General features: G+C 68.8%; 54 protein-coding genes and 8 pseudogenes (2 of these 62 running past the window's edge). 41 read left to right on the top strand and 21 right to left on the bottom strand.

What is annotated here, in order from left to right; translation table 11 throughout:
• Positions 1–42, top strand: partial view of an NAD(P)H-dependent glycerol-3-phosphate dehydrogenase gene (locus QF032_RS32550; protein ID WP_307058824.1) — the 3' portion only. 942 nt of this gene lie to the left of the window's left edge; only the last 42 of its 984 coding nucleotides appear in the window; its start codon lies off the left edge, out of view; its stop codon occupies positions 40–42.
• A 128-nt stretch (positions 43–170) separates the two neighbouring features.
• Positions 171–728, top strand: coding sequence for an HD domain-containing protein (locus QF032_RS32545; protein ID WP_306947714.1), 558 nt, complete (start codon positions 171–173; stop codon positions 726–728).
• Between the two features lie 15 nt (positions 729–743).
• Here the strand turns inward: QF032_RS32545 and QF032_RS32540 are convergent, their stop codons facing one another.
• Both QF032_RS32540 and QF032_RS32535 read right to left on the bottom strand, forming a co-directional pair.
• Entirely contained in the window at positions 744–1,214 is a 471-nt protein-coding gene (locus QF032_RS32540; RefSeq protein WP_307058823.1) for an NUDIX hydrolase, read from the bottom strand.
• 15 nt (positions 1,215–1,229) lie between these two features.
• Complete coding sequence (locus QF032_RS32535; RefSeq protein WP_307060466.1) at positions 1,230–1,979, bottom strand: XRE family transcriptional regulator; 750 nt, start codon at positions 1,977–1,979, stop codon at positions 1,230–1,232.
• Between the two features lie 108 nt (positions 1,980–2,087).
• On the opposite strand from QF032_RS32535, the gene QF032_RS32530 reads away from it, so the two are divergent.
• Positions 2,088–2,777 carry an HAD family hydrolase gene (locus QF032_RS32530; protein WP_307058821.1) on the top strand — a complete coding sequence of 230 codons (690 nt, stop codon included), beginning with the start codon at positions 2,088–2,090 and terminating at the stop codon, positions 2,775–2,777.
• A gap of 40 nt (positions 2,778–2,817) precedes the next feature.
• Here the strand turns inward: QF032_RS32530 and QF032_RS32525 are convergent, their stop codons facing one another.
• Positions 2,818–3,081, bottom strand: a complete 264-nt coding sequence (locus tag QF032_RS32525) for a hypothetical protein (protein WP_307060582.1) — start codon at positions 3,079–3,081, stop codon at positions 2,818–2,820.
• Between the two features lie 134 nt (positions 3,082–3,215).
• Here QF032_RS32525 and QF032_RS32520 point away from each other — a divergent pair, with 134 nt between their 5' ends.
• Positions 3,216–3,344, top strand: coding sequence for a hypothetical protein (locus QF032_RS32520; protein ID WP_307060580.1), 129 nt, complete (start codon positions 3,216–3,218; stop codon positions 3,342–3,344).
• 41 nt (positions 3,345–3,385) lie between these two features.
• Here QF032_RS32520 and QF032_RS32515 read toward each other — a convergent pair whose 3' ends face one another.
• The 4 genes and pseudogenes from QF032_RS32515 to QF032_RS32500 all read right to left on the bottom strand — a co-directional run.
• Positions 3,386–3,910, bottom strand: coding sequence for a hypothetical protein (locus QF032_RS32515; RefSeq protein WP_307058819.1), 525 nt, complete (start codon positions 3,908–3,910; stop codon positions 3,386–3,388).
• Positions 3,911–4,238: 328 nt separating this feature from the next.
• Positions 4,239–6,032 (bottom strand): molybdopterin-dependent oxidoreductase, encoded by a 1,794-nt coding sequence (locus QF032_RS32510; protein WP_307058817.1) that lies wholly within the window; start codon positions 6,030–6,032, stop codon positions 4,239–4,241.
• Between the two features lie 194 nt (positions 6,033–6,226).
• Positions 6,227–6,478 carry a hypothetical protein gene (locus QF032_RS32505; protein ID WP_307058814.1) on the bottom strand — a complete coding sequence of 84 codons (252 nt, stop codon included), beginning with the start codon at positions 6,476–6,478 and terminating at the stop codon, positions 6,227–6,229.
• 151 nt (positions 6,479–6,629) lie between these two features.
• Positions 6,630–7,059, bottom strand: a pseudogene (locus QF032_RS32500) (WYL domain-containing protein); the annotation flags it as partial.
• Between QF032_RS32500 and QF032_RS32495 the strand changes: the two are divergent.
• From QF032_RS32495 to QF032_RS32480, 4 genes are read left to right on the top strand one after another with little or no spacing between them, the layout of a single operon-like run.
• The gene (locus tag QF032_RS32495; protein WP_307058813.1) at positions 7,046–7,384 is read left to right on the top strand and encodes a hypothetical protein; all 339 of its coding nucleotides are present in this window, start codon (positions 7,046–7,048) and stop codon (positions 7,382–7,384) included. The pseudogene QF032_RS32500 and the gene QF032_RS32495 overlap by 14 nt on opposite strands.
• 46 nt (positions 7,385–7,430) lie before the next feature.
• The gene (locus QF032_RS40735; RefSeq protein WP_373430409.1) at positions 7,431–7,622 is read left to right on the top strand and encodes a hypothetical protein; all 192 of its coding nucleotides are present in this window, start codon (positions 7,431–7,433) and stop codon (positions 7,620–7,622) included.
• On the top strand, positions 7,622–7,819 hold the full coding sequence (locus QF032_RS32485; protein ID WP_307060578.1) for a hypothetical protein: 198 nt from the start codon (positions 7,622–7,624) through the stop codon (positions 7,817–7,819). Before QF032_RS40735 ends, QF032_RS32485 begins: the two co-directional genes overlap by 1 nt.
• A 35-nt stretch (positions 7,820–7,854) precedes the next feature.
• The gene (locus QF032_RS32480) at positions 7,855–8,721 is read left to right on the top strand and encodes a carbohydrate esterase (protein WP_307058811.1); all 867 of its coding nucleotides are present in this window, start codon (positions 7,855–7,857) and stop codon (positions 8,719–8,721) included.
• A gap of 318 nt (positions 8,722–9,039) precedes the next feature.
• Here QF032_RS32480 and QF032_RS32475 read toward each other — a convergent pair whose 3' ends face one another.
• The 6 genes from QF032_RS32475 to QF032_RS32450 form a co-directional block, all read right to left on the bottom strand.
• Entirely contained in the window at positions 9,040–11,172 is a 2,133-nt protein-coding gene (locus QF032_RS32475) for an alpha-galactosidase (RefSeq protein WP_307058809.1), read from the bottom strand.
• A gap of 101 nt (positions 11,173–11,273) precedes the next feature.
• Positions 11,274–13,895 carry a carbohydrate-binding protein gene (locus tag QF032_RS32470; RefSeq protein ID WP_307058807.1) on the bottom strand — a complete coding sequence of 874 codons (2,622 nt, stop codon included), beginning with the start codon at positions 13,893–13,895 and terminating at the stop codon, positions 11,274–11,276.
• A 134-nt stretch (positions 13,896–14,029) separates the two neighbouring features.
• Positions 14,030–15,109: a LacI family DNA-binding transcriptional regulator gene (locus QF032_RS32465; RefSeq protein WP_307058805.1), complete on the bottom strand. Its 1,080-nt coding sequence runs from the start codon at positions 15,107–15,109 to the stop codon at positions 14,030–14,032.
• Positions 15,110–15,160: 51 nt separating this feature from the next.
• The gene (locus QF032_RS32460; protein WP_307058803.1) at positions 15,161–16,507 is read right to left on the bottom strand and encodes an ABC transporter substrate-binding protein; all 1,347 of its coding nucleotides are present in this window, start codon (positions 16,505–16,507) and stop codon (positions 15,161–15,163) included.
• A 118-nt stretch (positions 16,508–16,625) separates the two neighbouring features.
• Positions 16,626–17,459: a carbohydrate ABC transporter permease gene (locus tag QF032_RS32455; RefSeq protein WP_307058801.1), complete on the bottom strand. Its 834-nt coding sequence runs from the start codon at positions 17,457–17,459 to the stop codon at positions 16,626–16,628.
• Positions 17,460–17,473: 14 nt separating this feature from the next.
• Complete coding sequence (locus tag QF032_RS32450) at positions 17,474–18,457, bottom strand: carbohydrate ABC transporter permease (protein WP_307058799.1); 984 nt, start codon at positions 18,455–18,457, stop codon at positions 17,474–17,476.
• A 472-nt stretch (positions 18,458–18,929) separates the two neighbouring features.
• Here QF032_RS32450 and QF032_RS32445 point away from each other — a divergent pair, with 472 nt between their 5' ends.
• Together QF032_RS32445 and QF032_RS32440 are read left to right on the top strand one after the other, a co-directional pair.
• The gene (locus QF032_RS32445) at positions 18,930–19,733 is read left to right on the top strand and encodes a hypothetical protein (RefSeq protein ID WP_307058797.1); all 804 of its coding nucleotides are present in this window, start codon (positions 18,930–18,932) and stop codon (positions 19,731–19,733) included.
• 126 nt (positions 19,734–19,859) lie between these two features.
• On the top strand, positions 19,860–20,483 hold the full coding sequence (locus QF032_RS32440) for a TetR family transcriptional regulator (protein WP_307058795.1): 624 nt from the start codon (positions 19,860–19,862) through the stop codon (positions 20,481–20,483).
• Between the two features lie 68 nt (positions 20,484–20,551).
• On the opposite strand, the gene QF032_RS32435 is transcribed toward QF032_RS32440, so the two are convergent.
• Positions 20,552–21,520 carry an alpha/beta hydrolase gene (locus QF032_RS32435; RefSeq protein WP_307058792.1) on the bottom strand — a complete coding sequence of 323 codons (969 nt, stop codon included), beginning with the start codon at positions 21,518–21,520 and terminating at the stop codon, positions 20,552–20,554.
• Positions 21,521–21,625: 105 nt separating this feature from the next.
• On the opposite strand from QF032_RS32435, the gene QF032_RS32430 reads away from it, so the two are divergent.
• Both QF032_RS32430 and QF032_RS32425 read left to right on the top strand, forming a co-directional pair.
• The gene (locus QF032_RS32430; protein WP_307058790.1) at positions 21,626–22,594 is read left to right on the top strand and encodes a helix-turn-helix transcriptional regulator; all 969 of its coding nucleotides are present in this window, start codon (positions 21,626–21,628) and stop codon (positions 22,592–22,594) included.
• A gap of 460 nt (positions 22,595–23,054) precedes the next feature.
• Positions 23,055–23,609 (top strand): TetR/AcrR family transcriptional regulator, encoded by a 555-nt coding sequence (locus QF032_RS32425; protein ID WP_307058788.1) that lies wholly within the window; start codon positions 23,055–23,057, stop codon positions 23,607–23,609.
• A gap of 25 nt (positions 23,610–23,634) precedes the next feature.
• On the opposite strand, the pseudogene QF032_RS32420 reads toward QF032_RS32425, so the two are convergent.
• A pseudogene (locus tag QF032_RS32420) lies at positions 23,635–23,745 on the bottom strand (4-hydroxy-2-oxovalerate aldolase); the annotation flags it as partial.
• A gap of 36 nt (positions 23,746–23,781) precedes the next feature.
• On the opposite strand from QF032_RS32420, the gene QF032_RS32415 reads away from it, so the two are divergent.
• From QF032_RS32415 to QF032_RS40730, 8 genes and pseudogenes are all read left to right on the top strand, one after another.
• Complete coding sequence (locus QF032_RS32415) at positions 23,782–24,120, top strand: MarR family winged helix-turn-helix transcriptional regulator (protein WP_307058786.1); 339 nt, start codon at positions 23,782–23,784, stop codon at positions 24,118–24,120.
• A gap of 721 nt (positions 24,121–24,841) precedes the next feature.
• Positions 24,842–25,441, top strand: a pseudogene (locus QF032_RS32410) (flavodoxin family protein).
• 147 nt (positions 25,442–25,588) lie between these two features.
• Positions 25,589–26,230 (top strand): (2Fe-2S)-binding protein, encoded by a 642-nt coding sequence (locus tag QF032_RS32405; RefSeq protein ID WP_307058784.1) that lies wholly within the window; start codon positions 25,589–25,591, stop codon positions 26,228–26,230.
• Between the two features lie 12 nt (positions 26,231–26,242).
• Complete coding sequence (locus QF032_RS32400; protein ID WP_307058782.1) at positions 26,243–27,223, top strand: FAD binding domain-containing protein; 981 nt, start codon at positions 26,243–26,245, stop codon at positions 27,221–27,223.
• A complete protein-coding gene (locus QF032_RS32395) occupies positions 27,220–29,433 on the top strand; it encodes a xanthine dehydrogenase family protein molybdopterin-binding subunit (RefSeq protein WP_307058780.1) in 2,214 nt (737 codons plus the stop codon). Before QF032_RS32400 ends, QF032_RS32395 begins: the two co-directional genes overlap by 4 nt.
• A gap of 140 nt (positions 29,434–29,573) precedes the next feature.
• Positions 29,574–30,728 (top strand): XdhC family protein, encoded by a 1,155-nt coding sequence (locus QF032_RS32390; RefSeq protein WP_307058778.1) that lies wholly within the window; start codon positions 29,574–29,576, stop codon positions 30,726–30,728.
• A gap of 73 nt (positions 30,729–30,801) precedes the next feature.
• Positions 30,802–31,212, top strand: a pseudogene (locus tag QF032_RS32385) (radical SAM protein); the annotation flags it as partial.
• Positions 31,210–31,320: pseudogene (locus QF032_RS40730) on the top strand (molybdenum cofactor biosynthesis protein MoaE); the annotation flags it as partial. The pseudogenes QF032_RS32385 and QF032_RS40730, both read left to right, overlap by 3 nt.
• Positions 31,321–31,341: 21 nt before the next feature.
• Here QF032_RS40730 and QF032_RS32380 read toward each other — a convergent pair.
• Entirely contained in the window at positions 31,342–32,229 is an 888-nt protein-coding gene (locus QF032_RS32380) for a helix-turn-helix domain-containing protein (protein WP_307058775.1), read from the bottom strand.
• 140 nt (positions 32,230–32,369) lie between these two features.
• On the opposite strand from QF032_RS32380, the gene QF032_RS32375 reads away from it, so the two are divergent.
• From QF032_RS32375 to QF032_RS32365, 3 genes and pseudogenes are all read left to right on the top strand, one after another.
• On the top strand, positions 32,370–33,194 hold the full coding sequence (locus tag QF032_RS32375; RefSeq protein ID WP_307058773.1) for an SDR family oxidoreductase: 825 nt from the start codon (positions 32,370–32,372) through the stop codon (positions 33,192–33,194).
• Positions 33,195–33,301: 107 nt separating this feature from the next.
• Positions 33,302–34,346: pseudogene (locus tag QF032_RS32370) on the top strand (rhamnogalacturonan lyase family protein); the annotation flags it as partial.
• A gap of 509 nt (positions 34,347–34,855) precedes the next feature.
• Positions 34,856–35,014, top strand: a complete 159-nt coding sequence (locus QF032_RS32365; protein WP_307060576.1) for a hypothetical protein — start codon at positions 34,856–34,858, stop codon at positions 35,012–35,014.
• 432 nt (positions 35,015–35,446) lie between these two features.
• On the opposite strand, the gene QF032_RS32360 is transcribed toward QF032_RS32365, so the two are convergent.
• Positions 35,447–37,042 (bottom strand): phytoene desaturase family protein, encoded by a 1,596-nt coding sequence (locus QF032_RS32360; RefSeq protein ID WP_307058771.1) that lies wholly within the window; start codon positions 37,040–37,042, stop codon positions 35,447–35,449.
• Between the two features lie 107 nt (positions 37,043–37,149).
• Here QF032_RS32360 and QF032_RS32355 point away from each other — a divergent pair, with 107 nt between their 5' ends.
• The gene (locus QF032_RS32355) at positions 37,150–37,671 is read left to right on the top strand and encodes a winged helix-turn-helix transcriptional regulator (RefSeq protein WP_307058769.1); all 522 of its coding nucleotides are present in this window, start codon (positions 37,150–37,152) and stop codon (positions 37,669–37,671) included.
• Between the two features lie 192 nt (positions 37,672–37,863).
• Here QF032_RS32355 and QF032_RS32350 read toward each other — a convergent pair.
• A pseudogene (locus tag QF032_RS32350) lies at positions 37,864–38,031 on the bottom strand (ABC transporter substrate-binding protein); the annotation flags it as partial.
• 8 nt (positions 38,032–38,039) lie between these two features.
• Here QF032_RS32350 and QF032_RS32345 point away from each other — a divergent pair.
• The 6 genes from QF032_RS32345 to QF032_RS32320 all read left to right on the top strand — a co-directional run bounded on the left by QF032_RS32345 (position 38,040) and on the right by QF032_RS32320 (position 43,012).
• Positions 38,040–38,312: a hypothetical protein gene (locus tag QF032_RS32345; RefSeq protein WP_307058767.1), complete on the top strand. Its 273-nt coding sequence runs from the start codon at positions 38,040–38,042 to the stop codon at positions 38,310–38,312.
• A 341-nt stretch (positions 38,313–38,653) separates the two neighbouring features.
• Positions 38,654–39,799, top strand: a complete 1,146-nt coding sequence (locus tag QF032_RS32340; RefSeq protein ID WP_307058765.1) for a hypothetical protein — start codon at positions 38,654–38,656, stop codon at positions 39,797–39,799.
• A complete protein-coding gene (locus tag QF032_RS32335; RefSeq protein ID WP_307058763.1) occupies positions 39,792–40,262 on the top strand; it encodes an NUDIX domain-containing protein in 471 nt (156 codons plus the stop codon). The genes QF032_RS32340 and QF032_RS32335 overlap by 8 nt, the downstream gene beginning before the upstream one ends.
• Before the next feature lie 2 nt (positions 40,263–40,264).
• Positions 40,265–41,035, top strand: coding sequence for a phosphotransferase family protein (locus QF032_RS32330; RefSeq protein ID WP_307058761.1), 771 nt, complete (start codon positions 40,265–40,267; stop codon positions 41,033–41,035).
• 166 nt (positions 41,036–41,201) lie between these two features.
• Positions 41,202–41,705: a peptide deformylase gene (locus QF032_RS32325; protein WP_307058759.1), complete on the top strand. Its 504-nt coding sequence runs from the start codon at positions 41,202–41,204 to the stop codon at positions 41,703–41,705.
• Positions 41,706–42,040: 335 nt separating this feature from the next.
• Positions 42,041–43,012, top strand: coding sequence for an EcsC family protein (locus QF032_RS32320; protein ID WP_306947755.1), 972 nt, complete (start codon positions 42,041–42,043; stop codon positions 43,010–43,012).
• Between the two features lie 151 nt (positions 43,013–43,163).
• Here the strand turns inward: QF032_RS32320 and QF032_RS32315 are convergent, their stop codons facing one another.
• From QF032_RS32315 to QF032_RS32305, 3 genes are read right to left on the bottom strand one after another with little or no spacing between them, the layout of a single operon-like run.
• Positions 43,164–43,745: a GNAT family N-acetyltransferase gene (locus tag QF032_RS32315; RefSeq protein WP_306947756.1), complete on the bottom strand. Its 582-nt coding sequence runs from the start codon at positions 43,743–43,745 to the stop codon at positions 43,164–43,166.
• 15 nt (positions 43,746–43,760) lie between these two features.
• Entirely contained in the window at positions 43,761–44,642 is an 882-nt protein-coding gene (locus QF032_RS32310) for an aminoglycoside phosphotransferase family protein (RefSeq protein ID WP_306947757.1), read from the bottom strand.
• Positions 44,639–46,039, bottom strand: a complete 1,401-nt coding sequence (locus QF032_RS32305) for a helix-turn-helix domain-containing protein (protein WP_307058757.1) — start codon at positions 46,037–46,039, stop codon at positions 44,639–44,641. The genes QF032_RS32310 and QF032_RS32305 overlap by 4 nt, the downstream gene beginning before the upstream one ends.
• A gap of 163 nt (positions 46,040–46,202) precedes the next feature.
• On the opposite strand from QF032_RS32305, the gene QF032_RS32300 reads away from it, so the two are divergent.
• The 11 genes and pseudogenes from QF032_RS32300 to QF032_RS32250 all read left to right on the top strand — a co-directional run.
• A complete protein-coding gene (locus tag QF032_RS32300) occupies positions 46,203–46,703 on the top strand; it encodes an ATP-binding protein (protein ID WP_307058755.1) in 501 nt (166 codons plus the stop codon).
• Between the two features lie 542 nt (positions 46,704–47,245).
• Positions 47,246–48,025 carry a DUF6415 family natural product biosynthesis protein gene (locus QF032_RS32295; protein WP_307058753.1) on the top strand — a complete coding sequence of 260 codons (780 nt, stop codon included), beginning with the start codon at positions 47,246–47,248 and terminating at the stop codon, positions 48,023–48,025.
• Between the two features lie 313 nt (positions 48,026–48,338).
• Positions 48,339–48,830: a LuxR C-terminal-related transcriptional regulator gene (locus QF032_RS32290; RefSeq protein WP_307058751.1), complete on the top strand. Its 492-nt coding sequence runs from the start codon at positions 48,339–48,341 to the stop codon at positions 48,828–48,830.
• Positions 48,827–49,996, top strand: coding sequence for a protein-L-isoaspartate O-methyltransferase family protein (locus tag QF032_RS32285; RefSeq protein WP_307058749.1), 1,170 nt, complete (start codon positions 48,827–48,829; stop codon positions 49,994–49,996). Before QF032_RS32290 ends, QF032_RS32285 begins: the two co-directional genes overlap by 4 nt.
• Positions 49,986–50,828: an SAM-dependent methyltransferase gene (locus tag QF032_RS32280; protein ID WP_307058747.1), complete on the top strand. Its 843-nt coding sequence runs from the start codon at positions 49,986–49,988 to the stop codon at positions 50,826–50,828. Before QF032_RS32285 ends, QF032_RS32280 begins: the two co-directional genes overlap by 11 nt.
• Before the next feature lie 303 nt (positions 50,829–51,131).
• Positions 51,132–51,488: pseudogene (locus QF032_RS32275) on the top strand (NUDIX domain-containing protein); the annotation flags it as partial.
• Positions 51,489–51,755: 267 nt separating this feature from the next.
• The gene (gene fxlM, locus QF032_RS32270; RefSeq protein ID WP_307060464.1) at positions 51,756–52,979 is read left to right on the top strand and encodes a methyltransferase, FxLD system; all 1,224 of its coding nucleotides are present in this window, start codon (positions 51,756–51,758) and stop codon (positions 52,977–52,979) included.
• Between the two features lie 66 nt (positions 52,980–53,045).
• Positions 53,046–53,222: an FxLD family lanthipeptide gene (gene fxlA, locus QF032_RS32265; protein WP_307058746.1), complete on the top strand. Its 177-nt coding sequence runs from the start codon at positions 53,046–53,048 to the stop codon at positions 53,220–53,222.
• Between the two features lie 107 nt (positions 53,223–53,329).
• Positions 53,330–53,461: an FxLD family lanthipeptide gene (locus tag QF032_RS32260; RefSeq protein WP_185006852.1), complete on the top strand. Its 132-nt coding sequence runs from the start codon at positions 53,330–53,332 to the stop codon at positions 53,459–53,461.
• A gap of 37 nt (positions 53,462–53,498) precedes the next feature.
• Positions 53,499–53,675: an FxLD family lanthipeptide gene (locus tag QF032_RS32255; protein WP_185006854.1), complete on the top strand. Its 177-nt coding sequence runs from the start codon at positions 53,499–53,501 to the stop codon at positions 53,673–53,675.
• 85 nt (positions 53,676–53,760) lie between these two features.
• On the top strand, positions 53,761–56,838 hold the 5' portion of the coding sequence (locus tag QF032_RS32250; protein WP_307058743.1) for a lantibiotic dehydratase. Its footprint extends 27 nt past the window's final position; the window shows 3,078 of its 3,105 coding nt (coding positions 1–3,078); the start codon lies at positions 53,761–53,763; the stop codon falls past the right edge of the window.

The following is a 56,838-nucleotide window of genomic DNA, read 5'->3' as shown; positions in this document are numbered from 1 at the left end:
GCCGCCGCGCTCATGCAGCGGTCCCCCAAGCCCGAGCACTGACCCCCGCGCTGCTCGTCCCGGAGACGATGCCGTATGACATCGCGGCCGGGGATCGAAGCGAAAGACGTCCCGGGACGTCCGGCCGATCACCGCCCAGCCCCCACGCCCTACGTCATAGTCTGCCCAGCATGGATCTCACCATTTGGGCCCGTGACCTGGCCGGGTCCCTCCTCGCCGAGCCCCTGCCTCGGCGCTGGGCACACTCCCAGGGGGTTGCCGCAAGGGCGCAGTCCCTGGCGGGAATCCTAGGCGACGATGCGGAACTACTGTGGGCCGCGGCGATGCTGCACGACATCGGTTACACGCCGTCGCTCGCCATGACAGGGTTCCACCCGCTGGACGGCGCCCGCTACCTGCGCGACCGTTCGGCCGCGGACGAGCGCCTGGTACGGCTGGTCGCCAATCATTCGTACGCGCTGTTGGAGGCGGAAGAGCGCGGGCTGCGCGAAGAGCTGGAGTCCGAGTTCCCGATCCTCGACCACGCCGAGCTGGTGGATGCTCTCGTGTACTGCGATATGACCACCACCCCGGACGGCACCCCCACCACCGTGGATGCCCGGCTGGCGGAGATCCTCACTCGGTATGACCGCGACAGCATCGTCGGCCGATTCATCCGCCGAGCCGATGAGGATCTGCGAGCTGCTGTACACAGAGTTGAAGCCCGGCTGATCTTGGCAGAGCGGTAACGGAGGGCACGGCGCTCAGTCAACGTGAGGGAACGTGCCGTCCAGGTAGTGGGCGATCTGCTTCCGCATGGAGTGGTGGATGTCGTAGGAGTCCAGTTCGCCGGACAGGATCCAGCGGACGCCATCGGCCTCGTCGTTGATGGTGGGCTCGCCTCCGACCGGCCGGCCGATCACGGTGACCTCGTATGCCTGTCGGATCTCCCCGTCCGTGTAGGCCACCACATGCTCAGGGACCGAATACACGCCGAGGAGCCCGGTGGGTTCGGCGTCGATTCCGGTCTCTTCCTTGCATTCCCGGACTGCGCACTGCGACGGGGATTCCCCTATGTCCATGGCTCCCCCGGGCAGAGCCCACTGCCCTGTGTCGCGGCGCCGCTGCAGGAGGATCACCCCGTCCGACTCCCGGACTACCAGCATGTTGCACGCCGGGATCAACGTGTTCGGCTTGGGTGCGTTCTCGTCGTACCAGTACTCCGTACGTCCCATCGCGGGCCGCGCTCCTCACATGGACTCGGGTGACCAGGGCTTTGCAGTCTCCCAGACCGCATCGAAGCTGCCGGCGTAGTGGTCGAACCAGCCGTCTTCCTCCAGGCGCCGCAGCTCGAACAGGGGGTTTGCACTGGCGGGCTGCCCCCAGACGTGCGGATTGACCAGGAGCACGTCATCGAAGCGGAAGAGGCTGTTGTAGAGGGTCGTGTCGTGGAGGCGCACCTCACACCCGGGCGTGCCGATCAGCTTGCGGTAGTAGGTGAGGGACGCCCTGATCTTTGCTGAGAGGGTGCCGCCGATGCCTTCTTCCTCGTCCCTGACGGTGACCGCCTTGCCCGATGGGTCACCGAAACAGAGGCGGACCTGAACCCCGGCGTCGGAGCGCTCGGCAAGCATCGCCGCAACGCGCGGGTTGGTCTGCGCGAAGAACGTGCCGCTGAACACCAGTACGTCGATATGTTCCTGAGCGGTCTTCAGGAGGCGGACCCAGGACTTCTGCGGGAAGCTCGCGCGGTTCGGAAAGGCAGCGACCAGTTCGGTCTGCTCGGTCGGCTGCCCCTGCGCCTCGTCCTCCTCGGGCGGCCACAGGTACGACACGTCCACACCGAGATGCTTCGCAACCGCCCATTGGTGCCGACGGAGCGGCTGCCGGCCGATGCTGATCCAGCGCTCCACCGTCTTGACATCAACTTGGCACGAGGCCGCGAGCTCCTCTGGGGTGATCTGCCGCTGAAGCATCACCGTACGCAACCGCTCGTTCACCATCGCATCCTCGCAGGACGCCCTGTGACGCGGCAAGATCTTGCGGGACGCCAGGACGTCCCACAAGGCCACTTTGAACAGGTAGTTCACGCTGCCTACCCTGGTCACGTGCAGCGAATTGTGTTGTGGGACGTGGACCACACCCTTGTGGAAAACTCCGGTGTGAGCAAGGAGATCTACGCCAGCGCCTTCAAGGCACTAGCTGGGCGGGAGGCCGAGTTGCCTGCTCCAACGGAGGGGCGTACGGACCGGGCGATCATGCGCGAGATGTTCATCCGGCACGGTTTGCCGGATCCTCACTGGGAGCGGGCGCAGCAGGCCCTGGAGGAAGCCGGCCGATGCCGCGAGGAAGATCTGCGACGGCGGGGTCATGTCCTGCCCGGTGTCCAGGACGCGTTGAAGGCACTCGCGGCGGACCCAGCTATCTGTTCCTCAGTCCTCACCGGCAACATTTCGGCCAATGCCCACGTCAAGCTGCGTGCGTTCGGGCTTGATGGCCTGCTCGACATGGCTGTCGGCGGGTACGGCGAGGACAGCGACGATCGAGCGCGTCTCGTCGACGCCGCCCGTGCCCGTATCCATGCCGCCCACGGCATCCCTCTCGTCGCGCCGACCGTCCTGATCGGGGACACGCCCCGCGATGTGCGCGCCGCGCATGACGCCCAGGCACACTGCATCGCCGTCGCCTCCGGGATCCACTCGGTGGCAGAACTCCGCGCCGCCGGGGCCGACGCCGTCGTCCCTGATTTGACCGACACGGAGGGCTTGTTGACCCTCCTGCGGGAAGTCCTGACCTGAGTGGACAACAGAGCTCCGGGACCAGAGACCGGTGACCGGTTCAGGGGCGCAACGCGTAGCAGCGCATGGTGTCCAGATCTTCGCTGTGGACCGAGGACCAGGACGCTGTCAGCAATTCGGCGTGCTGCGGGCTGATCCCGATGGTTTTCCGTTCGTCCGGGAGGCGTTCAGCGAGCGGGGTGACGACCCAGAACGTCCCGCCGGGTGGGAGAAGGTATCGGACGAGGGAGAGGAAGGCCGCCTTGTCCTTGATGAAGGCGAACACCAAGCGGCAGGTGACGGCGGCGTAGCCCGCCTCCGGCAACGCCCGGATCTCCTCGGTCTCGACGTCCAGCCGCTGAAAATGCGGACCGTCGGACGTGTCCTGCTCGGCCTGGGCGCGATCTCCAGCGCGGCCGAGGAACAGTCGATCGCTGTGGTGCGGTATCCCAGGTCACCATGCAGATACCGGGCAAGGACACCGTCGCCGCAGCCAACGTCGAGCGCGGGCCGACCGTGGCCGGCGCCGAGGAACTGGCCGGTCAGCTGCTGCTCTTCGAGGCTGAGACGGCGGTAGCGGCGCCCTGATGTCCACAGCGGATCCCAGTACGTGGCCGGGTTGTTGATCGTCACGGATTCGCGGGCTCCTCGGCAACAGTCAGGGAAGCGGGGGCGACCGTGCCCAGGTCCCGCACGGGTGAGTTCCAGAGCACAAGGAACGGGATGACCAGGGCCGCGGTGCTGAGCGTGAGGGTGAGGTGGAGCCCTAGCCACGTGCCGAGGCCGCCAGCGGCGAGGGCGGCGAAGGGTCGCAGGCTGAAGGCGAGCCACGCTCCGGTTGCCTGGGCCCGCCCTTGGAGTTCGTCGGGGGCGAGTTCCTGGCGGACCGCCCTCTGGAGGCCGCCGTGGCACACCGCAGCGCCGGTTTGGATGACCATGCCGATACCGATGGCGATCTGCCCGCCAAGTCCGGGTCCGACGAGAACCAGAGGGATTTGGGCGAGTGGGTTGAGGGAGAGCGCTCCGAGCATCACCGGGCCTGGGCCCCAGCGCCGTTCCAGGGGCTGCCAGACGAGGGCACCGAGGATGCCGCCGGCACCGCCGGCGCCCATGACGATGCCGAGGGCTGTCGGGCTCCAGTGCAGCTCACGCACGTGGTTTGTTTCCGCAGAGACCGTGTCCCCCGCAGTTCGTGTTGCTTTCCAGCAGAGCCGACCTTCTGGTGTGTCGCGCTACGACGGGCCATCGTGTCCCTTTCCCCATTTCCCCTTATGGCGTACATCACATCTCGCCGAACTCGGTGGCCGAGGAGGACTCTACGGGCGGGAGTCGCCCAGAGGGTTGATCTCGGCTGTCCGCCGACGTAGCCGTCCGGCGGTGCCTCACGCTGCTGTGCTGCCCCGATTTCTTGCAATGTCTCCCATCTGTCGGCGTCACCTGTCCTGCTCTACGTGTTCCTCCCGCTCACCAGGTCGACAACTGCTACAAGGACTGCCGGTAGCCGAAGAATTCGTGATCCTGGTTGTAGCCGCCAAAACCGCTGCCGATGTCGGCGAAGTCGGCGACGAACTCGATCTCCTTGATCCATTTGACCTGTTTGAAGCCGAGTTCGAGTTCGTTGCGCAGCCGTAGCGGCGCGCCGTGGCCGAACGACAGTGCCTCGTCGTTCATGTCGTAGGCGAGCATGGCGAGCTTGCTGCGCATGTGTTCGATGGGGTGGGCGTCGTAGTAGGTGCCGCCGTCGGAGCCTTCTCCCAGGGAGTAGAACACCACCCATCTTGCGTGGGGGTCCGGGCCGACCAGGTCGAGGATCGTGGCCATGGACACGCCGCCCCACTTGGCGACACCGGACCAGCCCTGGATGCAGAAGTGCTGGGTGATCTGCTCGTGCGCGGGCAGTTTCCTCAGGTCGTCAAGGGACAGCTCGGCCGGGTGGGCGACCAGGCCGCCGATGCGCAGCCGGTACTCGGCGAAACCGCTGGACCGCAGGGCCTTGTACTCGGCAGAGTCGGGGTAGCGGCCGTTGTGCCAGAAGTAGGGAGAGATGTCTTTTTCGCCGTACTCGCCGGCAGAGAGATCCACGTGTTCGAACAGACGCTGGGCCGGGCCGATGAGCCCGTACCCGACGCGCTGCACGACCCGGGGGTGACGCAGAGTCAGCGGTGTGGCCGCCACCCAGGCGGCGACGACCACCGCCATCCAGCCGAGGAAGATCCAGAAACCGAGCCAGCTGCTGTCGTTGCGGCCGCTGCTGATGTGGTTGAGGTTCGTGAGCAGCCCGGTCGTGAGGACCAGGCTCACATGGACCACGATGAACAGTACGAACCAGGCGAAGACCAGGAAGTGCACCGAGCGGGCGGTCTGGATGTTCAGCACCCGGCTGAGCCGCTTGAAGCGGGTCGACAGCGCCGGTGACATACCCAGCCCCGTGATCAATGCAAGCGGTGCCGCGACGAAGACCGTGACGAAGTAGGCCAGCAGTTGCAGCCCGTTGTACGCCACCCAGCCGTTCTCCCGCGGCCAGTCCAGCGACATGTACTGGATGGCCACAGAAGCGGCGTTGGGGAAGACACTCCAACTGGTGGGGACCAGGCGTTCCCACTGTGCGGTGACGAACAGCAGCGTGTAGAACACGACACCGTTGAGCAGCCACAGCGTGTTCACCCCCAGGTGCCACCACCGGGCCAGACCGATCGAGTGCCGGATCCCGGGAAGGCCGACCCCGCTGGGCAGGCCGATCGAGTCCTGCTTCGCGGTCCACAGCGGGTCGGCGGAGACCGGCTTTTGCATCCGGAACCATTCCCGACCCGGGGTGCTGTGCCGGGTCCAGTACAGGCGTGGATGATCGGCCAGGATCTGCAGTCCCGACCGCAGGGTGAACAGCATGAAGAACAGGTTGAAAAAGTGCGACCACCGTGCCCATGACGGGACGCCCAGGTAGGCGCCGTCGGGATCCGCGCGCGGGTCGATGCCGGGATACTCGGTGATGAACCGCTGTACCGACGGCATGTCCCGCAGTCCCTTCGCTGCGGCGACGCATCCCAGCAACCCCACGAAGCCGATCGGGAGCAGCCACAGCAGGTTGAACCATCTGCTGCCCAAACGCACCCGCGGAGCGACCCCGCTGGCCGCCGGAACAGAGCCGGCCCAGGTCGCCACGTCGACGACGTCGTCACCTCGCGTCAGGTTCGCGCGGAAATCTCCGGGGATCTGGGAGGAGGCACCCGACGCGTGCGGAAGCGCACCGTCACCCGTCACGTGCTCGTCATCGGGCATGCCATCGACCTCCCGTCACGCTGGAAAGACTGCCCAGCCCCAGCGCTTGCACCGGACGCATGGTTGCAGTGACCGAGCCCACCAGAAGATGGGCGGACCGATCCATCTGACCATCCTCGGCAGATGCCCGCACACGCGACGCGCAGCACAGCCCAGTGACGACGATGTCGTGACTCGCGCGGTTGGACGTCCGCTCACTGCCGGTGTGCTGACTGATTGTTAGGGGCGTTTGGCGGTGGAACGCGAGCCTGCGGGGCGGCCAGTCCCATGCCCTCGGTGAAGGGATGGACCTGACCGATCAGCTCCATCTCGGCGTGAAGCTGGTCAAAGCATCGTTCGGCGGCGTCGCGCTCGGCGGGCAGGTCGAGGGGGCGAACCGGCTCGGCGAGGTCCGGGGTGCCGTACTGGACGACGCCGAGCTCCCGCATCCGCTGACTCGGCTGCACGACTTGACGATTGCTCTACGACCTGTTCATCGGCGGCATCCTGCGCATCCGCGCCCAGCGGGCCGCTGAGCCCCAAGTCGGCCGGGCGCGGCCGGAGACGACAGCCGACGAGGACTAGCTGTGCCGTCTCATGACATTGGTTCCTCGCCTGTCAGGCTTGGCGGGCATAGGACGTGAAGCGATCGGCGAGTGCGATGACGAGGGCGCGGAGTTCATCGGGGCGCTCGATGGCGAACGGCCGGTCGAGTGAGGCGAGTACCGGAGGCAACCAGTCGGCCGCTCCGCCCGTAGCTCGACGCGCAGCCAGTGCTCGGCCGCCGGGTCCTGGCCGGCCGCGGGCTCGTGCTCCTCCAGGCTCGCGACGCTGGCGGGGAGGTGGGCGCGGATCTGCTCAACTGTCCCGTGATCCGCAAGGTGACCTGATGCCTGTACTCGGCCGTGGCGAATCCTGACAACACGCGTTGTGCCGGACCGGGACCCACGGGCGCTTCGAATGAGCCGGACAGGGCCCTCGCGGCTGCGATGCGATCGAGCCGGAAGGTTCGGTCCTCGCCGACCTGGGCGTCCTTGCCCGTCACGTACCGCATCGGCACGGATGCGGCTACCGGCCGCAGGCTCAAGAGCGACGCCGAGCGCGACTTCCACCGCGCCGAACACCTTCAGCAGATTCCGGAGTCCACCCTCACCCACCAGCAGCTCTACCCCTACCGCAGTGACTCCGAGTCCGTACACAACCAGTTCGACCAGAGTATGTGGAACAACCGGATGATCTCCTACGGCCTCGATCGCCAGAAGGTCTTCGCCCTCGGCTTCGCCGTCGCCCAGAACGCCACCAGTCGACGCATCTTCCTGGAGCGATCAGGGGCACTGCAGGCGATGGAGGCAGAGCGTGAGCCGGCGCAGTAGGGCCAAGCAACTGCATGAGCCCGTGTTCCGCAGGGGGGGATCAACCGTGAGCAGTGCCAACACTGTTGGCGACGAGGTCATGCGCCGGACTGCCAGCGGTGGCCGGGAGGGCGGCGGTGACCTGCCAGCCGCGGTCGGGGCGTGGCCCGGTGCGCAGTTCGCCGCCGAGCGCGGTGACGCGTTCGGTGAGGCCGACCAGGCCGAAGCCGCCGCCGCGGGCCGCCGCAGGCAGCGGTGATGGACCTGACTGCCAGGAGCAAGGCACTGGTGGAGTCCCTCGGCCCCTCCGCCTCCGCGCAGCTCTTCCTTCGCGCCTCCGTCGACGGCGTCACGGACAACACCCACTTCTCGCAGTACGGCGCGACACAGATCGGCGGACTGCTGCTCCAGAGCATCCGGGAGCAGAACCTGCCTCTGGCCGCGTACCTGCGCTGACCGACGTGCGGCGACGCCCGCACCGGAAGGAACCCATGAAGCACCTTCGGATACTCGTCACGACCGCCCTGGTCATCGCCTTGTCGAGCCTCGGCATTCGCGCCGCCTCGGTGGCCGACAGCATGGCGGCGAACTGCACCGGCGCCTCACGCGCCGCAACCGCCGTACGAGCCGTGGCCGCGCCGGTCACCGTGTGGCTGGCCGGCGACTCCACCATGGCCGACCCGAGCGCCGGCCTCCCTTGTCCGGTCGGGTGGGGCAGCCAGTTCGACGCCCTGTTCAACACCGACGTGACCGTCAAGAACCAGGCGGTGGGAGGCCGCAGCATCCAGACCTGGCTGTACGAGGGGAACGTGAGCGGCACCAAGGGCTCCGACGGCGAGTGCCGCCTCACGCCAAGCATGTACTCGTCACGCTGGCAGGCGATGCTGAACGCGAGCACCGGGATGAATGCCGGCGACTACCTGTTCATCCAGTTCGGCATCAACGACTCCTCCTCCACCTGCCCACGGCACGTCGGACCGGCCCGCTATCAGCAGTTGATGACCACGATGGCGCAGGCCGCCCTTGCCCGGGGCGCGCACCCCGTGCTGCTCACCCCGGTGGCCGCCATCACCTGTTCCGGCGGCACGGCCACCAAGAGCCGCGGCTTCGTCACCCAGACCCTCGCCGCCGGCACCGCCACCGGGGCTCCGGTCATCGACCTGCAGACGCGGAGCGTCTCCCTCTACAACAGCCTGTACTTCTGCCCCAACAACGGCGACTACGGCTCAGGTCCCGTGGGCGCGTTCTTCTGCAACGACCACACCCACTTCGAAACCTACGGCGCGCAGCGGATCGCCGGGCTCGTCGCCGGTGAGGTGCGCCGCCAGAACCTCCCCCTCGCCATGTATCTCAAGTAGCGCCGGCGGACGAGACAGCGGACGGCGGCGCCAAGGGCTGTATCTGTCCCGGGAGGTTGTGGACGGGTGAGCCAGGTCTCTTCTGGGGGATCTGGAACGGGTGAGGGCCTTCCGGTTCGGTGTGGATTGCGACGTCTACACCAACCGAAAGGCCCTCGTATCCCAACCCGTGATGCACCCCCTGACCGAGACTGGGCGGTTGCGGCTTGCCCGGCCGATTCGGGACAGAGCCGTTCGATTGACGGACCCGCCCGGCCCGGCCAGGTGGGCGGTCCGGGCAGAACTCGATCGCTGACACGGTCAAGGGGCGCGTCGTCGTCAGGCCGGCTCGCGGACGAGGTGGACGAGTGCGGAGGCATAGTCGTCCGCGGCGAGGTCCAGGGGCAGTCCGTGGCTGAGCAGGATGGCGCCGTGGTGCACGATGCCGGTGGCCGTGTCGCGGTAGCGGGCGGTGGGGTCGAGTGCACGCAGGTGCAGGGCTGGGTCGTGGTGTCCATAGTGCCGTGACCGTCGCAGGGCGATCACTGCGGCTTCCCGGCCGTCCGGGGCGAGGTACTGCAGCGCGCTGAGCTCCCCGTCCCCGGGGGGCCGCAGCCGGTGCTGCTCGCCGAGCTGGACGAGGTGCCGTACGCGCTTGTACAGGGCCACGAGTTCGGCCGCGCGGGCCAGTTCGGCTTCGCTCCACCGGTTCAGGTCGCCGCCGATGCCCAGGACACCGTTCATGGCGACGTGGAAGCGGAAGTCGAGGGGCACGCTGCGCCCGGTGTAGGGGTTGGGGCTGTCGGTGACCCAGGCGCCCATGATCCGAGCCGGGTAGAGCTGGGAGAAGCCGTGCTGGATCCCGATGCGGTCGAGCGCGTCGGTGTTGTCGGAGGTCCACACCTGGTCGGTGCGGGCGAGGATGCCGAGGTCGAGGCGGCCGCCGCCGCTGCTGCACGTTTCGATGCGCAGGTCCGGGTGGTCGGCGCGCAGCCGGTCGAGCAGGTCGTAGAGGTGGTGTACGTGGTCGATCCACAGCCGGTCGGGGTCGCCGTCGGCGTCGGGCCAACCGGCCTCCGTGAAGGGGCGGTTCATGTCCCATTTGAGGAAGTCGATGGCGTTCTTCGACAGCAGTTCGTCGAGCCTGCCGTGCAGCCAGGCGGCCACGTCGGGGCGGGCGAGGTTGAGCACCAGTTGGTTGCGGTGCTCGGTGCGGCGGCGGTGCGGGTGGTGAAGCACCCAGTCGGGGTGGGCGCGGTACAGGTCGCTGTCGGGGTTGACCATCTCGGGCTCGACCCACAGGCCGAACTGCATGCCCAGGTCGTGCACCCGGTCGATCAGTGGGGCGAGGCCGTCGGGGAAGCGGTTCGGGTTGGGGGTCCAGTCGCCGAGACCGGCGGCGTCATGGGTGCGGGCACCGAACCAGCCGTCGTCCATCACGAACAGCTCGGCGCCGAGCGCCGCGGCCTTCTCGGCCAGCGCGATCTGACCGGTGACGTCGATGTCGAACTCGGTCGCCTCCCAGGAGTTGTAGAGCACCGGCCGCAGCTCCCCCGGGTGCGGCAGCACATGGTCCAGGACGTGCCGGTGCCACAGCCGGGACGCGGCTCCGAAGCCGCCTTCGGTGTACGCCCCCGCGCAGACCGGGGTGGCCAGCTCCTCGCCCGGCGGCAGCTCCCAGGTGACCGGGTCGTGGCCGAAGCCCGCGGACAGGGTGGCCCGTTCGGTGGGCAGCCGTTGGGCGGTGAGCCGCCAGCTTCCGCTCCAGGCGAGGGCGCACGACCAGACGCCGCCGTGGACCTCGTCGGCTTCGCCGTCGTCGATCATGGCCCAGGGGTTGCTCTGGTGTCCGGTGGTGCCGCGGCGGCTGGTGAGGACGGTCTCGCCGTAGGGCAGCGGAGTCCGGTTCAGCTGCGTCTCGGCGTTCCACTGCCCCCGCACCTGGCTCAGGCGGTACTCACGCAGCCTTGGCAGTACCCAGGTGGCGGAGTCGGCGCGCACGACCGTGATCGCGCCGTCGGTCTCGCTGCCGGTGTGGCGCAGGACGAGGTGGCGTTCGATGACATCGGTGCCGGTGCGCAGACGGTAGCGCGTCTCGAGGGTGAGCGGGTAGTGCCGGTCGGTGAACCGCAGCAGCAGTTCCGTGCCGTCCTCGTGTTCGATCACCTCCTCGCCGGCCGGCTCCGGTTCGAGGTCGCGGACGCCGTCCGGGAAGCGGACCTGGACGCCCGAGTGGGCGTAGCGCATGGCTCCGGCGGTGTCGAGGTCGAGGGTGCCGTCCGCGGGGTCCTCGAACGACCGGCGGCCGGGCTCTGGGTACCGGAGCAGGGAGACGGCCTGTTCGAGCGTGAGGCGGGGTCCCCAGTGCAGGCCGCGCAGTCGGTCGGCGTCGTCGAGGTGCAGCACGTAACTGGAGCCGGGTCCGGACAGGACCCACAGCCGGTGTTCGGGGTCATGGGCGATGTTCGGCATGGCGGCCTCTCGGGCTTGGGGTCGGGCGGCGAGAACGTGCGGCGGCACGCAGAGGGAAGGGACCGCCGCCGGGGTCGGCGGCGGTCCCTGAGGTGGAACGGTCAGCCGTTCACGGGGGCGACCTCGATGTAGTCGATGTCGGGTGCGTAGGAGGAGGAGTTGGAGATCTTCAGGGTGTTGGTTCCGGCGTTGAGGTTGACGGTGGTGCCCAGCGACCAGAAGTCGCTCCAGCCGTAGGTGTTGCGGAAGGTCGCCGTGGCGGGGGTGCCGCCGTTCACCGTCAGCTGCGCGGTGCGGGACTCGAGGTTGGTGTTGTAGTTGCCGGTGCCCGCCCGGTCGTTGTTGGCGTAGTGGACCACCACCGCGTACCGGCCCGCGGCCGGGGCGCTGATGTTGCCGAACGTCAGCGTGTTGGCGCTGCCGTTGCCGATGTAGCCGACGTCCTTGCCGCCGGAGGTCCACACGTTCGACTGGATCTTGGCCACTCCGGCCAGGGTGCCACTCTCGGCCTCGTACTTGGTGACGCCGGTGGTGTCACCCGAGCCGGCCACCTTCAGGTCCCGCAGGGTGACCGTGGCGCCGGTGTTCGGGCTGACCTTGATCCGGTTGATGCCGGCGATCAGGTAGAGGCGGTTGCTAGCGGTGGTCGCGGCGCCGCCGGAGTCGGCCAGGGTGGCGGCGGTGGTGCCGTTCAGGGCCAGTGCGGCCGTTCCGCCCGTGGAGGCGTAGTCGGTCTTCACGGTGTAGTAACCGTCGGTGGGCGCATAGGCGTCGAACGTGGTGCTGTCGCCGGAGTCCAGGACGACAGCGCCGGTCCCGCCCTCGCCCACATCGCCGTAGGACCAGCTCGGAGTGCCGCTGGTGTCGGCGAACGTCGCCTCGTACAGGGTCTGCGGGGTGCTCGGCACGGCCGTCAGGTCGATCTTGTCGAGGGTCACGTCACCCGCGGCGGTGCCCAGGGTGGCGTCGGACTTGGCCAGGGAGATGGTGTGGCTGCCCGCGCTCAGCGTCACCGGGACGGTGACCGTGCCCCGGTACTCGGAGTTCAGGGTGTCCGGGTAGGTGACGAACTTGGGGTTGGCGCCGTCGATGCGCAGGGCCTGCTGGGCCGGGGTACCGGTCTGGTTGCCGTAGAAGACCGTCAGGTTGTAGGTGCCGGACGACGGGGCGCTCACCGCGAAGTCGACCTTGCTGGTCGCCTGGTTGAGGGCGGTGACGTCCTTGGTGCCGGAGGCGGCGTATTTCTGCGCGGTGCCGTAGCTGGCGCCCGTGCCCTGGGTGCTGATCGTGCCGCTGGTGATGGTGCCGTTCTCGGCCTCGTACGAGGAGCTCGCCGGCACGGTGGGCGTGGTGGCGGTGCCGCCGCCGTTCGGGGTGACCGTGATGCGGTAGGCCGACATGGCGTTCAGGCCGGTCAGCGGAACGGTGATGGACCCGCTGGAGGGGGTGAAGGCGGCGCGGGAGATGGTCTGCGGCGGCGCGGACACGCCGTCGTAGCCGCTCCAGTCCAGCTCCTGGACGGTGACCTCGACCTTGCTGCCGAAGGTGGCGCTCGGGATGTTGTTGATCACCACGTTGGTGTCGGTGGCCGATCCGCCGAGGAGCACCTGGGCCTGCTTGCGGCCGGTGTCCAGCGAGGCCATGCCCTGGAGCGTGTCCTGGACGCTGACCTGCGGCGGGGTCGCCTTGACGGTCTGCCCGGTCATCCCGGCGTACGCGTGCCAGAACCACCAGGCGCCGTTGGGGCTGTTGGTGCGGGCCGTGTTGCCGTCCATGTTGCCGGCCGCGTCCCAGTAGGGCTGCTGGGCGTAGCTCTTGGTGTCCTCGAACATCGTGGCCCACTGCACCATCTGCCCGGGCACGGACAGGTCACGCCGGTTCGCGTACTCGTCGATGTTGACGGTGATGGGGCTGATGCCGCGGGCGCTCTCGAGGGAGCGGTACGTCGAGTAGTGGCCGCGGTAGGAGGAGAGCGAGGCGGGACCGAGCTCGTGCCAGGTGAAAACGTCCGGCAGCTGGTTCTTGGACTTGGCGTAGGTCAGGAAGTCGCCGAAGAACCTGCTGAGGTAGTTGGCGGTGTTGGGCCCGCCTATCTTCGCGCCGGGCATGTCGGTCTGGATCCGGGCGTAGACGGTGCTCCAGTCGGACTCGAACTTGCTCAGGGCCGTCTGGTAGGTGGTGGTGTCACTGCTGCCGAGGCCGGTGTACCAGTTGCCGTCGGGCTCGTTGAAGGGGACGAAGACGACCTTGTCCGCGTACGAGGTCCCCTTGATCGCGTTGACCGCGGCGTCGACCTTGGTGAGGTAGTCGGTCATGCCGAGGTTCTGGTACGGCCAAGCCGAGTACTCGTCCTGGATGTTGGTGTACATCGTGCCGCCGCCGTTGCGGAAGAACGACGGGGCCACGTCCAGGATGTCCCCGTTGGGGTGCTGGGCGCCGTTCGGGGGCTTCTGCGAGCCGGTGGTGAGCTTCAGCGGCGCCAGCAGGTTGTCGCTGGGGACGCCGTCGTCACTCTGACCGTACAGCGCGCCGTTCGAGCCGCGCAGGACGGTGCCGGTGGTCGTGCCGAGGTCGACGGTGAAGGTCTGGCCGGCGGCAGCCGCCGTCTGGGGCACGGCGAGGGCGGTGCCCACGAGGGCGGCAACGGCGACCAGCGAGCCCGTGAGGGCTGCTCTTCTGCGGCCGGGCGGCGCAGCGCCCGGAGTGCGGGTGATGAGGGACATGGGGACCTTGCTTTCCCCTCCCGCGGCGCTGCGGGAGGACGGGTCGAGGACGGGATGTTATCGCTCACATCCCCCGCGGACGGAGCGGTACGGAGTTGTCGGCGCCCAGGCCGGGACGACCCCGGCGGGAACGGTCAGGTGGTCCGGTGCGGTGCCGGGCCGGTGCTCTCGCGGACGATCAGGTCGGGTTCGGCCCACAGCGGTGGCGCCGGGGCGTTATCCGGGTCGAGCAGCCGGTGCAGCATCCCGAAGGCGCCGCGCCCCAGCCCTTCGAAGTCCAGCCGTACCGAGGTCAGGGTGGGGTGGGTGTACGCCGCGTACGGTGCGTCGTCGAAGCCCATGACGCTCAGGTCGCCCGGCACGTCCCGGCCTGCCTCCCGGGCCGCCCGCAGCACACCGAGTGCGAGGTCGTCGTTGCCGCACAGCACGGCGGTGACCTGCGGGTCGGCCACCACGCTACGAGCGGCCAGGTATCCGGATCGAGGGCTCCAGCCGCCTTCCAGCGGTTCGGGGGCAGGTTGGCCGGCGCCGGTGAGCGCGTCCCGCCAGCCCTCGGCGCGCTGACCGACCCGGGTCGTGGTGGACGGGATCGTCATGTAGTGGACGGTCCGGTGGCCGAGGCCGAGCAGGTAGCGGGTGGCCTGGGCCGCCGCCGTCCGGTCGTCGAGCCAGGCTTCCGGTCTGCCGGTCCGGCCGGCCTCCCGCGGCCGCTCCACCACGGCGGCCGCGGGGAACTCGGCGGGCAGCGCCTGCCAGGCCCGTTCGCCGACCGCGTTGAAGGCGATCACCAGGACGGGTTCCCCGGGACGGGCGAGCCGGCCGGCGACGTCCTCCGCCGTCTGCGGGGAATTGTCGTCCAGGACACTGACCGACACGGCGAAGTCCGCCGCACGGGCTGCCTCCTCTATGCCCCGCAGGGCGAGGGAGGCGCCGTACAGGGTGGTGTCCGAGGTGAGCACCGTCACCGAGCGCACCACTCCCCCGGCCAGCGCCCGGGCGAGCCGGTTGGGTTTGTAGCCCAGCTCGTCGATGACCTCCAGCACGCGTGCTCGGGTGGCCTTCGCAACCCTCGGGCGGTCGTTGATCACGCGGGAGACGGTCTGGTGGGACACCCCGGCCACCTTGGCGACGTCGAAGATACTGACGGACCGCTGCCGGTCGGCGCCGTCCTGGGACGGCTCCTCGTCGCGGCTAGCCGGGGTGGGGTTCTGCATGTCCGTGGGCTCCTGGTGGATGGTCGGTTGAGGCGTATGGCAGGTGACTGCCTACTTGATCGCCGCGTTGGACTCCTCGTTGACGGAGTCCGCCGCAGCCTTCGGGGACTGCTGACCCAGCCACACCTGGTTGAAGGCGTCCTGCACCTTGACGTTGTACGTCGCCGAGGACGTGGTCAGCGGATAGCCGACGGTCGTGCCCTCGGCCTCCTTGGAGAAGGCGCTCACGTCCACACCCCGCTTCTGCCAGACGGCCACGTAGTCCTTGTTGAGCGTGGGGATGCCCGGCCACACCGACCCCTGGGAGACGATGATCTTCTGGGACTCCTGTGACCCGAGCCACTTCACGAGTTCCCACGCCTCCTTGGGGTGCTTGCTGCCCGCGTACAGGGCGTTGCTGAGCCCGTTGTACACCGTGCCCTTGCCCGCCGGGCCACTGGGCAGCTCGGCGACGCCGAAGTTGCCCTTCATCGAGCTCTGGTAGGCGTTGAGGTCCCAGCTGCCGTCCCACACGACGGCAGCCTGCTTGCGGGCCATGACCTGCGGCAGGGAGGCCCCGTTGGGGGTGTTGGTGACGGAGGCCGGCACCGCCACGTGGTACTTCAGCCGCAGGTCCTGGACGAACTGGATGGCCTTGACGCACGACGGCTGGTTGATGGTCCACTTGCCCCACGCCTTGTCCTGGAGCTTGCAGCCGTTCTGGACCGCCGCGTCCCACCAGTCCGTCTGGCCGTTGGCCGACCCGAGCGCGAGCCCGTACTGCTTGACGTGCTTGCTGTCGAAGCCCGGCTCGTTCGGGTGCTTGCCGTTGTCGTCGACGGTCAGCTTCTGCAACGCCTTGACGAAGCTGCCGCCGTCGGTGGTGTTCCAGGAGAGGCCGCCCAGCTCGTCCTGCGTCAGCCCCGCCTTCTCGAGCATGGTCTTGTTGTAGACCTGGGCGATGGTGTCCCAGTCCTTCGGCAGGCCGTACTGCTTGCCGTCCTGCTGCCAGCCCGTCAGGAGCTTGGGGTCGTAGATCGACGTGTCCAGCTTGTCGGCCTTGATGTACGGGGTGAGGTCGGCGAGGACATTCTGCTGGGAGAACTGCGGGAAGTAGGCCACGTGGTCCCAGAAGACGTCGGGCGCGGTGCGGCCGGCCATCTGGGTCTGCAGCTTGCTCCAGTACTGCGCCCACGCGTTCAGCTCGATCTTGACCTTGATCTTCGGGTGCTGCTTCTCGAACACGGCGACCGACTTCTGCAGCGCCGGCTCCTGGACGGCGTCCCAGATGGCGTACCGCAGAGTGACGGTTCCTCCGGAGGAGGTGTCCGAGCCGGACGAGCCGCAGGCGGTGGTGAGGCAGAGCAGGAGTGCGCTGGTGGCGGTGGCGGCCAGGACTCTTCTGGAGGAAGCGGACATGGTTGGGCGTCCCTTTCGGTGCGAGGTGGTGCGAGGTGGTGCGGGGGGGAACCGGGGGGCCGGTGGGCGGTGACGTCTTCGGTGGAAGCGGACCGCTCGGGCCGCGGCGGCGGACGGCCTACTTGAGGCCGGTCAGCGCGATGGAGCGCACGATGTGCCGCTGGAACAGAAGGAACACGGCGATCAGGGGAAGCAGGGCGAGGGCCGCCCCGGCCAGCACGATGTGCGGCAGGTCGGAGACGTGTTCGCCCTGGAGGGCGGAGATGCCCACGGTGATCACCCGGGTCCGGTCGCTGTTGGTGATGATCAGCGGCCAGATCAGGTTGTTCCAGGTGTTGACGAACGTGATGATCGCGAGCGTGGCGAGGATCGGACGGCTCAGCGGCAGCATGATCCGCACCAGGATGGTCCAGGTGTTCGCCCCGTCGATGCGGGCGGCGGCCTCCAGGTCATGGGGAATGGTGCGGAAGTGCTGGCGTACCAGGAAGACGCCGTACGGGGTGCCGAAGAGGGTGGGCAGGATCAGACCCGCGTAGGTGTCCACCAGGCCGAGTTCACGCATCATCAGGAACAGCGGCACGAGCGTGATCATCTGGGGCACCATCATCGTGGCGAGGTATCCCCAGAAGAGCCAGTCGCGCCCCGGGAACTCCATCCGGGCGAGCGCATACGCCGCCAGCGCGCTGAACACCACCTGCCCGATGGTGACGAGCACCGCGACGGACAGGGTGTGCAGCAGGAAGGAGGACATCCCGTACTGGTTCCACACGGCGGTGAAGTTGGCGAACGTGGCGGGATGTGCGGGAATCCAGGCGTCGGTCGACAGCAGGTCCGCCGGACGCTTGAGCGCGCCGTTCAGCGTCAGCAGGTACGGGGCCACGGACAGCAGCGCTCCAGCGGCGAGGATCCCGTACAGCGTCGTTCTGCGGACGGCGGTGGAGAGAGAAGACATGATCGTGGCCGTCCTCAGCTGAAGTCGTAGATGGTGCGCTTGCGGAAGTACAGGAGCTGGACGGCCGTCACCAGCAGGATCACGGCGAACAGCAGCATCGCCAGCGCCGAGGCGTAGCCGGTGCGGAACAGCTGGAACGCCTGCTGGTAGATGTGGTAGTTCATCGTGTCCGTCGAGCCGCCCGGCCCGCCCTGGGTCATCACGTAGACGGTGTCGAACATCTGGAACGACCCGATCGTGTTGGTCACCAGCACGAAGAACATCGACGGGCGCAGCAGCGGCAGCGTGATCCGGAAGAAGCGCTGGACGGTGCCGGCCCCGTCCAGGTCGGCCGCCTCGTAGAGCGATTCGGGAATCGCCTGGAGGCCCGCCAGCAGGAACAGCATGGTGTAGCCCGTGTACTGCCAGATGTTGACCGAGGCGAGCACCGGCATCGCCCAACCGGTGGACGACAGCCACGCCGGGCCGTCCACGCCGAACAGGGCCAGGAACTGGTTGACCACGCCGCGCTGGGGATCGAACGCCCAGCTCCAGACGATGCCGAGGGCCACCGGCATGGCCATCCACGGCAGGACGAACAACACCCGGAGCACCTTGAGGCCCCGCAGCTTCCGGTTCATCGCGAGGGCGAGCAGCAGCGCGAGCACGGTCTGCGCGGGGATGTTCAGCAGCACGTAGTACACGGTGTTGCGCATCGCGCGCCACACCTCACTGTCGCCCATCATCTCGCGGTAGTTCGCCAGCCCGACGAAGCGCGGGGTGCCCATCAGGTTCCAGTCGAAGAAGCTGATGACGACGACCCCGACGATGGGCGCCACGAGGAACATCAGGAGCCCGGCGAGGCTCGGCGCGAGGAGCAGGTACGCCTCCAGGGTGGCGCGGATCCGGCCCCGCCCGCGGCGGTGCCCAGCCGTGGACGATGGCGGGGATTCGGCTGGGTGACGGCGGCTGCCGTCACCCCCCGGAAAAGTCTTGGTGGGTGAGATGTTATCGATCACACTTACGCTCCGTCGGGCGGCTCGTCCGGTGCAGCTGGGACACCGGCCGGAAAAGCATGGGGAAGCAGAAGCCACTGGAGGTGGGGCTCACGACGCGGCTGCGCGATACTGCGCTGCTGGATGTGAGTGAAGTGTTAGCGCTAACGCATTCCTCGTCAAGAGGTGCCGTGAGGATTCCTCGCGACAGACTTCAGGTGGGGATCCGCCGGCCCCGGCATGGTTCACGGAGGAAGCCGCGCCCCACGGCCGGATAGAAGATCCCCTCCGCACAGCGGAGACCTACCGGGTCCTGGAAGACACCCACCTGCTAAACGGTCCCCGCAAAAGCGACCCCCCGCTTGAGGTCGGCCGGATCCTGGTCCACTCCACCGGCAACGCCAAAGGCCAGCAGCGAGCCTGTGACAAACGCCTGGTCCCCAAAGCGCCCTCCAAAGCGGAGCACTCCTTCACTGTCGACACCACTACCGGGGAGATGCGCAGGCATCGGGTAGACCCCGCGGCCCGCCTCTACTACGAGAACGGCGAGAAGGAGAAGCGCCTCGCGCGGGGCACGAAGTGGTTCTTCGCCTCGGCCCGTTACGACGGCTACTGGCAGCGCGCCATCCTCGCCGTCCGGCATGTCGCCGGCGGCGACTACGAAGACGAAGCCGCCGTCGCCGTGCGCTCCTTCAGCCAGCTCAGCAGCCTGCTTCCCGGCTGCATGGGCGTCATCTACGACGGAGCCTTCCGCGGCGTCCACCGCGACGCCCTCGCCCGCCTCGGTCTGCTGGTCATCAACCGGCAGCACGGCTCGGTCAAACCACGTGCCTACGAGCTCCTGCGCTTCGGCCGCTGCCGCCACGATCTGTGGTGCGACCAGGGCCGCATCGCCGAGCGCGTCCTCCTCGACGACGGCACGAGCACCCTGATGCCGGTCCCCGTCAGTCGCCACGGCGGCGTCCACGATCCGGGCCCGTGCGGTAGCGCGTTGTTCGTCCCGCCTGCCCATGACTCCACTCCTTCACAGTCAGCACTGGCTGTGAAGGAGTGGGCCGTCCTGAATTGCTCCTCGGGCCGACCTGCCCACCTGCCGACCGGCCGTGCGCAATGCGACGATCCGAGCGATGCGCCCCCGAGGTCCACCGGGTCGTCGAGCCGGGCGGCGGGCGAAGCGGCTCTGTTGTGCCTGCTCTTCACCGCCGTACGGCACACCCAGTCGCCCTCGGCGCCGGTGCGCGGGGTCCTCGGTCCCAAACGCGGCGCGTCTTGGCGCCCGAGCCGGGCACCGCATCAATGAATCCGCAAGCCGGTGCATTTGCGTAGCCGCGCGGAAGCACGAGGGCGGATCGAGATCCACCCAAGGAGACTACGCATCAGATTGATACTCAATATCAAAATGAGTCATTACTGTATCCTTCTGCCTATGAATGAGAATGCTCGTACCTCCGCCCAGTCCGCGCGCAAGCCGCCCGGCCTGCGTGAGCGCATGCGCGCGACGGTTCAGGCGGAGGTGGTCGAGGTGGCGCACCGGCTCTTCATCGAGCAGGGGTTCGATCGGACGACCGTCGACCAGATCGCCGCCGAGGTGGGCCTGTCGCGCGCCAGTCTGTTCCGGTATTTCGGAACCAAGGAAGAGATCGTCCTGGGACGCCTGGTGGAATCCGGCCGTCAGATCGCGGAGGCGCTGGCCGCCCGCCCCGACGACGAACGGCCCTGGAAAGCACTGCGCCGGGCGTTCGACGTCCTCACGCAGGCAAATGCGCAGGCGCCCGAGCAGACACTCGCCTATCTGCGCATGCTGCAGGAGACGCCGTCACTGCGCGCCGGGCACCACGAGAAGACGCTCAGCTGGCAGGAACTGCTGGTTCCGGAAATCGCCCGGCGGCTGGGAGTCAGCCCTGACCGGCCGGAGGACACCAGGGCGACTGCACTGGCCGCCGCCGCCCTCGCCTGCCTGGACGTGGCAGCCACGGGATGGGTGGCCTGTGAGGGTACTGTCCCGCTGGCCGTGCTGCTCGACCGGGCGATGGGCGCGTTGAGAGAGTAACCGGGCCCGCCGCCCCGTCGGCGCGCCACCACGCCAGACGCCGGCTCTGCCACGGCGAAAAGTGGCCGCTACCGCACCGAGCGCACGCGCAGGCCGCGCCGCAGCCCGTCCATCACGTCCGAGAGCATCTCCTGACTGATGGCCGCATCCCTCAGACCCACCGAACCGTGGAATGTCCCCGGGTAGAGATGCAACCCGGTGGTGACCCCCGCCTGTACCAACCGTTGCGCGTAGATCATCCCTTCGTCCCGCAGGGGGTCGAACTCGCAGACGTAGACGAACGCCGGCGGCAGCCCGGTGAGGTCCGCGGCACGGGCCGGGGCCGCATACGCGGGGAGGTCGGGGCCGCCACGGCGGCCCTCGCCGCCCAGGTAGTGACTCCAGCAGATCTCGGCGATGGGGCGGTTCCACACAGGGGTGTCGGTGAAGGCCCGCATCGAGGGCGTCTCCAGCCGGTCGTCCAGCATCGGGACTCCCAGGTACTGGAAGCAGAGCGCCGGGCCGCTGCGGTCCCGGGCCAGCAGGGCCACGGCCGTGGCGAGTCCGCCGCCCGCGCTGTCACCGCCGACGCCCAGCCGGGCCGGGTCGATGCCCAGCTCTGTCGCGTGCCCGGCCGTCCAGACCAACGTGGCGTAGGAGTCCTCCAGTCCGGCCGGGAAGGGATTTTCGGGCGCGAGCCGGTAGTCCACCGAGACCACCACCGCGCCGACCTGGTCGGCGATCCGCAGCAGGTCGGAGTGGCAGAAGTCCAAACTGCCGAGCACATAGCCGCCGCCGTGCATGTACACCAGGCCGGGCAGGCCGGTGTCCGCCGCCTCGGCGCCGACCGGGGTATAGATCCGGACCGGGACCTGCGGTGCGCCTTCAGGCCCCGGGACAAGAGTGTCGCGGACGTCGACCGGCCGGGCCGGCTCGTACATGGGCAGGTTCGCCGTCATCGCCTTCTCGGCCGCGCGGGCGGCGGCGAGGTCGGCGAACGGCAGATCATTGATCATCGGGACCCAGTGGGCCAGCTCGGGATCGAACGCGTAGGACACGGGGGTCTGCTCCTCAGGAAAATCTCGCTCGCGCGATCTTCGGGACGGCAAGGACAGCGTTCCATCCATACGTGACATCGGCCGTCAGGATTTACGCTCGCCCGTGTGAAAGCCGACCGACTGCTGTCCATCCTGCTGCTCCTGCAGGCCCGCGAGCGGATCTCCCACGTCGAACTCGCCGAACACCTGGAGGTTTCGGTTCGCACCGTCTACCGCGACGTCGAGGCACTCTCCACCGCCGGCGTACCGGTGTGGACGGAGCGTGGACGCAGCGGCGGTGTGCGGCTGCTGCCCGGCTACCGCACAGACGTCACCGGGTTGACCAACGACGAGGCGCGCGCCCTGTTCGTCCTCGCCACCGAGGGCACGCACGACGCGCTCGGCCTGGGTGAGGCGATCCGCTCGGCGCTCCGGAAGGTCATGGCCGCGCTGCCCGCCCGGCACCGCGGCGACGCCGAGCGCATCAGTGAGCGCGTCTTGGTCGACCCCGTCCGCTGGATGCACGGCATCGAAACGGCTACCGACGCCCATCTCGCAGAGCTCCAGCACGCCACCTTCACCGACCGCCGGCTCCAGCTGACCTACCGCAGCAGCGACGCCCGCGAGCCGCACCGCTATACCGTCGACCCGTACGGGCTGGTCAGCAAGGCAGGCGTCTGGTATCTCGTCGCCGACCGGGGCGGCAAGCCCCGGATGTTCCGTGCCGACCGCGTCCTTGCCGCCGAGGTCGTCGACGAACCCGTCCACCGCCGTCCCGGCCAAGACCTCGCCACCGTCTGGGCCCTGCTGCGCCAACGCTTCGAGAGCCTGCCGGATGGCATCCACGTCCACTGCCGCGTACGCCGCGAGCAACTGGAGATCTTCCAGCGCCTTTTCGTCTCCCGTCTGGTCGCCCCGCTTCACCTCATGGATGACGGCTGGGCCCTCGCCGAACTCGCCTTCCGCGAACTTCCCGACGTACGCGGTCTGCTCTCTATGGGCGCCACCGTCGAGGTCCTCGACCCGCCCGAGGCCCGCGCCGAACTCGCCGCCGTGTCCGCCGAACTCGCCACGCTCTACGGTGCGCGGGCCTGACGGCACCGACAGACCTGCGCCGAGCAACAAGTCGGCATCGAGAGCGCCGTCGACCTCGTCAGGCTGCGCCAACTGGTCTTGCCGCCCCTGTGCCTGTGTGGCCGTCCCGTTCGCGGCGATCGGCGCCAGCCGGTTCAGGACCCGGTGGAATCGGACGGCGGGCGCGAGCCGCCGAAGCCGTGTTCCGATAGGTCGAACCAGTTGCCCTCCGCATCCTGGCCCGATACTCGGCGAAGGAGCGGTTGGTGAAGCGTTCCGCCGGTTTCGGAGTGGCGGCCGCCACCAGGGCCTCGGTGGTGGCCGCCATCCGGACTGAGCGAGGCTGCTGGGCGGCAAAAGCACGAGCCGAGTGAGCAGGACAGCAGGCAGCATCGAGAGCGGCGGGCGATTCACATCGGCCTTGTTCGCGTCGCCTTGGCACTGACGGTCAGGAGTGGCGTCGAGAGCCTGTCAGGCGTGGGTGAGCAAGGCGCTGTTGTGTCTGATCGACCATGCCGACAACGGCAGGGCTGTGCACTCGCGAAATGGCCTCCGAGTTGGGATCGCCGCCGAGGTGGGCCTGTCGCGCGCCAGTCTGTTCCGGTATTTCGGAACCAAGGAAGAGATCGTCCTGGGACGCCTGGTGGAATCCGGCCGTCAGATCGCGGAGGCGCTGGCCGCCCGCCCCGACGACGAACGGCCCTGGAAAGCACTGCGCCGGGCGTTCGACGTCCTCACGCAGGCAAATGCGCAGGCGCCCGAGCAGACACTCGCCTATCTGCGCATGCTGCAGGAGACGCCGTCACTGCGCGCCGGGCACCACGAGAAGACGCTCAGCTGGCAGGAACTGCTGGTTCCGGAAATCGCCCGGCGGCTGGGAGTCAGCCCTGACCGGCCGGAGGACACCAGGGCGACTGCACTGGCCGCCGCCGCCCTCGCCTGCCTGGACGTGGCAGCCACGGGATGGGTGGCCTGTGAGGGTACTGTCCCGCTGGCCGTGCTGCTCGACCGGGCGATGGGCGCGTTGAGAGAGTAACCGGGCCCGCCGGTCGAGGTGCCCGTCAGGCTCGGCTGCAGCCGAGCAGGTCGAGAGCGATATCGGTGATCATGTCCTCCTGACCGCCGAGCATCCCGCGGCGGCCGACCTCGACGAGGAGGGCACGGGTATCGACACTGCCCTGCGACGCGAGTGCGGGATCAGCCACACCATGCTGGAGGTCCTCATCAGGCTGAGCCGCAAGCCGGGAGAGGAGGTCTCCCAGCGCCAGCTCGCCGACGACCTCACCCTCACCAGCAGTGGCACCACCCGGCTGATCGACCGCATGGAAGAAGCCGACATGGTCCGCCGCGTCCCATCACCGGACGACCGCAGGAGCGTCCTGGTGGAACCAACTGATCACGGCCGTACCCTGTTCCTTCAGGCCGCGGCCGTTCACTCCCGTGTCGTCGAGCGGTACTTCGTCACGCCCGTGGCCCGCGACGACTACAGGCGGCTGACCGGCGCGCTGGGTGACATCAACGAGGCGCTGCGCGACGCCACCGACTGACATCACCGGCCGTCGCGGTTTTCGCTGCGGATGGTGCGCCAGCAGCGCTGCGCCGGAGCGTAACCCGGTGGCCGGGCACTCTGGGGGGAGCCTTGCGCGTTCCGCAGATTCCTACGCCGTTGGGCGGCCGGTGGACTGTCTTTGCTCGGGAGCAGTCGCGCTGACGGTTCGGTAGGTCGCCGACCCCAGTAGTGCCTTCAATCTTGCGGTGCCCTCGGAGCCGTATGCGAACCGTACGATCGCCGTGTCCGCATGCCCGGCTGCCGGGGCCGGCCGAGGACGAGGGACGACTGCGACAGGGGCGGGTGTCCGATACCGGGCACCCTCCCCACGCATGACGGCACGACGGCACGACGACCACCGCCGACGGTCCGACTGCTCTGACTGCTCTGACTGCTCTGACTGCTACTGCCAGACGTACCAACGGCAGTGGTATGTACCCGAGGCGTCCCAAAAACCTGTGCTCGTTGTATCGCGCCGTGTGCCGCACAGTGAATGTCGTGCCGCACCGGAAGTCTGGTGAGGCGGCTGCCGATCGTGTTCAACCCCCCGGCCGCCGCACTCCTCCTGGCCCGACGGCTCGCCTCGTCCGCCGCGGCGTGAACCGCGTCCCGAGACGCCGGCCCGACCGGCACCGCCGGGACACGGCAGACCACGACGCCACCCGGCGGGACTGCTCACACGCGGTGGTCATCCACGCGCTCGATCAAGGAGCCCCCCATTGTCCCGCCGTTTCCTCTTCGTCCTCGCCAGCCATCGCAGCGACGGGAACACCGAGTTGCTCGCGCGTCGGGCCGCCCGCAGTTGCCCGCCGACATCGAGCAGCAGTGGATCTCGCTCGCCGAGCGTCTCCTCCCCGACTTCGACCTGCGGCACGGCGCGGGACACACCGCACGGCCCGAGGCGTGAAACCTCGCGCTGCTCTTCAACGCCACCCTCGCAGCGACCGACATCGTGGTCGCCTCCCCGTGTACTGGTACTCGCTGTCCTCCCACACCAAGCGTTACCTGGACCACTGGACGTCCTGGATGGAGACCCCCGGCTTCAGGCTGCCGGGCGGCCATTGCCGGACGCACCCTGTGGGGCGTCACCGCCAAAAAACTGGGCCGCTTTCCTGAACATGATCCCCCACTGCCTGAAGGGCGTGGGAGGTGCCCCAATCGGTGGAGTACTGCGCGGCAACGGCACCGCGCCGGGCGACGTCCTGAAGGATACGGAGGCGCTGGCGCGGGCAAAGACGTTCTTCGACCAGGACGCGCCGCCCGCCCGCTTCCCGGGCGTCTACACACAGCCCGAGTCCGACACGGAATCCGCCGCATGACCGCCTTGCGGCGCCGCCACGCCACCACCCGCATGTGCGCTGTCACGTCCTCCTGACAGAGGCCGTGATGTCTCGTACTCACGACGATTCGTGCACATGACGGTGGTCGGTACCGCCATCCGTCTTCCGTCGACCGAGAGAGTGGTCATGTCCACCGAGCCCCCCGAGTCAACTGTTTCCCTCCCCGAGGGATCCGCGTCCGCCCCGTCCCGGCGCACGTTCATCGCAAGCACCAGCGTCGTCGGCGGCGCGGTCGTGGCGGGCTGCCTCATAGCCGGGCCGTCCGTGTTCGGCGCCGAACCCGCGGACGCCGCCGAGGAACAGCCCGGCAGCCGCGTCTCCCTGACCGTCAACGGCAAGCGGCACACCGTCACGGTCGACAACCGGACCTCACTGCTGGACCTGCTGCGCGAACACCTCGGGCTGACCGGCTCGAAGAAGGGCTGCAACGCCGGCGCCTGCGGCGCCTGCACCGTCCTGGTCGACGGCCACCGGGTCAACTCCTGCCTGACCCTGGCGGTACGGCTGGACGGCGCCGAGGTCACCACCATCGAGGGCCTCGCCAAGGGCGACCGACTGCACCCGCTGCAGCAGGCGTTCATCGACCAGGACGCCTTCCAGTGCGGCTACTGCACCTCCGGCCAGATCATGTCCGGCGTCGGCTGCATCAAGGAGGGCCACACCGGCTCACCGGAGGAGATCCGGGAGTTCATGAGCGGCAACATCTGCCGCTGCGGCTGCTACGTGAAGATCGTGCGGGCGGTCGAGCAGACCGCGCACGGGAAATGAGGCACGGCCCCCATGCATCCCTTCTCCTTCACCAAGGTCTCCGACACCCGGGAAGCCCTCGACGCGGCCCGCGACGGCGGTCGTTACATCGCCGGCGGCACCACCCTGGTCGACCTGATGCGCGAGACCGTCGAACGCCCCGAGACGCTCGTCGACATCAGCGGCCTGCCGCTGGGTGAGGTCACCGTGACCCGGCGCGGTGGCCTGCGCATCGGCGCGCTGGTGCGGATGGCCGAGGCCGCCGCCCACCCCAAGGTGCGCTCCCTGTATCCGGTGATCTCGCAAGCGCTGGAGCTGAGCGCGTCGGCGCAACTGCGCAACATGGCGACCATCGGCGGCAACATCATGCAGCGCACCCGGTGCACGTACTTCCGTGACGTGAGCGCCGACTGCAACAAGCGTGAGCCCGGCTCCGGTTGCGCGGCCCTGCACGGCGTCAACCGCACCCACGCGATCCTCGGCACCTCCGACGACTGCGTGGCGACCCACCCCTCCGACGCCGCCGTGGCCTTCGCGGCACTGGAGGCGCAGGTGCATCTGCTGGGCCCGGACGGGGGCCGCCAAGTCCCCTTCGCTGGTTTCCTGCTGAAGCCCGGCAGCACCCCGAACCGTGAACAGGCACTGCGCCGGGGCGAGTTGATTACCGCTGTCGAGATTCCCGCCCTTCCGCGTCCGCTCAGGTCCGGCTATCTGAAAGTGCGCGACCGGCAGTCCTACGAGTTCGCTCTGGCCTCCGCGGCCGTCGCGCTGCACATCCGCGGCGGAGTGATCCGGGACGCGTACGTCGCAGCCGGAGGCGTGGGCACCGTTCCGTGGAAGCTCCCTGCCGTCGAAGCAGCCCTCGTCGGTGAACGCCCCTCTGACCGGCTGTGGGCCGAGGCCGCCGACCGCGCCGCCAACGGAGCCCGGCCGCTCCAGCACAACCGGTTCAAGGTCGAACTGCTCAAACGCACCGTCGAACGCCAGCTGCGTACCGTAGGAGACAGCACATGAGCCCCCAGCCGCAGGCAGCCGTCGGCGCAGCGCTTTCCCGGGTGGACGGGCGACTGAAGGTGACCGGCCAGGCCAAGTACGCCGCCGACCACGACATCGACGGCGTCGTCCACGCCGTCATCGTCAGCAGCACCATCGCGCGCGGACGCATCACCGGCATCGACACCCGCGCCGCCGAGGCCCAGCACGGCGTCCTGAAGGTGATCACCCACCTCAACGCGCCCAAGCTGGCGTACCGCGACAACCCGGTCACCTTCCCCTTCCCCGGCCGGCGGCTTCGCGCCTTCCAGGACGATGCCGTCCAGTTCTTCGGCCAGCCGGTCGCCGTGGTGGTGGCGACCACGCTGGAGGCCGCGCAACACGCCGCCGACCTGGTCGAGGTCTCCTACGACACCGAGGAACCCGCGACCGACCTGACCCGCAGCCCGACCGAAGCCGGGCCCCCGCCCTTCGCGCAGCCCTACGCACGGGGCGATGCCGAGGAAGCGCTGGGTTCCGCGGACATCCGGATGGAGGCGTCCTTCCGGCTCTCCCGCAACCACCACAACCCGATGGAGCCGCACGCCACCATCGCCCGCTGGAACGGCGACAAGCTCACCCTGTGGGACAAGACCCAGTGGGTGATCGGCGCGCAGAACGAGGCAGCGTCCGTGTTCGGCATTCCGCCGGAGAACGTGCGCGTCCTCTCGCCGTTCGTCGGCGGAGCGTTCGGCAACGCCCTGCGGACCGGGGTGCACGTCGTCATCGCGGCACTCGCGGCACGCGAGGTGGGACGCCCGGTGAAGCTCGCGCTGACGCGCAGGCAGATGTACTTCACGGTGGGCTACCGGCCCGCCTACGAGTACAAGCTGAGCCTGGGCAGCACCAGGCGCGGGCGGCTGACCGCGATGACCCACGAGCTGAAGTACGAGACCTCCCGCTACGAGCAGTTCTGGGAGGCCAACCAGGCGCTCGGGCAGATGCTCTACGCCGTGCCCAACGTCAGCCAGAACGTACAGACCGTGCCGCTCGACGTCAGCACCCCGATGTGGATGCGAGGCCCCGGCTACGGCAGCGCCGCCTTCGTCATCGAGACCGCGATGGACGAACTGGCCTACAAGCTCGGCATCGATCCGATCGAGCTGCGGCTGCGCAACGAGCCCGGCGAAGACCCGTCGACGCAGCAGCCCTTCTCCACACGGCGACTGCGCGAGTGCTTCCGTGTCGGCGCCCGCGAGTTCGGCTGGCACCGGCGCAACCCCAGGCCGCGCTCCACCCGCGACGGCGACTGGCTCATCGGCACCGGCGTGGCCACCGGCTGCTACGACGTCTTCCGTGGAGAGGCCCACGCCCACGCCCGGCTCGATGCCGACGGCACCGTAGTGGTCCAGTCCGCGACCCATGACGTGGGTACGGGCACGTACACCTCCATGACCCAGGTCGCCGCCGACGCCCTCGGCCTGGCGGTACGCCAGGTCACCTTCCGGCTGGGCGACTCGACCATGCCGCAGGCCCCGCCGCAGGGCGCCTCACAGACCATGGCCAGCGTGGGATCCGCCGTCCAGGACACCTGCGACAAGCTGCGCCAGCAGGCCATCGAACTCGCGGTGGAGGACCAGCGCTCACCGCTGCACGGCGTCGACACCGACGACATCGTGGTCCGCGGCGGCCGGCTGCACGTGAAGCGCAACCCTGCACGCGGGGAGACGTACCGGCAGCTCCTGGCCCGCAACAACCGCACCCACCTGGAAGCCCGCGGGTCCTACGCACCGGAACCGGACGAACAGAGGCGGTACTCGATGTACGGCTACGCCGCGATGTTCGCGAAAGTCGCCGTCGACGCCCGGCTGGGTCTCGTCCGGGTGCGGCGGATGCTCGGCGTCTATGACGCGGGGCGCATCATCAGCCCCAAGCTCGCCGACAGTCAGGCCATCGGCGGCATGGTGGGCGGCATCGGCGCGGCCCTGCTGGAGCACACGGTCACCGACCACCGCGACGGCCGGATCGTCAACGCCAACCTCGCCGACTACCTCGTCCCCGTCAACGCCGACATCCCCGACCTCAAGGCCGTCTACCTCGAAGGGGAGGACTTCAGGGCCGACCCCATCGGCGTCAAGAGCCTCGGGGAACTGGTGCAGATCGGCGTGGCACCCGCCATCGCCAACGCCGTCTTCCACGCCACCGGGCGCCGCGTCCGCGAACTGCCCATCACCGCCGAAGCCCTGCTCTGAACCCCCGGGCGGCAAAGGGCCTCTCCCGCCGCCCGGCCGGGGTCCTTGGAACCGTCCCACTGATCGGCCCGCCGCCGTGCCTTCCATCCCCTCATGCCGGCGCGGCGGCGGGCTTCCCAACCGTCCGAGGAGATCCACTCATGCTGAACATCGCGGACACGCTGTACCGCTGGTGCCGCGAAGCCCGCCCCTTCGCGCTCGCCACCGTCATCAAGGTCAGCGGCAGCGCACCCCTGCCGGTCGGCACCGCACTGGCCGTGGACCCCGACGGCGAGGCGATCGGCAGCATCTCCGGAGGATGCGTGGAAGGTTCCGTCTACGAGCTGTGCCAACAGGTGCTGGAGCCGGGCGAACTCCCGCAACGGGCCCGGTTCGGCTACTCCGACGACGACGCCTTCGCCGTGGGACTGACCTGCGGCGGCGAGCTGGAGGTTTTGGTCCAGCGCGTCGACCCCGCCGACCAGCCCCACCTCACCACCGCCCTGGAACAGGTGCTGGCCGGTCTGCCCGTGGCCGTGGCCCAGGTGGTGGACGGGCCGCAGCACCTTCTCGGCCGCACCCTGTCCGTCTTCGGGGGCGGCAGCGCGTACGACGGGACACTGGGCGGTCGGCAGGAGGACCGGGCGGCGGCCACCCAGGTCCGCGCGCTGCTGCGGGCAGGCCGGACCGCCCGCGTCGAGGTCGGCGGGGACGCGGACACCTGCCCGGAGAAGCTGACGCTCCTGGTCCACACCCACGCGGCACCGCCCCGCATGCTGATCTTCGGCGCCGTCGACTTCGCCGCCGCCCTCAGCCAGGCCGGACGCTTCCTCGGCTACCACGTCACCGTCTGCGACGCCCGCCCCGTCTTCGCCACCCACGCCCGCTTCCCGCACGCCGACGAGGTCGTCGTCGACTGGCCCCACCGCTACCTGGAGGCCACAAAAGTCGACGCCCGCACCGCGATCTGCGTCCTGACCCACGACGCCAAGTTCGACATCCCGCTGCTGCGCCTGACCCTTGACCTCCCGGTCGGCTACATCGGCGCGATGGGCTCCCGCCGCACCCACGAACACCGCCTGGAACTCCTGCGCGAAGCCGGCGTCACCGAGGCACAACTAGCCCGCCTGCGCTCCCCGATCGGGCTCGACCTCGGCGCCCGCACCCCCGAAGAGACAGCGATCTCCATCACCGCCGAGATCATCGCCCACACAAACAACGGCACCGGCCTGCCCCTGTCCCGCGTCCCCGGTCCCATCCACGGCTCCGTCCCGGTGGCCCGGATGCCGTCACCGGTCGAGCTCCTGGCCGCATGACAGCGCGCGCCGAGTCGTCGCGCGCTCGCTGACGAGCCAGAAGAATCCGATACGCGTTGAGGAGAGGCCCCACGTGCTCATCGACACCCATGGCCGGGTGGCCACCGACCTGAGGGTGCCACGGACCGACCGCCGCAATCTGCGCTGCACGTACTGCATGCCCGAGGAGGGCCTGCAGTGGCCGGCCAAGCCGGACCTGCTCACCGATGACGAGATCGTCCGCCTCGTCGACATCGCGGTCCGTGCCCTCGGCGCCACTGAGGTCCGTTTCACCGGCGGCGAGCCCCTGCTGCGCCCCGGCCTGGTCGGCATCGTCGAGCGGGTCGCCGCCCTCGACCCGCGCCCTCAGGCGTCCCTCACCACCAACGGCATCGGCCTCAAGCGCACGGCGACGTCCCTGAAGCCCGCGGGCCTGGACCGGGTCAACGTCTCCCTGGACACCCTGCGCCCGGACGTCTTTAGGACCTTGACCCGCCGGGACCGCCAAGATGCCTTCGTAGCCCGCAGGAAACTGATCAACGATCTCAAGCACGAGGTGCCCATCTGGAAGCACCAGAAGTTCTCGGGCGGTACCGATGATTGGGTCGGCGCATTGCGTCTTCGGTCCCACTTCTCAGCGCAGCGGCTCCATCTCCCAACTGGCCAGCATCCTCAGGGCTTCCTCCGACCGGGAGCCCGGCTCGGTGGGGTAGGTCATCAGCCGCATGGGGGCGCCCCCGGGCAGCGTCACGGGTTCGTAGACGAGGTCGAACTCTCCCACCATCGGGTGCCGCATCCGCACGGACTCGCCGATGATCCCGCAGCTCACCTCGTGCCGTGCCCACAACCGCCGGAACTCCTCGCTCTTCTGCGACAGCTCCTGGATCAGGGAAGAGAAGTGTGGATCACCAGGACTTTTGCCGGCGTTCATACGAAGAACGCCGGCGATGCCCAGCGCCACGCGCTCCGGGTCGGCGAAGCGGTCGCGCGCCTCGGGCGAGAGGAAGGTCAGCCGGGCCACGTTGCGCTCCTCGGGCGGCAGCTGGCCCCAGTCCCCGAAGACGGCGGCGGCGAGCCGGTTCCACCCCAGGATGTCCATGCGCCGGCTGACGACGAAGGCGGGTACGCCGAGCGTGTCGAGCAGGTGCTGGAGGGTGGGCCGCAGTCGCTGCGGTGGGGGCGCGGCCTGCGTCGTGCTCTGTCGGTCGGGCTGGGCCAGCCGGATCAGATGGCCTCGCTCCTCCTCGGTCAGACGCAGGGCGCGGGCGACGGCGTCCAGCACCTCGGCCGACATGGTGTCGCCGTATCCCTGCTCCAGGCGCGCGTAGTACGCGTACGACACCCCTGCCAGCTGCGCCAGCTCCTCGCGCCGCAGGCCGGGAACCCGCCGCCGCCCGTACGAGGGCAGGCCCACGTCCTCGGGCCTGAGCCGGGCCCTGCGAGAACGCAGGAACTCCCGCAGCTCAGTACGCCGGTCGAGTCCGGATGTCAGCTGGTCACCGGGCGCCACATGTGAAGACATCTCTGTCCTCCAGTTGTGAAACGTGCCTCACCGATTTCGGAGAGCGTACACGATCAATTCTAAGACTCAACTTGATACTACGTATCAGAGAGATGTACAGTCTCCCCATAAGACTTCACCTCGAACAGGAGTGCTTTCCCATGAGCAAGATCTGGTTCATCACCGGCTCGTCGCGCGGCTTCGGCCGCCAGTTCGTCCAGGCGGCCCTGGAGCGCGGCGACCGGGTTGCGGCGACCGCCCGCACCACCGACTCCCTGGCGGACCTGGTGGCCGCCCACGGCGCGGCGATCCTGCCGCTGAAACTGGACGTCACCGACAAGGCCGCCGCATTCGAGGCCGTCCAGCGGGCGCACGAGCACTTCGGCCGCCTGGACGTCATCGTCAACAACGCCGGACACGGACTGTTCGGCGCGGTCGAGGAGCTGACGGAGCAGCAGGTCCGCGGCCAGATGGAGACCAACTTCTACGGTGCCCTGTGGGTCACCCAGGCCGCCCTGCCCCTCCTGCGGGCCCAGGGCAGCGGCCACATCGTGCAGATCTCCACTGTCGGCGGCGTCGTCTCCTTCCCCAACCTCGGCGGCTACAACGCCTCCAAGTGGGCCCTGGAGGGCCTGACCGAGGCCCTCGCCCAGGAGGTCGCCACCTTCGGCATCAAGGTCACCCTCGTCGAGCCCGGCGGCTTCGAAACCGACTGGGCCGGCTCCTCCGCCACCTTCGCCGACCAACTGCCCGCCTACGACGACCTGCGCGCGGCCGTGGCCGCCGCCTGGGGCGACGTCAAAACCGGCGACCCGGCCGCCGCCGGCCCGGCCCTGCTGAAGATCGTGGACGCCGACAACCCGCCCCTGCGGGTCTTCTTCGGCACCGCCCCACTCCACCTCGTCCCACAGGTTTACGCCGAGCGACTGAAGACCTGGAACGAATGGGCCGACGTCTCCACACAAGCCCAAGGCGCCGCCGCATAACCTGCGACGCCAGCAAGCCGAGGGGAACAGCCGACGAGCGTGTGGCAGCCCGCGCAGCAGGCGATCGCACGCTCGCCGGCCGAGGTGTTGGGCGTGGTCACGCCCGTTTGCTGACCTCGGCCGGCCGAGTCGCGGGCGTTCTCGTCGCCGCCGTCGCACTGGCCAGCTCCACGCTCACCGTGCTGCCGCAGACCACGCACGCCGCGACCGCACGGCAGGTGGAGCGCCTCGACCGAGGTCTGACCAGCGTCCACACCGGCAGCGGGAACCTGGTGTCGTGGCGCTGGCTGGCCACCGACCCGAACGAGGTGGCGTTCAACGTCTACCGCGGCGGCACCAAGCTCAACTCCTCGCCGCTCACCGGTGCCACGACCTACGTCGACTCCGGCGCCCCGAACTCCGCCGAGTACATGGTGCGCCCGGTGTGAACGGCACCGAGCAGGCCCCCTCCGAGCGCGCGCTGCAGTTCCGGTCCGGATACCTGGACGTGCCGATCTCGCCGCCGGCCGGCGGCAGGACACCGGACGGGGTGTCCTACACCTACGAGGCCAACGACGCCAGTGTCGGCGACCTGGACGGCGACGGCAGGCTCGACCTGGTCCTGAAGTGGTATCCCACCAACGCCAAGGACAACTCGCAGTCCGGCTACACCGGCAACACGATCGCCGACGGCATCAAGCTGGACGGCACCCGGCTGTGGCGCGTCGATCTCGGGCGCAACATCCGCTCCGGGGCGCACTACACGCAGTTCCAGGTGTACGACTACGACGGCGACGGCAAGGCCGAGGTCGCCATGAAGACCGCCGACGCCACCAAGGACGGCACCGGCGCGGTCATCGGCAGCTCCTCCGCCGACCACCGCAACTCCAGCGGCTACGTGCTCTCCGGGCCCGAGTACCTGACCATGTTCAACGGCCAGACCGGCAAGGCGATGGGCACGGTGGACTACGCCCGGGCCGGGGCACGGTCTCCTCCTGGGGCGACAACTACGGGAACCGCGTCGACCGCTTCCTCGCCGGCACCGCCTACCTCGACGGTGCCCGCCCCTCCCTGATCATGGCCCGCGGCTACTACACCCGCACGGTGATCGCCGCCTGGGACTGGCGGAACGGTGCCTTCACCCGCCGCTGGACCTTCGACACCACCTCCTCCCCAACACCGGCGGGCACTCCGCCTGTGATCTCGTGACGCGACGCCGTTCGCCGCGGCCTGGGTCTGCCGCGGCGTACGGTCCGGTGGGGTGAGAACCGGTCTCATGGTCGCCGCCGGCACCGTGGGCGAGAGGTCCGTCGGGATCGTCTTCCAGACCGACGGATCGCTCCACGGCCACCACATCAGAGGGAGATCGTGGTGGAGTCGGCGGTAGGCGGCGCGTTCGCGTCGCAGCTCGTCAAGGCGTCTTGAGCTGCTGGTCGAGCGCGGTGTCGACCAGGGGTTTCACGCTGTACTCGTGGGCGGCCGGGTCGGCCTTGACTGACTTCCACTCGGCCATGATGTCGATGCGGCCCGCTCCCTCCTCGTAGGCATGAACATCTTGATGTGGTCGGCGGTCGACGTCAGCGCGGTACGCAGCGCTCGGCGACGACCTGTGTACGGGCCCCGCTCCGACCGCCTCCGAGGGTGCGGAGCTTTCGCGGGAACTGGCCCGGCATTCGGTGGTGTTGGCGAAGAACGACGGGATCCTCCCACTCGCCAAGGGACTGAACGTCGCGGTGATCGGACCGCACGCCGACGCGGCGAAGCTCCAGTTCGCGACCTACACCTACGCTGACCAGGATCCGGAGCACGCCGCTGATCAGGACGGTCAGCGCGGCGGGTGAGCGGGTCTCCCCGAGGGGCGAGCGGCCGACGAGGGCTGTCGTGAGGATCTTCTCCTGCGGTCGCCGGACGCGAGCAAAGTAAGAAATCAGTTCCGCGCGCACCGCCGGCCTGTGGTTGGCGAGCGCGACGAACTTGATCGGGAGCGCAAAGCTGTGCGATTCATGCTCGGCTCCCACAGGGCATGCACCGGATGGGCGGCGCGCCAGAGCTTTTCCAGACGTCGCAGGTTCGCCTCTGCGCCGCGACTGAACATCTCGCGCAGACCGAAGACTTGCGAGAAGGGGTGCGGCGGCAACCTGGCCTACTGGCGAGATCAACATCTGAGGCGCCACCTCTGGCCTGTGCACCCGATGGCGTGGGTCATTCAGGTCGTCGGGCCGAGGTCTCCGGCCGTCCCCTCGGACGCTCCGGTCGCAAACACGCCGAAGGGCTTATGCAGGCGCAAGGTCCTCCAGCGCGTCGCGCTCCAGAGCTGCGGAAGCCGCGACGACGCCGCCCATGATGGCGCCGCTGACGCCGGCCGACGCCACGTCCTGGCCGGTGAGGAGGAGGCCGGGAACGTGAGTGTGGGCACCGAGGTCACGCAGGGCGAACCGTTCCGGGGTGTGGGCGAGGGACATGAAGTCGCCCCTCTCCCTGCCGAGGAAGTGGTTGAAGCTGAGCGGCGTCGCCAGCTCGGTGTGGTCGATGCGGCCCTCCAGCTGAGGGCAGAAGCGGAAGACCTGGCCCAGCAGTTCCTCGGTCAGCCTGTCCTTCAGACGCTCATAATCGGCACCCCGGCGCATCCAGGCGCTCCCCGCGTACGGCTCGAACAACGACCAGGTGGTCAGCCCCGCGATGTCGATGGTCGTGCGTCCCGGATACCGGCTCTCCCACGACGGGTCCTTCAGGGACGGGAAGGTGAGGAAGCATGTCGGCATGGCGTGGTGCTCGGGGTCGGCTTCGAACGCGGCTATGTCGTCGTCGATGTCGGGGCCGGCGTGGGCCCAGATGTTCGCAGGGTCGAGGCCGAGCCGGTCACCGGATTCGCGGATCCCGATGTTGAGCATGACGTACGTCTGCGAAGGGCCGATGGAACGCAGCGAGTCGACGAGCCGGGAGGGTGCGGGCGCCTGATCCGGCAGCAGTCGGGTCAGGGTGTTGAGGGCACCGGCGTCGCTGACGACCAACGGCGCGCGGAAACTCCTTCCATCTGACATGACGACACCGCATGCGGACCCCTTGTCGTCCAGCATGACGGTCGCGACGTCCGCGGAAATCAGCACGGCTCCCCCGGCCGCGGTGATGACGTCGGTCGCCGTCTCCGCCAGCCGTGCGGAGCCTCCGACGGGGAAGTTCGCGCCGTCGATGTAGTGGCGGATGAGCATGGCGTGCATGCCGAACGAGGCGCGACCGGGGGCGAGAGAGTAGTCGCCGTAGTGGCCGCTGAGCACCGCGCGCAGCTCCGCGTCGTCAGTGAGGTCGGTGAGCACCTCAGTGACGGTCCGGTCCGCGTACGAGCGGAAGGGGGCGGCCAGGTCGTCGTACAGGGTGTCCCCCACCGAGTGCGGGAGGCTGCGATGAGCGAGGTAGGGACGAGCCGCGCGGTTTGCCGCGTGGACCATGTCGACGTACTGGTCGATGGCCCCGGTTTCGAGAGGGAAGTACTCCTTCATCCGGTCCTTGAACCGCTGTACACCGGACCGGTACTCGTACTCCCGGTCACCGATGAAGACCCGGTTGTACACGTCCGGCATCGGTGCCCACTCCAGCTTGCCGCCGCTGATGTGGTCGAAGATCCGGCGCAGGCCGCTGGTGGGCCGGTGGACGTCGCCCATGTAGTGGAGCCCGGCGTCCCATTCGTATCCAGCGCGCCGGAATGTCTGGGTGGCACCGCCCGCCGTCGAGTGCTTCTCCAGCACGAGCACCCGTTGCCCGACCCGGGCCAGGAACGCGGCTGTGGTCAGACCGCCGATCCCCGAACCGATGACGATCGCATCCCACACCTGGTCGACCGTGCTGCGGTGGTAGCTCTCACCGATGCTCACGCGTGTCTCCCTCATCTGACCCGCATCCGGGTCCGTATCTGGCTTTGTAAAACAGTAGTCAGACTAGAGGTCCGGCTAGGCTGGGGCAACACACAGGAGAGGGACACGTGAGCGACTCAGCTGAAGCAGCGCCAGAGGCCCACCCGCAACGGTGGCAGCGGGACGCATGGGACATCGAACCCGACTCGATCAACCTCGCCCTGCAGTCCCTGAGCCCGCGGACCACAGGCGTGATCATCAGAGAGGCCTTCTACGGCACGCGACGCTTCGACGACTTCGAGCGCCACTGCGGCATCAGCCCGAGCGTGCTGTCCGCCCGCCTCCGGGACCTCGTCGCCGACGGCATCCTGGAGAAGACCCGCTACCGAGCTCCCGGTGCGCGCGGACGCGACGAGTACCGCCTCACCGACAAGGGCCGCAGCCTGGTCCCCATTCTGATCGCCCTCAACGACTGGGCCGAACACTGGCTCGTCCCTCCCGACGGATCCACGGTCACCCTGCTCCACCGCGACTGCGGCAGCCCGGTCCGGACGGGGGTGACGTGCACCTCCGGGCACGAGATCACCACGCCCAGCCAGGTCTCGGCAGTCCCCGGCCCCGGGGCGCGGCCCGCATCCGCGTCCGGTTGACCGGTCCGCAGCGGTAGTTGGCGGGTGGACACGGGGTCGGAACCCGGTGGCACCTCTGGCGCTGACGGATCCGCACACTCGGTCGCGACCGGAGTGCCCTCGGAGCCGCCCCATCAGTCGGCTACTCGGCCACGTGGCCTGCCCGTCGCGAGCGTCGCCCCGGCCACGCTCGCCTCCGCGTAGGCGCTGCTGAAGCCCGTCCTGCTCGCCCAGCTTCTCCAGCGCCTCGATCGACGCACGGCCCGGTTCGACCGGCCACTCCGGCAGGGTCACCTTCGCCAGCACCGCCGCGGGGATGTCCGTAGGCGTGGTGACGACCTGGCGGACCTCGTCCGGGTGGGCGTCGGCGTAGGCGAGGGACCTCCGCGGTGGCCTTGGTCGACGTCGCGAAATACCTGACGCAGTACGAGCAGGAACACCCGGACCTGGTCAAGAAGTCCCAGAAAGGAAGGACGCGATCACATCTGGCCGAAGGCCAGCTCGAGCGCAGTCCGATGCCGGTCCGCCTTGCGGCTTTCACGCCTTGCGTGGCAGGCGTGGCCTGGCTGCCGCACCCGCGAAATGTGAGCTCCGGCCTGCGGGCAGCGCAAGAGGTCCCTTCCTCCACCAACAAGGGCGGCCTGTCGTGCCAGGCACCCTGAGACAGCGGCAAGTAGCCCCACAAGCTGACACAGGGAGCAGAACGGCCCAACCGCCCTCGGTCCCTGCCCCCTCAACGTCCACCAATCATGCACTGCAAACCACGGGCACGCAGGTCAGAGGCATTCCAGCTCGCCGTCCCGCCTACGTCCCCCATACAGAGGGCCCTCGCCGACGTGCATCCGCTAGGCTATGACCGGTCAGCCGTTGGTACGTCGCGTCGTCTGCTCAGGTGACCCTGCGGAGAGCGTCGCACTACGTCTGACCAGCGGGCTTGTGCTCCTTGTCGAAGATCCACGCCTTGGATTTTCAACAAGGTTTTCTACAAGCCCCCGCCGACATCGTGACCGCCCTGACCACCGGCCCCACGAGCGGGCTGCCGGTGGTGCACCTGCACCAGCCCGATGTCGGCGGCCGAAAGCCCGGACAGCTCAACTTCGCCCTCGACCGCCTCCCCGACGTGCTCGGGCCGCTCGGCTGGCGCGAGGACGCCCACGCCCACGACACGTTCATCCTGGTCTACGACGCCGACGCCGTCCCCGACGCGGCTACCCTGACCGCCTTCGCCGACGCCGCCGCAGCCCACCGGACGCGCACCGGCCGGATGCCGGCACTGATACAGCAACAGCGGCTCCTTCTGCTCAGCCGCCGCCCCTTCCCCCGCGGCATTGCCGGCCTGCTGCTGACCGAGGAGTGGATCTACCAGCTGCGGCGCTCCCTCAGCATCGAACTCGCCCGCGTACGCCTCCACCAATGGCTCACCCACTCCCGGATCCCGGAGCCGGTCCGGATGTGGCTGCGGCCGATGGTGTACGCCGTCGGGTGCGGCATGGCCGTACACCTCCCCGCCCTGCGCCAGCTCGGCGGCTTCCCCGAACCGATGGAAGACCTCGGCACCGGGCACCGCCTCTCCCTCCTCGGCGCCGACCTCGCACCATCCACCGCCCTGGTCCTCGACGAGCCCTACACCGACACCGCCGGACTGACCAACCTCCACGCGCTCGCCTTCACCGCCTCCGCCCGTCCCGACCGCCACGCCCAAAAGGTCGCCCACCTGCCCAGCGCCCTGCCCCGGCCGGCCAGGGCCGCCCTCGTACTGCGGGAGTGGGCGGACGAAGCCGCCTGGCTCCTCGGCGCACCATTGCTGACAACCGCCGTGGCCAGCGCCTGGTGGGCAGGCCCCCTATGGGCCGGGCTCGCCGCAGCCGGCGTCCTGCTGCACGGCCCCATCACAACCGCCCGGCTGCTCGCCCTGGCACCCGCTCTGCACCACCGCGTTATCCCGCCCCCCACCACCGAGCCAACCCCGCGCGCTGCCCCAGCGCGTCCGATCGCGCTCGTCGTGGCCAGCCCCTTCCAGCCCTTCATCCGGCTGGGCGGGCCCTGGCGGCTCATCTGGGCCAAGGCCACCGGACGCCGCCTCGGCTTCGGCAAGACTGAACGCTGGACACCTCAAACCCCCGAGCACGAATGGGAGCCCCGTGGCTGAACCCGTTACCACGACTGTCCGCAACGCGGCCAAGGCCGTCGTCCTCCATGACGGCCATGTCCTGCTCCAGCGCGCCCACTGGGAGGGACAGGACTGCTACTTCCTTCCCGGCGGCGGCCAGCACCCCGGCGAGGCCCTCGGCACCACCGTCCGCCGCGAGGTACACGAGGAGACCGGCCTGGACGTGACGCCCGAACGCCTACTGTGGCTGCGCGAGTACATCGGCGCCAATCACGGCGGCGCCCTGGAGGACCACCGGGTGGAAGCGATCTTCCTGTGCCGGCCCGAAGGCGACCCGGGCCAGCTCGGCGGCCACGCGGAAGACGACGTACAGACCGGGCTCGAATGGGTGGAACTGGAGAAAGTGCCCGGCCTCAACCTCCTGCCCCAGGGCCTGCGGGGACCAATCGCCGACCTCGCCTACGGCGAGCCTCCCACCCGCTACCTCGGCGACATCGCCTGACTATGAGGATCGACGGCCGCGTCCCCGACGGCGCCACCGAAATCACTACTGGCCAGGCCAACCGCGTCTGGTACGTCGGCGGACGCGAGCCGTACATCCTCAAGCACTACAGCGACCCGGCCCGTGCCGCCAACGAGGCCGCCGCCCTCGCCCTCCTCACCCATCACCGGGCCCCCAGCCCCCGCCTGCTGCACGCCCACGTCGAGAGGCAGCCGGCCTGGACCGCCCAGAGCGTCGTCCAGGCCGAGTCCGTCCCAGCCGACCAGTTCCTGGATGAACTTGCCGGTCCCCTCGCCACAGTCCACGCCATCCCCGGAACCCACTTCGGACGCCTCGCCGGAGCCACTCGCCACCACACCTGGCGCGACTACCTCCACGACCGCCTGAACCTGTACACAGCCACGGCACCCGATCTCGTTACCGTCGCAGCAGCCCTCCACCAAGACCTCGACCGAGTGAATCTCGACATCGAGCCCCGGCTGCTCCACCACGACCTCCAGCCCGGACACCTCCTCCGCGTCCCAGAGGGCCCACGTCTACTGCTGGACTGGGAACTCGCTGCTTTCGGCGACCCGATGTCCGACCTCGCCCGCCTCGCCGTACGTCTACGCCTGCTCTCACCTCAGCCCGTGCTCACCCATGGGCCCGCTCCAGCCGACCAGCGACGCCTGGAGCTGTACTGGCGTCTCCACCTCCTCGCAGATGCGGCTCTGGCCACCGACCCTGAAGTCCGGGCACACGCCCTGGCCCTCACCACCGGCACCATCACATGATGTGAAACCGCGGGCCCGTCACCGGCCGTCGAGGCCGAAACGAACCGCCTCGTAGCGCGCCGTGGGGCAGAATCCCGATGACCGTCCGCGAAGGGGGAGTTGATCCGGGTGCGACCCAGCCAGCAGATGCGCGATCTCGGCATCGTCCAGTACGGCGCCCCCATCCTTGCTGAGCCAGCCCGCCCCCTTGGTCTCCCAGACGAGCGGAAGACCGCCGAGACCGTCATTAGCCAACTCCTCGACGCCATGGAACGCATCCGCCGCGCACACGACTTCTCCGGCAAGGGCCTGGGCCTGCCCGCAGATCGGCATCGGCCGGGCCGCAGCCGTCGTCAAGCCGCCCGGCGCCGACCCGATCGTGCTCCTTAACCCTCGTATCGCTGCCGCCTCCGACGAGATGGACGAGAAATTCGAAGGCTGCCTGTCGTTCTTTGACGTACGGGCCCCGGTTCCCAGGTCCCTGCGGATCACCGTCGATACGGTGACGCCGGACGGCAGCACCATGACCACGGTCTACGAACGGGGCGAAGCCCGGCTCATCGCGCACGAGATCGATCACCTTGACGGTCTTCTGCTGCTGAATCGAATGCGGCCCGGAGTGACCCCGATCCCCGTCGAGGAGTACCGCAAGACGGCCGAAGCCACCGGCCGGGCCTGGTCATACGAGTAAAAGAGCCAAAGCACGACCGTGGACAGCACGCCCGCCCCGAGGACCAGCCGTCCCGCGCGGCCCCTAGCATCGACCCCGACGCCCCGCTCGCTCCCTACCACCAGCGCAGGCGTGCGCCGATGGACGTCTACCGCCGGCACCGGCCCGTCAGCGGCGGGGCCACCCACGTGCGGCCCGAGGCACCGCGGGTCCTGGGGTCCTGAGACGGCTTCGCGTACGTGCCGGGCGTCACCCACGTGTCGGCTGGTAAGGCATCGTGGACCCAGCGATCACAGTCGAATTGGAGAACCTCAGTGAGCACTTACGCCGGCCCACTTGTCGACGGTCCAACCCCGATGAGCGCGTACGAGGGCCAGGTGTGGGACACGCTCAACGAGCACTGGCAGCGCCGTAACAACCGCCGTGGCCTGCCAAACTGGGCGAGCGCCGCGCTCGGTCGCACCGGTGAGGTCGCGGGGAGCGCCGCGAGACGGGTTACGGACGCTGTGCCAGAAGCGGTCAAGGAACCGATCCGTCGTGCAGGCGACGCGGTCGCCGACGCGGCCATGCGACCGGCGCTCGCAGCCGCGGCAGCGTTGCTCGAGATGGTCAACAACTTGACCCTGGAGCTCAACGACCCGAAGAACGTCGAGAAGCTCGCCCGCAAACAAGGCTTCGAAATCGACAGTTTCACCGAACTGCGGCAGCAGGACCTCAAGGTCTGCGACCGGCTGCTGACCCGCAACACCCTCACGTGGCGGGCCGCCGGCGCGGTCGAGGGAGGCGCCATGGGCATGCTGGCTACGATCCCCGTCGCCGGTACCCTCGTCGTGTTGACAGCGGACGTCCTCGTCATCCAGGTCCTGAGCACGTCGATCGCAGCGCGCATCGCGTACTCCTACGGCTATGACGCCAAAGATCCCAAGGAGCAGGACTTCATCCAACGCCTGGTACAGCGGTCCTTCATGGCGCAAGCGGCCAAAGCCAAGCCGTTGCGTGATACCGCACGGGCGTATGACGCGGTCAAGGGACGCGTGAGGTGGTCGAAGAAGCTCCGCCAGGATCACCGTCTCCTGGCCGCCCTGGAGAAGTTGATGCAGCAGTTGGGCCCGGCCGGATCCAGGGTGCCAGTTGAAAACGTCGCCAAGGCCGTACCGTACGTGGGCGTCCTCATCGGTGCCGGCATGAATGCCGCGGTCCTCGGCAGGGTGGCCGCCGACGCCCAGCGGTACTGCCAGACCCGATTCCTGTGCGACAAGTACGGGCTGCCACTGCCGGCCGCACTGGCGACTGACCGGGACGACGACCCCCAGACCGACACCACGTAAGTGATGGCCACTCGGTCCACGATGCAGCCTCTTGGGGCCCCCACTTGCGGGCGAGCACCCGCGCCCCGTCAGGTCGTGCTTCGCCGTCCCGGTAGAGGGTCTGGTGGGAGATTCCGAGCTCCGTGCAGAGCTCGGCGACCTTAGTGTCGGGCTAGTGATCTGGTTCGGAAGGAGTCTTGCACCGGGTGGCGAACTGCCACTCTCGGTCGAGGATCGCGTGCACGACGGAGTCTCGCCACTGCCCGGCTTTCAGGACGTGTTCGCGGATCACTCCTTCCTCGACCATGCCAGCGACTGCCATCGTCTGGGCCGACGCGTCGTTGAGGGGGGACCGCGCTCCCCAGATGCGATGAAGGCCCAAGTCGTCAAACCCGACACTGAGCAGCAACCGCACCGTCTCCACGCCGTAACCGACGCCCCACGCATCTGGGCGCAGAGCGAAGCCCAAGGTGGCTCCGCGCTGCTGATGCGGGTCGGTGGCAAGGCGGCCAAACCCGATCAGCCCGTTCGTGCCACGTTCGATGACGGCAAGCGCGTACTCCGTGCGAGGGGCCACAGTGGCTGAGGCAATCGAGCGGGCCACGGTCTGCGCAACCTGTTCACGGGTACGCGGTTCGAACGACAGGTGTTCCGTAGCTTCGGGGCTACCGTAGATGGCCAGCACCGCATCCACGTCCTCAAGGGCGAGTTCACGCAGAGCAAGGCGTGGACTGGAACGTCCAACCGGATACATAGAGTGCGTCCTCCGCTACATGATCCCTTTCCAGCGCCAGGGGCGCGGCTCTGCACGGCCGCGCAGGCAGTCAACGCGATACTGAGCCTCGGCTTGCCACTGGGGACGCGTCGCGGCGTGCTGGGCCGCGTAGGTGGTCATGCGCAACTCGCGGGCACCGGCGAGGAGGTCGTACCCCTCCCATTGCGTGACGTCCGTGCCGTACGCCGCACAGAACTCGGCGTACTCGGCCGCGGTGACGGCGCCGGTCGTGGTCATTTTGACCGCGGTGGACACCAGGTCCCACTCTGGCGGCCCGACAGAGGCCCGCTCGAAGTCCAACATTACCGGCCCGGCCGTCGTGCGTACGACGTTGCCCACCCACGCATCACCGTGCACGACGCACTCGGGCAGGCCGTGGGGCCGGTGCTCCCAGTGCTCGCGAAGTTCCGCATGCCGATCCCGCAACCAGGCGCGATCGTCCTCCGACAGCGACGTGGCCGCCTCGATCCGCTCGGGCACACGGATGAACGGGTCCAGCCGGTCGAGCGGCAGATCCGGGACCGGCAGTGGGTGAAGTTGCTTCAGCAGCGTGACGACATCCATGACGTTGCCGGTCTCATGCGCCGGAAGCTCGCCCCAAAACGTCACGGGTCGTCCGGCAGCCTCGACGGGCTGCTCGGCCGGCAGCGCGCGGACGGCCGATACCCCGTTGTCGGCAAGCCACCGAGCCACGAGGACCTCACGTACCGCGGCCTTCCACTGGCCTGCGCGGGCGATACGGACGACGACTTTGCCGGGGAGGCGCCAGATCTCGTTCTCGGCGATGCGAACGGGCTCGGCACCTGCGGGATTGAGCCCGGCGAGGGCGCAAGCCTCTTCCAGTACGGCACGGGTGGGTCCAGCCGAGATCGTCATGCTTGCAAGGTAGTCGTGATGCGCTGCCGGAGGTGTGCCGCCTCCTCCAGCGTGCGGTGCTCTGCGGCGAATCGGCGGAGTTCCTTGAGGTCGTCGCCCGCCCTGCGTGAGGTGAGGCGTCCGACGTCGCTGAGCGCCTTGTGGCCGATAGCGATGGCCTGCATCGGGTCTCCCTTCGCCATGACGAGCGACGCCAGTTTCGTACGGGAGATCCCACGAGAGCGGGCGTAGTCGTCGCTGTGTCCAGCGACGGCCGTTGTGAACCGTTCTGCGGCCCGGCCCGGGTCCTGGTCGGCGTGGATGGCTAGGTCCCAAAGCGCATGGGCTGTGTCGCCGTGGTGCTGAGCCTCGTCGTAGTACGCCATCCACGGCGGGTCCTCGGCCGGGTTCGAGTGGGCGAATGCGTCGTCGGCCGCGCCGACCGAGGCCAAGGTCCCCTGTACGTCGTGCATCTTCCCGAATGCGCGGGCGCGGGCGCTGTGCAGCATGGCCTGAATGGTCGGGGTGAGCCGGTCGGAGCGCACCAGCCCTTTCTCGGCGTAGGTCAGGCCCTCGTCCGGATCGCCGAGCCAGATCGCCTGACGGGCCAGGAAGGAGAACGTCTTGGCTCGCAGCCACCAGTCCCCGGCCTCCTCCGCACATTCGGACGCGACTTTGAAGGCAACTCGGGCTTCATCGTGGGCGTAGGCGTCGAAGTGTGTGGCGCCGACGACGATGCCCAGCCGCGCGACGCTGCCGAGGAGCTCCGGGCGAAGCCGTGGTGGGCAGTCGACGGACAGCAGCTGTACTGCCCACTCCATCGAGCGGCTGGCGAAGTCGCCGACCAGGCCGCCACCGCCTTGGGCGTTGTCCCAGCGGTGGATGCCGTCGGCGATGAGGCGCAATTGCTCAAGCTCGGTGGGGCGAATTCGCTTAGGGAGCTCCGGTGGTGCGGCTGGGGCTACGAGTCTGGCGAGGTCTATCGGGGTGATGGCGGCAAGGCTGGTGGCGGCCAGGAAAGCGCGTCGGTCCACTGGCGGAAGGCTCCCGGGTAGCGGGACTGAGGTGTCTCTTCCCAGGATGCGTCCTCCGTGGACCTGAAGGGTCCCCTCCACCGGCCCCCGGCGGGCACTATCCGCTTCGCGCGGCTTTTTATCCGCATCGCCGAACACCATGCCCCAGGCGCGGGTGAGCACGCCGCCGGTCTCCAGGACGGTGTCCAGGCGCTCCGTGAGGTCGTACCGGCACCGGTATTGCCCCTTCTCAATCTTGGAGATCACATCCGGGCTGACCTGCACCATTGGCCCGAGCTGAGCGGCACGCAAACCGGGATGGCGCTTGCGCCAGTAGCGCAGTTCTGCACCGAACCACTCCTGCGGTGAGGCGTCTGGGTTGAGCGCTTTCTCTGGCTGGGGCATCGACGGTCCCTGGGTCGTGATGCGGATATCTCAGGTCTCCGCATCCGGATCTGCACGTGAGTCTCGCGGCCTGACTGAATGGTGGCTGACCGGTTCCGCACCAGTACACACCGCAGTCAAACCTCGTTGCTGAGGATTCCACCAGACCCGAAGTGGACCTGTGATGGCCGACCTCTTGGAAGTACCCGCTGCGCCAGGCACCGGCGTGCGCGCTACGACGCGCAGTACCCCCGGACATCTGGCGATAGACCTCGATGTGACCGAGCTGGCCGTGCCCATCGTCAGGACCATCGTGCGCGCCCACCTGAAGCTTTGGGGCTTGGCTGATCTGACCGACGGTACGACCTTCGTGGTTACTGAACTGCTGACCAACGTCCTGCGGCACGTACAGCCCACCCCGCGCACCGGGATGAGGAACGCGCAGTTGACGCTCACCCGTCTCCCCGGGGCACTGAGCGTCTGCGTGCGCGACTTCGATCCCGCGCTGCCTAAGCCGGCTCGCGCAAATCATGAGGCTGAGCACGGCCGGGGGTTGCCCCTTGTCATGGCGTTCGCCGACGACTTTGGCTGCTCCCCGTTCAAGGGCGGGAAGGACGTGTGGGCGACCTTCCTTATCAGCAAAAACGGCACGAACGGGAATCCGCAGGCGCGGGAGGCGTCATGACGGGCCGGGAGACGTCCAGAGAGCGCTCGCGCCGGTTGGGCAGATCGACACCGCCCTCGTCCACGGCCCCTCGGCGTCAGGAGTGCTGGTGTACCAGATCACGATGCCGTCGACCGCATTGCAGCTGCTGTCTACGGCATAGAGGGAGGAGGAAGGACGAGCGGCATGACGTCGCAGCCCGCCAGTTCACCCGTCCGTCGAGCCAGCTCTCCTTTGCTCGACGTCTGCTTTGCAGGGGCAAGTTCGGTCTGAATGTTGATTCGACTCGTGGGACGTCCCAGGACGTCCCGACCGAGTCCTGTGCGGCGGTACCGGCGTCTCCGAGCTCCCTGAACGATGTCCGTGTAGCTCGCCGCGCCGTGTCTTCCTTGAACGAACCGCCCTTGTCGGCGAGTGGCGGCTCGAAATGCCTCGGCGGCTCCGCTTTGGGGGCCGCCGAGGCGACGTCCAGATCACCAACTTCGGATTTCACTAGTGGAGTTGCCCTTATGCCTCGCACAACGACCTCGGCCCCCACAACCGGCGGTGGGCAGGTGGCCGGCGTGTCCTGGCCGGAGGGCTCGTTCACGGAACTGGGCTGTGACCTGAGGACCGTTGTATCGACCCTCGCACCCGAACCGTCGCCACTTGCGGTGCAGGAGACTCTTCACCGCGAGGTGACCAGACTGGTCTTCGCCGAGACTGCCTCCGTCAGCGAAGACCCGGACGAGTGCCACGTCCAACTGCTGCTCATGCGCGGCCACTTAAGGCGACTGCTCGGAGCAGTCGTTCCTATCGATGCCAACGAGCCTCCTCTGGAAGACGCTCGACTGGTCGCACGCGTGCGTGCCCTACTCGACGAAGAGATTCCCGGCGACGCCGTGCATGCGGCGTACCTGCACCGGCGGATGTCCGAGGTCGGGCGGGAGCTGCTCGCCGTCCTTCCTGCTGTCGACGCCTCTGACGACATGGTCGACGGCTGGGGCAGGACTGTGTGCGCCGGGTTCGATTCGACGCGTATCCGCGAAGCCATTCGTGCGGCGAAGTCCTGGGAACAGGCGGGGGTGTACCCGCATCCGCGCACCCTCGCGGCGGTCACACGAGCGCTCAGCGCCCACGTCACGACGCTCGTCCCCTACGTCTCGATCCACATGGAATCGTTCTCCTCCGGGAGTCGCGGGTGGACCGCATGCGGTGAGGCGATCGAGCGCTCACAGGAGGCCCGCGACGTCGCTCCAGGCGAGGGGCTCAAGGCGGCGAGAGAGCACGCATTCCGTCTCGCAGTCCACACCGAGGTCCTGCTGCGCTACGCCGAGCAGGACTGCGAGCGGGACGGTGCGTGACATGACACGGTCCTCTCGCGTGGCCCACCCTCAGCGGATCCACCGTGCTCCGGCTTCCCCACCGAATTCGGGCTCACCCCGGAGAGACGAACCAGTCCCAGGGCGCGTTCGACGTGGCTGGCGACAGGCTCGCGCGCACTGGGGCGCCGTCCTCCTCGCTGCCGCTATCAGCCTGCCCACCATCTGCATCCTCGCCGCACTCGCCCTGCAGCTCTACGGCGGTTCGTAGATCACGCCCCCAACGAGCCGACCAGCGAAGTGGGCCGGCCCCGATATGACGACGACTGCGCCAGAACACCGAAGGAGTATGACCATGCCGGCCCCGGACGAGACCATCTCGCCGCCGCTTTCCCCTCAGGAGCGGGAGGCTCTGCTGGGCATCTCTCAGGGACGGACGACCTCAGAGACGGCCTGCGACATGGGAGTGTCCGACAGCACGGTCAAGACGTACATCCTCCGGATCGGCGGAAAGCTCGGGTCTTCGGAGCGGGCGGGCATGGTGGACCTCGCCTACCGTCACGGGCACTTGGACGTCCCCGGGCCCGTGAACTACGTCGTCGAGCTGCCGGAGGGGCAGCGCACAGTCCTGGCAGGGCTCGCCAGCGGAATGACCGTCGAGGAGATCGCGGCCGGCGCAAAGCGTCCGCTGGACGGCGTGCGCAAGGACGCTCGACGCCTGCTGCGGGCGCTGGGCGCTTCCTCGGCCGCGCACGCGGTCACCCGTGGGTGGCAGTTGCGCCTCCTGGGCCCCACGAACGGCCGTGAAAACTCCGGGGACGTCGTCGCCAAGGCAGGACAGGCATGAACGCCCGCGTCGAGGCCGGCAGCCTGCGACCGGGCAGTGCCCACGTTCACCAGCACGCCGGGGACGTGTTCACCTGCGATCGGCGACAGGACTTCGTGCCCAATGTGATCCGTACGCACCGAGGTGGCCGCTGGCGCAGGGTGGACCGGAGTAAGAACGCCGGCGAGTGGGCGAAGTTCGTCCATCGCTCCGAGATGCTCGTGTTCGACGTCGATGACGGCGGGGAGGGCGGCCCCGGCCTCGTCACAGGAATGATCCCGTCCAAAGAAGACGCTGCGACGCGCCTGGCCGCGCTCGCTCCAATGCAGGAGACGGCCGTTGCCGAGATCGGCACAGACTGCGGCTGGACGACAGCCTCTCTGGACCACCTCCTCCAGGGCGGCCAGGTAGTGACGGTCGCGGACACCGAACGTCTCGCCGAGATCGCCCGGCAGCGCCTCCGCCCCTACCCGCGAGTTCGGGTGGTCAGCGGGTCTCAGGCCGGGGTCTTGGGACCGGCGGGTTCGTTCCACGGGCTCCTGTCCCATCGTGCGGTACGCCGTGTGCCGTGGGAGTGGGTCACCCGGGTTCGTCCGGGTGGCCGGCTGTGCCTGCCCGTCCGTACCGCTCTGGGCGGATCCAGCACACTGCTCGTCCTGACCGTGGCGCGGGACGGGGCCTCGGCCAGTGGCCATTTCCACACCGGACCGGCTCCGCAGACCTTGTGGCTTCGCGAGCACCGCCCTGGTGAGGGCACCTGCGTCGAGTCGCAAGGCAGCCCGAGGGCGTCGGAAGCCCTTGACCCGAGGGGGGCGCACGTACGGCCGGCGGCCCGGTTGTTCGCCGGCCTGCTTCGCCCTGACCTTCGAATGCAAGTCGTGCGCGGCGTTGCCCAGCTCGAAGGCGACGTTGCCGACCGCCTGCGTATTCATGACCACCAGGCGTCCCGGGCAGTGGTCTTCCTCCACTCCCCCCGCATCTACGAGTGGGGGCCGCGCAATCTCGGCTCCGATCTGTTCGACGCGCTCGGTCAGTGGCAGGCGGCCGGAGAACCAGAGGTTGAGCAGCTGGGCGTGACGATTACGGAAACGGAACACACGCTGTGGCTCGGTGCACCGGACGGTCCGTCGTGGCGTCTGCCCGAACTCCACACGATCACCGGCGAGGTGGAGCGGCATGCGGCCTGACCACCCGATGCTCCTCCACCCCTCCGCAGCGATCGCCGAGTTGCAGACACGGCCGTCGAGCGCCCGGATGCAGAACTACCTGCTCGGCGGGCGGGACCACTACATCGTCGACCGTGACGGGGCCCTTCGGGCGGCCGACCGCATGCCGTTCCTGGAGAGCGCCGTCTGCCACGAGCGCCTATACGTGCTCCTGATGGTGCAGGCCCTGGCCATCGCGGGCATCCGACAGCTGGTCGACTTCGGCTGCGGCCTTCCCCACGGCCCCACGCCGGTGGATGTCCTGACCCGCATTCATCCCGGCGCCCGCGCCGTGTGCATCGACAACGACGTGCTGGTGCACACCCACGCCGACGCAATGATGACGGCCAAGGCGCCCGCTGTCGTCGAGAGCCTGTGCGCCGACGTACGCGAGCCCGAGTCGATCCTCGCCTCCAGAGAAATTCTGGAGACGATCAACTGGCGAGAACCGGTCATCCTTCTCCTCGGCAGCGTGCTCCACCACATCGAGGACACCGCGGCGCAGCCCTTGACCGTCCTCGTCGACCAGTACAAACACGTAGCCGCCCCCGGCAGCGCTCTCGTCATCACGCACGCCACCGCCGACGTCTCGGGCAAACCCGTGCGCCGATTCGCCAAGACCATGACGGCGGCCGGCTGCCCCGTCCACCTGCGGACGAAAGAACAGATCGCCCAGCTGTTCGACGGCTGGCAACTGACCTCCCCGGGCCTGACCGCGCCACAGACACTGGCACTCGAATACCCGGTCCTGCCCCAGGCCGCGTCATACGCCGGCACGGCCCGAAAGGAGACCGCGCATGGCCGAGCTGTGTGATCAGCAGACCGGCGTGATCAAGCCGGTGACCAGCCAACTCCCCATGGTGTCCCGGCTAGAATCCGTGGAGTCCGGAAACGGGCACCCGGGCGTCGCGGTCACTGACGCTGGACGTCACGTCTGCACCCCGGAGATCCGCATGCCCCACACCCGCGCGTTCTCGCGCGTTCCCGAAAACCCCTTTGCGGGTTGGTTAGCCGACGCTACGCCCTGGTGCCCGGACGCGAGTCGGCGCCGGCCGCACCCGCATTTGGCAGGCCAGCGGTGAACGGGCAGACAGCCTCGCATCGGGGCGGGAACGACATGGCGCAGCGCCATCGGGAACCGGTCGACGTCCATCTCATCCTGCGGCGTGGCGGCGAGGTGCTGCTGAGCCGGCGGGCGGGCGACACCTACGCGTCGGGCCTGCTGCACATGCCCTCCGGGCACCTCGACGGAGACTTCGAGGACGTGGTCACCGGGCTGGTCCGGGAAGTCGAGGAGGAGCTGGGCGTCGTCATCCGGTCGGCCGATGTCCGCGTCGCGCTGGTGATGCAGCGCCGCAGCCCCAAGGGTCACAACCGCACCGGCTGGTTCTTCGAGGTCACCCGGTGGGTCGGCGTCCCGCGTATCGCCGAGCCGGACCGCTGCTCACAGCTGGACTGGTTTGCCCTCCATGACCTGCCCGACGACATGGTGGCGTACTGCCGGGCCGGCCTGGATGCGTACCGCAACGGGCACTCCTTCGCCCTGCACCTCCAGGAACCCGACGACCCGATCGCCTACGACGCGAACGGGCCAAGCCGTCTGCACCCCTTGCCCGCGCGGGCGCCGGCCCCCTACGCCGTCGAGCAACAGCTGGCTTCTGCCAGCCGGCATCCATCGCCGAACCACCATGCCGTTGGCGCCGACGCCGGAGGCGCACGAGACCCCGTAAGGAACCCCTCTATGACCGATGTGGCCGTGGCCCCCGACGAGGCCACCCGGCTCCGCAACAAGGTCGTCGACCAGCTCAAGGAGGACGGCACGATCGTGTCACCCGCGGTCGAGGCCGCCATGCGCAAGGTGCCCCGGCACCTTGCCGTACCGGAGGCGTCGCTCAGCGACGCATACAGCACCTACAACGCCGTGGCCACGCAGGAGGACGAGCACGGCTATCACACCAGCTCGGTCTCTGCCCCGCAGATCCAGGCGATGCAGCTGGAGCAGGCCGACATCCGCCCCGGCGACAACGTGCTGGAGATCGGCACCAACGGGCCGAACGCGGCCTACCTCGCAGAACTGGTGGGATCCACCGGGCAGGTCACCACCGTCGACATCGACCCCGCGCCCGCCGACCGCGCCAGGCGGTTCCTCGCCGAGACCGGCTACACCGACGTCAACGTCGTCGTCGCCGACGCCGAGAACGGCCTGCCCGAGCACGCCCCCTACGACGCGATCGTGGTGACCGTCGGGGCCTGGGACATCCCGCCCGCGTGGACCGTCCAGCTCAAGGAAGATGGTCGACTGGTCGTGCCCCTGCGTATCAACGGCCTGACCCGCACCTACTCCTTCGTCCGGCAGGCTGACCACCTGTTGGCCACGAGCGCTCACGTGTGTGGTTTCGTGGCGATGCAGGGCGCCGGCTCCCACGCCCAGCAGGTGATCCAACTGCCTGAGGACAAGGGCGTCACCCTGCGATTCGACGAGGGGCTGCCCACCGACCCGTCGCTCCTGGACGGCGTCCTGGACACTGCCCGCGCCGAGACGTGGACCGGGGTGACCGTCGCCAGCCAGGAGCCCATCGGCACCCTCCAGATGTACCTGTCCACGCAGGTCCCGGCGTTCTGCTTCATGTCCACCACCCCCGAGTTGGCCACCGGCAACATCGGCCCGACGGGCAGCAGCTGGTCCATGGTCGCCATCGACGGGCCGCACTTCGCCTACACGGTCGTGCGCCGCGACACCGCGAAGAAGACCGCAGAGTACGGCGTCCACGCCTTCGGGCCCGACGCGGCCGAGTTCGCTGAGCGAATCGCCGACATCTTCCGCACCTGGGTCGAAAAGGTCCGCGGCACGGACGGCCCGCGCATCGCTGTCTACCCGGCGGGCACGCCCGATGACCCGATCACCGGCGACCGGATCATCGACAAGAAGCACAGCCGGATCTCGATCTCCTGGCATCCGGCGTAGCCGCTGGGTGCCAGGACGTCCTGCAACAACCGACCAGCAACATCGCACTGAACAGGAGGACTTGCTGTGACATCTGCTGTGACGACTTCTCGGCCGGCGCACGTGGCGGCGGTGCCGGGAGATCCCTTCGATCTGGACGTCACCGTCGTCGAATCCAGCCAACTGGTCGGCACGGTGGCCGCTTCTGATGGCGGCTGCCAGGCCACCTGCGGCAGCGGCGCCTGTACCTCCAGCGGCGCCTGATCACCCCACCAGACCCCCGACACGGTGACCCAACCGTGCCGGAAGCCCGCCAACAGGCGGCACACGCAGCGGCTTTGACCGCACAACCTCAGAAGGAGAACCCGCACATGGAGAACGACGAGTTCGACCTCGACATCAGCGTCCTGGAGTCCGGCGACGGCTCGACCACGCTGGTCAACCTCACCGACGACGGCTGTGGCAGCACCTGCTCCAGCCCGTGCGCCACCGCCGTCGCCTGAGCACCCTCCGCGGAATCGACGAGTAGGGAGACCCCACATGGAGGCGAGCACGGTCAAGCAGCAAGCCAGCCCGCCTGCTGCACCGGTCGGTGACCCGTTCGACCTGGACATCAGCGTCCTGGAGTCCGGCGATGGGTCCGCCGTCCTGATCAACCTGACCGACGACGGCTGCAAGCCCACCTGCAAGGGGTCCTGCGCCACCAACGTGGCCTGACCCGTCGCATCAACCGGTGCCGGTCCGCACAATGCGGGTTCGTCGCGCGGGCCGGCACCGCACGGACACGGAACAGGAAGGGCTCATGAACTCGAGGCACGAGGTGCTCTACCAGCGCGCGGACGTGGCGCTCGTCAGGGCCGCCCGCCACACGCGGCTGCCGCTGCCACCGTGGCCGGACGTCACTGGCGACTCTCCGGGCCAAGTGCAGCAGTGGCTTACGTGGCTCCGTGCGCTGTGGGCCCTCGACGAGGTATCGGATGCCGTGGAGCAGGCCAGTCCCTCTCTCGCACGGCACATGGACGCACTGTGCGCGACGACCGCCGTCCCGCAGGCCCGACAGGTCCGCCGGACGCTGGTGTCGATGATCCGGTATGTGCAACGGATGACCGGCCGCGCGACGCCGAACGGCCTGTTCGCCGGAATCGCGCTGGCCACACTCGGGGAACGACCGGACGTGCACTGGGGCCAGTGGCACCGGGCCGTGGCCCGCGCGGACGCCGCCTGGGTCACCGAGGTGATCCGTCGCCTAGAGGCTTGCCCCGAACTGCTACGACGACTCCCCGTGGTGGCCAGCAACACCTCGTTCGTCCGGGGGGACAGATTGATCGTCCCCTACCCTGCCCGATCGCGAAGCACCGGCAAGCCGACGGCAGAGGTGTCCATCAGGTTCACCTCTGCGGTGCGGGCCGCGCTGGACGCTGCGCGATCCCCGATCAGGTACGACCTCCTCGCGGACAAGGTGCAAGCCGGGTTCCCTCAGGTTCCGGAGTCGCGGGTCAGGGAACTGGTCACGAGCCTGATACGGAACGGCGCACTCGTCAGCAGCCTGCACGCCCCTTCCGCCGTACTTGATCCTCTCGACCACCTCGTACGGCAGCTGGACGCCGTCCACGCCGACGACGTAGCGCCCGTGGCTGACCTGCTCACCGACCTGCGAGCGGTGCGCGACACCGTGGCCCAGCACAACCAGGCCCTCACGCCAACGGACGGACGGCGCCTGCGCCGCGCGCTCTGCCAGAAGATGAAGGAGGTCGCCGCCGCAGATCACCCGGTGGCGCTGGACCTGCGCATGGACTGCTCGCTTGTACTGCCCACCCAGGTCGCATGCGAGGCGGAGCAGGCAGCCACCGTACTGGCCCGCCTCACGCCAGCGCCGTTCGGCATGCCCGGCTGGAAGGAGTACCACACCCGCTTCTTCGAGAAGTACGGCATCGGTTCCCTGGTGCCGCTGCGGTACGTGACAGACCCCGATGCCGGGCTCGGCTTCCCCGCCGGCTACATGGACAGCGAGCCGGAGGCGCGCGAGCCGCTGTCCAAACGGGAGCAGCGGCTTCTTGCCCTCGCCCAGGCCGCCGCTCTTGAGGGCCGCGACGAGATCGTGCTGGACGAGGACCTGATCAGCCGCCTTCAGGTCGGGGACCAGGACGGCATGCAGGTACCGCCGCACATGGAGGTCTCCTTCCGCGTCGAGGCCGCTTCGACCAACGCCCTTGCCCGCGGAGATTTCGCGCTCTGCGCGATCCACCCGTCACGCGGCATCGGCACCACGAGCGGGAGGTTCCTCGCGCTCTTGAATGCCGACGACCGAGCGCGCGCCGCCGCAGTGATGGAAGGACTCCCCGTCAACGCACCCGGGGCGCTGCCGGCGCAACTCTCCTTCGCCCCGCTTGACCGAGCGGACTCCAACGTCAGCCGCGTTCCCGAGATGCTGCCAGCCGTCATCAGCCTGGCTGAGCACCGGACCACGGACGAACGCACCATCGACCTTGACGACCTGGCCGTCGGCTGCGATCGGCGCAGGCTCTACCTCGCCTCCCTCTCACGCAAGTGCCTGGTGGAACCGCACGTAATGCACGCCCTGGACCTACGGGCCCACACACCGCCCCTCGTCCGATTCCTCGCCGAGTTCAGCCGCTCCCAGTCCGCAGTCGTCACCGACTTCTCGTGGGGAGCCGCCGCAGCCCTGCCCTACCTCCCGCGCGTGCGCTACAGGCGCGCTGTCCTCGCGCCCGCCCGCTGGCTGATCCACGCCTCCGACCTACCCGACCGAGCCGCGACATGGGACGAGTGGCACACGGCTGTTGGCCGGTGGCGCACGCAACGCCGCATGCCCGAGACCGTTGCCCTGACCGAAGGCGATCAGCTTCTCCCGCTGGACCTCTCCGAGAGCGCCCACCGCGCCGTACTGCGCGCCCACCTCGCGACGGCTGACACCGCCGTGCTGACGGAGACTTCCCCCGACGGAGGCGGCTGGTTCGCAGGCCGCGCCCACGAGATCGTCATCCCCATGAGAGCCACCCGCGCCCCGGAGTGGCCAACGGTTCCCCCCGTCACCGCGGACCGCCTGCTCACCCGCGACCACGGACACCTGCCCGGCACCAGCCCCTGGCTCCTGGTCAAGCTCTACGGACACCCGGAACGACACGCCGAGATCCTGTCCCAGCACCTACCCGGCCTCCTCGCCCAGTGGGAGACCCCACCGACATGGTGGTTCATGCGCTACCAAGATCCTCGACCGCACCTGCGGCTACGGATCGCCACCCCCGAACCCACGTATGTGGGGCAGGCCGTCACGCACATCAGCGACTGGGCCGCGCATCTGCGCCGCGCCGGCCTGGTGAACGATATGCAGTTCGCCACCAACTACCCCGAAACCGGGCGCTGGGGCACGGGTCCGCTGATGAGCCTCGCCGAAGACGTCTTCGCCGCCGACTCCCGCGCCCTCGCCATGCAGTTCGCCCAGCCGGGCCGCCCACATCCACGAGTCCTCGCCACAGCGAACTTCGCGTCCCTCGCCACCGCCTTCACCGGCGGCGTGGCCGAAGCGATGGAGTGGCTGTCCAGATACGGGAAGATCACAGATCCGCGCCCACTCGACCGGCAGGTCCTTCCCGAAGCGGTCCGCCTGGCTGACCCGACCGACGACTGGGCGGCCTTGCGGGCCCGCGCCGGCGGGGAGGCCATCACCGCGGCCTGGGCACAGCGAGACCAAGCCATCGCGCGGTACCGGTCCCGGCTGCGCGAATCCGACCTCGATCCCCACCTCGTGCTCGATTCGCTCCTGCACGCCCACCACATCCGGGCCACTGGCATCGACAAGGACGACGAGCGCATGTGCGTCCGGCTGGCCCGCGCCGCAGCCCTGGCCTGGACGGCACGG

It is taken from the genome of Streptomyces achromogenes, assembly GCF_030816715.1.
GTDB classification, from domain to species: domain Bacteria; phylum Actinomycetota; class Actinomycetes; order Streptomycetales; family Streptomycetaceae; genus Streptomyces; species Streptomyces achromogenes_A.
This window is presented reverse-complemented; position numbering and strand designations above follow the sequence as displayed.

Coding starts and splice junctions, on each gene's coding strand:
- QF032_RS32465 (WP_307058805.1), bottom strand. CDS start 15,109: ATGCAGAACCCCACCCCGGCTAGCCGCGACGAGGAGCCGTCCCAGGAC.
- QF032_RS32520 (WP_307060580.1), top strand. CDS start 3,216: ATGCAGATACCGGGCAAGGACACCGTCGCCGCAGCCAACGTCGAGCGC.
- QF032_RS32330 (WP_307058761.1), top strand. CDS start 40,265: ATGAGGATCGACGGCCGCGTCCCCGACGGCGCCACCGAAATCACTACT.
- QF032_RS32510 (WP_307058817.1), bottom strand. CDS start 6,032: ATGCCCGATGACGAGCACGTGACGGGTGACGGTGCGCTTCCGCACGCG.
- QF032_RS32470 (WP_307058807.1), bottom strand. CDS start 13,895: ATGTCCCTCATCACCCGCACTCCGGGCGCTGCGCCGCCCGGCCGCAGA.
- QF032_RS32475 (WP_307058809.1), bottom strand. CDS start 11,172: ATGCCGAACATCGCCCATGACCCCGAACACCGGCTGTGGGTCCTGTCC.
- QF032_RS32400 (WP_307058782.1), top strand. CDS start 26,243: ATGCATCCCTTCTCCTTCACCAAGGTCTCCGACACCCGGGAAGCCCTC.
- QF032_RS32480 (WP_307058811.1), top strand. CDS start 7,855: ATGAAGCACCTTCGGATACTCGTCACGACCGCCCTGGTCATCGCCTTG.
- QF032_RS32540 (WP_307058823.1), bottom strand. CDS start 1,214: ATGGGACGTACGGAGTACTGGTACGACGAGAACGCACCCAAGCCGAAC.
- QF032_RS32405 (WP_307058784.1), top strand. CDS start 25,589: ATGTCCACCGAGCCCCCCGAGTCAACTGTTTCCCTCCCCGAGGGATCC.
- QF032_RS32260 (WP_185006852.1), top strand. CDS start 53,330: ATGGAGAACGACGAGTTCGACCTCGACATCAGCGTCCTGGAGTCCGGC.
- QF032_RS32285 (WP_307058749.1), top strand. CDS start 48,827: ATGAACGCCCGCGTCGAGGCCGGCAGCCTGCGACCGGGCAGTGCCCAC.
- QF032_RS32390 (WP_307058778.1), top strand. CDS start 29,574: ATGCTGAACATCGCGGACACGCTGTACCGCTGGTGCCGCGAAGCCCGC.
- QF032_RS32375 (WP_307058773.1), top strand. CDS start 32,370: ATGAGCAAGATCTGGTTCATCACCGGCTCGTCGCGCGGCTTCGGCCGC.
- QF032_RS32395 (WP_307058780.1), top strand. CDS start 27,220: ATGAGCCCCCAGCCGCAGGCAGCCGTCGGCGCAGCGCTTTCCCGGGTG.
- fxlM (WP_307060464.1), top strand. CDS start 51,756: ATGACCGATGTGGCCGTGGCCCCCGACGAGGCCACCCGGCTCCGCAAC.
- QF032_RS32485 (WP_307060578.1), top strand. CDS start 7,622: ATGGACCTGACTGCCAGGAGCAAGGCACTGGTGGAGTCCCTCGGCCCC.
- QF032_RS32255 (WP_185006854.1), top strand. CDS start 53,499: ATGGAGGCGAGCACGGTCAAGCAGCAAGCCAGCCCGCCTGCTGCACCG.
- QF032_RS32310 (WP_306947757.1), bottom strand. CDS start 44,642: ATGACGATCTCGGCTGGACCCACCCGTGCCGTACTGGAAGAGGCTTGC.
- QF032_RS32305 (WP_307058757.1), bottom strand. CDS start 46,039: ATGCCCCAGCCAGAGAAAGCGCTCAACCCAGACGCCTCACCGCAGGAG.
- QF032_RS32460 (WP_307058803.1), bottom strand. CDS start 16,507: ATGTCCGCTTCCTCCAGAAGAGTCCTGGCCGCCACCGCCACCAGCGCA.
- QF032_RS32455 (WP_307058801.1), bottom strand. CDS start 17,459: ATGTCTTCTCTCTCCACCGCCGTCCGCAGAACGACGCTGTACGGGATC.
- QF032_RS32315 (WP_306947756.1), bottom strand. CDS start 43,745: ATGTATCCGGTTGGACGTTCCAGTCCACGCCTTGCTCTGCGTGAACTC.
- QF032_RS32320 (WP_306947755.1), top strand. CDS start 42,041: ATGAGCGCGTACGAGGGCCAGGTGTGGGACACGCTCAACGAGCACTGG.
- QF032_RS32280 (WP_307058747.1), top strand. CDS start 49,986: ATGCGGCCTGACCACCCGATGCTCCTCCACCCCTCCGCAGCGATCGCC.
- QF032_RS32380 (WP_307058775.1), bottom strand. CDS start 32,229: ATGTCTTCACATGTGGCGCCCGGTGACCAGCTGACATCCGGACTCGAC.
- QF032_RS32545 (WP_306947714.1), top strand. CDS start 171: ATGGATCTCACCATTTGGGCCCGTGACCTGGCCGGGTCCCTCCTCGCC.
- QF032_RS32290 (WP_307058751.1), top strand. CDS start 48,339: ATGCCGGCCCCGGACGAGACCATCTCGCCGCCGCTTTCCCCTCAGGAG.
- QF032_RS32415 (WP_307058786.1), top strand. CDS start 23,782: ATGCTGGAGGTCCTCATCAGGCTGAGCCGCAAGCCGGGAGAGGAGGTC.
- QF032_RS32440 (WP_307058795.1), top strand. CDS start 19,860: ATGAATGAGAATGCTCGTACCTCCGCCCAGTCCGCGCGCAAGCCGCCC.
- QF032_RS32445 (WP_307058797.1), top strand. CDS start 18,930: ATGCGCAGGCATCGGGTAGACCCCGCGGCCCGCCTCTACTACGAGAAC.
- QF032_RS32300 (WP_307058755.1), top strand. CDS start 46,203: ATGGCCGACCTCTTGGAAGTACCCGCTGCGCCAGGCACCGGCGTGCGC.